This window comes from Xanthomonas sp. DAR 35659, assembly GCF_041242975.1.
Lineage (GTDB): Bacteria > Pseudomonadota > Gammaproteobacteria > Xanthomonadales > Xanthomonadaceae > Xanthomonas_A > Xanthomonas_A medicagonis.
Window position 1 is genome coordinate 3,854,410 of record NZ_CP162488.1, and the last position, 57,671, is coordinate 3,912,080.

The following is a 57,671-nucleotide window of genomic DNA, read 5'->3' on the forward strand; positions in this document are numbered from 1 at the left end:
TGATCGTGCCGGCGACGGAAAACAAGCACGTGGAGGAAACGGACTGGTTGCGAACGCAACGCGCGCGCGGCGCGGCGCTGGTGTCGATCTGCGACGGGGTCGAACTGCTGGCGGAGATCGGCGCGCTCGACGATCGCCGCGCCACGGGCCACTGGGCCTCGTTGCGCGATCGTCGCAAGCACTACCCGCAGGTCACCTGGCTGACGAACCTGCGCTATGTGGCCGATGGCGATGTCGCCTCGAGCGCTGGCGTCTCCGCCGCGCTGCCGATCAGCCTGGCGCTGGTCGAGACCATCGCCGGACCGCAAGCGGCGCGTGCGACCGCCGGCCGCCTGGGCGTCGCGGAATGGGATGCCGCGCATGACAGCGACGTGTTCCGGGTACGTCCAACGGATGTGGCGACGCACCGCGCCAACATGCGCCTCAAGCGCGAAGACGTGGTGGCGCTGGAGGTACGCGACGGTGACGACGAAGTGGCGCTGTCGCTGCATGCGGAAGCATGGTCGCGCACGATGCGCAATGATGTCCGGCTTGTCTCCGAGACCGCCGGCCCGGTCCGGCTGCGCGGCGGCCTGCGCATGCTGGCACAGTGCACGTCGTCCTCGACGCCGGACGTAAGCATCGCATTGGCCACGGCCGCCCCCGCCGGCGCGGCACTCTCTGCCGCGTTGGATCTGATCGCCCAGCGCTATGGCGGCGGCACCGCGCGCCTGTCCGCGCTCGCCATGGAATACCCATGGGGCGATCTGCAGGGCGCGCGCTGACATGCGCAGCCCGCGCGCCCCGCATTCTCCCGTCCAGCGCCCACGGCGGCGTTCCCTCGCCGTGAACGGACAGCAGCCCATGACATCTGGACCAGCGCCCGGCATTCCAGCGTCCCGGGACGAAATGCCGATCCGCGTCAAGCGCGCGCGACAGCCGCAAGCCCCCTTGCGCGTAGTGCTTCTGGCCTACGACGGGATGAACCTGCTTGACCTCGCCGGTCCATTGCAGGCGCTGACCACGGCCAACCGCAGCGCGCAAGCCGGTGTACCCGCGCGTTACGACACCATCGTGGCATCGGAGCATGGCGGCCCCATCGTCACCGGATCGGGCTTGCCCGTGGTCACCGTCCCGATTTCCTCGCTGACCGACGCAGCGATCGACACGCTGATCGCCGCAGGCGGCTGCCCGGGCGAGGAATTCGAGGTCACGCCCGCGCTGCGCGACTTCATCGCCGTGCGTGCCGCGTCGGTACGCAGGCTCTGCTCCGTCTGTACGGGCGCGTTCCTACTGGCCGCCGCTGGCCAGCTCGATGGCCGGCGTGTGGCGACGCACTGGGCCTGGCTCGACAAGTTGAAGCGCCGGCATCCACAACTGGAGGTCGATCCGGACAGCATCTTCATCCGCGACGGCAAGCTCTGGACCTCGGCCGGGGTGAGTTCAGGCATCGATCTCACCTTGGCGCTGATCGAGCAGGACTATGGTCCGCGCGTCGCGATCGAGGTCGCCAGACACTTGGTGGTGTTCGTGAAGCGCGCGGGCGGGCAAGCGCAGTTCAGTGTGCCCCTGGCGGCACAGACGCGGGATCACGCCTTTGTCGAGCTGCACGCGTGGATCGCGGCGAACCTGGGCGCGGACCTGTCGGTCCCGCGGCTCGCCGAGCGTGCCAACATGGCGCCGCGCACCTTCGCCCGCCTCTACGCGGCGAAGGTGGGGCGCACGCCGGCCAAGACGGTCGAGCTGATGCGCCTGGAGGCGGCGTGCCACGCTCTGGAGGACACCGCGCTGCCCTTGAAGCGCGTCGCCCTGCATGCGGGCTATGCCGACGAGCAGCAGTTGCGGCGCGCGTTTCGACGCCAGTTCGGCACCAATCCGGGCACGCATCGCGCACGCTTCTCGACGCAACCTGAAGGCATCGAAGCGGCGGAGCGTGGCGGCGTCGAGGAACGATGAGCGCAGGTACCTGCCTGCAAGGCGACGCACGCCGACCGATGCGCCTCAGGCCGCCCAGATCTCGCCGAACACCCGGTCGAAGTTCAGCCCCAGTACCTTCTCGGTCACCCGTGCGCTGTAACCATGGCGCAGCAGGCCATCGGCGACGCGCTCGAGCTTGCGCACGCTGTTGACGTCGGGCAGGTACGGGGGCCGGTTCTCGCCGGGCGCGCCGATGCCGTCGCGGCGGCGCTGCTGCATCAGCGCGTCCATCTCGCGGATGTCCTGCTCGGCGACCGGGAAGAACATCGAATCGGTGCCGATGCCGACGTGGTCCTCTCCGCACACGTCCAGCGCATGCAGCATGTGCCGCAGGTAGTCGGCCAGTTGCGGCTGGCGGCTGTCCTCGGTCAGGAACGGCAGCATGTAGATGCCCATCACCCCACCCTTGTCGGCCAGCGCGCGCATGTCGCGGTCGCGCTTGTTGCGCGGATGCGCGAACACCGCGTTGCAGCCGGCATGGGTGACGACCGGCGGACGCCGCGACAGCGCGATGCCATCGCGCGTGGTCTGCGCGTTGGCATGGCTCAGGTCCAGCGCCACGCCGAGCCGGTTCATGCGCGCGATCGCCTCGCGCCCGAGCGCGGTGACGCCGCCGGTATCGCCGTCCAGGCAACCGCTGCCGAACGGCGAGGCACGGTTGTAGGACAGTTGCATCACGCGCACGCCGAGCTGGCGGAACAGGTCGATGCGCTCGGGCTTGTCCTCCAGCATCGCGGCCGATTCGAAGGAGAAGATCAGTGCGATCCGGCCTTCGCGCTTGGCGCGCTGCAGGTCGGCGTGCTGCAGCACTTTCAGGAACTGCTGCGGATACGCCTCGACCAGCGCCTGCGCGGCGGCGATGTCCTTCACCGCCGCCTCGAAGTCGCCGTCGGCGCCGCCCAGCGTGGTCTTCAGCGCGTTCACGCCGGACTCGCGCAACTGGCGCAGTTGCGTGGCGCTGTCGCCGTCGCTGGCCAGTTGGCCGATCGAGGCCAGGGTGTTGGCATCGAGCACCAGCGCGCGCCGGTACAGCGCCTCGGCGTCGGTCGCGCCGGCGCCGCTGCTGTCCACCTCCTTCGCTGCAGCGGCGCTGGCGCCGCTCGCCGTGGCCGTGGCAGGCAATGCCCCCGCCAGTAGCGCACTGCCGGAGAGGCCCAACCATTGCCGTCGCGTCCATGTCTGCTTCATCGTCGTCTCCTTCCATCGAGGTGGTGCGCCACCGGCGTCGCGACGCCCGCGCATCGGCGCGCAAGGCAGTGTAGCGGTGGCGTGGCGCCCGGAACGCATGCCGCGATGCCAGGCCGGCGTGCGGATGCGTGGATTTATGCGCGCCGCACTCCTATCATCCGCCGATCCATCAAGGACGTGCCCCATGACCACCCCTCAGATGTCCGTGTATTTCTTTCTGCAGGCGGCGGTGATCCTACTGGTGTGCCGGCTGGTCGGGCTGTTGGCCAAGCGCCTGGGCCAGCCGCAGGTGGTGGGCGAGATGATCGCCGGCGTCGCGCTGGGTCCCTCGCTGTTCGGGCTGGTGCTGCCGGACCTGCAGCAGGCCCTGTTTCCCAAGCCGACCCTGGACATGCTGTACGTGGCCGCGCAGTTCGGCGTCGGCCTGTACATGTTCCTGGTCGGCACCGACTTCCGCGGCGACCATTTCCGCGCCCGCTACCGCAGCGCGATGACCGTGTCGCTGGCCGGCATCGCGGTGCCGTTCGTGCTCGCGTTCGCGCTGGTGCCGTGGCTGCTGCACACCCCGGGCCTGTTCTCGGCCAAAGCCAAGACCCTGGAAGCCTCGCTGTTCCTGGGCGCGGCCATCGCCATCACCGCATTCCCGATGCTGGCGCGGATCATCCACGAGCGCGGCCTCACCGGCAGTTCGCTGGGCACGCTGGCGCTCACCGCCGGCGCGGTGGACGATGCCGCGGCCTGGTGCATCCTGGCCATCGTGCTGGCCAGTTTCGGCGGCAGCTGGGGCAGCGCCTATCTGGCGATCGGCGGCGGCGTGGGCTACGCGCTGTTCATGATGCTGATCGGCCGCCACTGGCTGCGCCGCCTGGCCGACCACGTGCGTACCGACCAGCCGCTCGGCGCCAGCGTGCTGGCGGTGGTGCTGATGCTGTTCTGCCTCAGCGCCTGGGCGATGGACGCGATCGGCATCCACGCCGTGTTCGGCGGCTTCCTGCTCGGCGCCTGCCTGCCCAAGGGCGCGCTGACCGAGAAGCTGCGCGAGCAGTTGCAACCGTTCGTGGTGGTGTTCCTGCTGCCGATGTTCTTCACCTTTTCCGGACTCAAGACCCAGCTCAGCGTGCTGCTGGACCCGCAGATCCTGCTGGCGGGCGGAGCGATCCTGCTGGCCTCGTTCCTGGGCAAGGGCATCGCCTGCTGGGCCGCGGCCCGCGCCAGCGGCGAGAACAACCGCGACGCGATGGCGATCGGCGCGCTGATGAACGCACGCGGGCTGATGGAGCTGATCATCATCAACATCGGCCTGCAGGCCGGGGTCATCGAACAGGGCCTGTTCTCGATCCTGGTGCTGATGGCGATCGTCTCCACGCTGATGGCCACGCCGCTGTTCAACTGGGTGATGCGCCGCGCCGCCATGCGCGATGTGACGCCCGCTGCAGCAGGGCCAGGCTGAGCGGCGCCCGCTCGCGTCTTCGGCGACTCAACCGTATCGGCAGGGCCTGCTCCGAGGCCCTGCCAGGACGCCGGACGCGGCGGGTCCGAACATGCGTGCCGAGCCACCCAAGCCCAGGCGGCCCGCTGCGCGAACGCTGACGGACATCGCCACGCGCACCTCAATTACCTGCGTATGAACACCGAGAGGTAGATCGTGCCATTGGCGTCGCCTCCGAGCACCGTGTGGGCGTCGGAAAAGCTGTCCCTGAACCAGGGCTCGCCATATGCGGAAGTGACAAGCGTCTGCCAGTCGGCATTCGCAGCCCTGGGCGATACGCCGGGTTTCACCACGGCGCTCATGTAGCACAAGGTCCTGCTGCAGTTCGGCGCCGACACTTCCAGTCCGCCATACGCAACTGCCTTCGACCGCACATGGGTATCGAGATAGGCTTCGACGCGGGACGACCAGTCCTCGTCCCGTCCCTCCATGTCGTGGAGCGCTTGGAGATCCCGGAACAGCGACTCGCCCTGGCCCAGGTCAGCCTGCATCGCGCGGACGCGCTTCATGTTCGCCTCGCTGATGGGCGACAAGCTCGCAGCCCCGGGCGCTGTCGATGCCCCTCCCCCCGCCGGTGCTTGCCGAGCGCCTTCGGATGTCGCACTCGGTACGGCATCGCGCCCGGGGTCCGACGCGTCACCGGCGCCTGGGGCACCCGCGCGATCAACCGCCGATACGGCATTCGCCTCGGACCGGGCGACCGCAGCGCGAACCCCAGCCTGCGGCTCCTGGCGAAAATGGAGATAGCCGCCGGCCAAGGCCGCAACCACCAGAACTGCAGTCAGCACCAGCAATGACCTGCGCATGGAAACCTCCATCGCGACGGCGCCGCGCATTCGACGCCTGTCGGCCCAACGCGAAACGGCTACCCGGAACCCGGCAACGACACCGAGGGTCACGCAGCCTGCCGTGCATCTCCTTCGGCGAAGCTGCATGCATCGGGTGCCATCGTAGCGACTTTGCGCCGAGGGCGAAAACCGCGTCCTCCGGCGCGGTCACGGCGATGGCGGCCGCGCAGGAACACGTCGGCGCCGTGGCGTTCACACCAGGCGACCGCGCTTGTACAGATACAGCGCATAGGCGAGGAAACCGACCGCCGGCAGCAGCGTGAGCGGCGAGGTGCCGTAGTCGTTGTGCATGCGCAGCAGCACGACGCCCGCCAGATAAACGCCGAATCCATAGAGGGCGAGCTTGCGCTGGAACAGCAGCAGGATGCCGGAGACGAACAGCAGCAACGGCAAGGTCAGCTTGGCGCCAAGCGCCAGCAGCGGGACGGTGCCGTCCTGCATCAGCGCGCCGAAATTGCGGATCAGCAGGAACAGGACGCCCCACATCTGCAAGGTGCAGAAGATCGCGATCAACAACGACAGGGCCAACTGCACGTAGCCCTGCGCCTTGTTCGACGGCTTGCTCGGGGGGGAGACGGCCGGCGTCACCGGCGGCTCGTAGGGGTTGTGCATGGGGAGGTCCTGGCTGATCGAGGTACTAACGTCGCACGCCAGATCATGGCGTGTCATGGCGATCCGCCTGCGCAGCGGACAGGCCACGCAGGGACCAGGTGTTCAGGTCAACGCCGTCATCACCGCCTTGCGGAACGCCGGACGCTGCTGCAAGCGCTGGTACCAGGCGTGCAGATGCGGCAGCGCCGGCCGCTCGATCGGCATCTCGAACCAGGCGTAGGCGAAGCTGCCCAACGGGATGTCGCCCATCGCGAACTGCGCGCCGGACAGCCACGGCTGCTGCACCAGCGCTGCCTCGGCGGTACGCAGCAATTCGCCGCAACGCGCCAGCGCGGCGGCAATCTTGGCCTCGTCGCGCGCTTCGGGCGCGGTGCGCAGCGTGCCCCAGAACAGGTCGCGGAACGGAACGGCGAATGTCGAAGTGGTCCAGTCCATCCACTTGTCGCCGCGCGCGCGTTCGGCGGGATCCTCCAGGTAAAGCGTCCCCGGCGCATAGCGCGCGGCCAGGTAGCGCACGATGCTGTTGGATTCCCACAACGCCAGGCCGTCGTCCTCGATCGCCGGCACCAGGCCGTTGGGGTTCATCGCGCGGTAGTGCGCATCGTCGGTCCCGCCGAAGGCGCCGCCGACCTGGATCGAGTCGTACGGTACCCTGACTTCCTCGGCGCACCACAGCACCTTGCGCACGTTGCTCGAATTGTGTCGGCCCCAGATCTTCAGCATGGCAGCGCTCCTGTCGCGAGCGCCAATTCTATGCCGCCGCACGCGCGACGGCGACGCCGACACGGGCGCTGGGCAGTGCGATGGAGCCCGCGCGACGGCCTGACGCGCGGACGCCGGCACCCTCTTGCGTCGCGCGCGACCAAGCACTCGCGCCGTCGCGTCTCTGCCACCACCGCCCCGCGAACGATGGCGCCGCCCTGCGCGGCGGCGGCACGCCGCTCAGTCGAACTGCAGCACGAAGCCGCCGCGCGCGGGCAACGGCACCTCGACGGTCTGCGCCGGGGTGACCTCGAGACGGCGGCTGGCCAGGCCCAACGGGCCATCGCCATCGGCGATCAGGCGTGCGCCACGACCGGCCACGCCCAGCTCCGCCAGATCCAGCCGCAGCGTGCGCGGCTGCGGATCGGCGTTGATGCCGGCCACGTACCAGCGTCCGCCGCCGCGCCGCGCGAACACCGCGAAGCGCCCCGGATAACCGTCCACGAAGCGGCTGTCGTCCCACACCGCGGGCAGGTCGCGCAGCAACGCGCGCACCTCCGGCGGCGCCTGTTCCACCGCCTCCGGGGTCTCGGCGTAATGCTGGATGCCGGACACGAACAGCACCGTCTCGGCCAGCTCGAAGCCGGGCGTGGTCCGGCGCTGCACCTTGTCGTTGAGCTTGACCATGGCCAGCGGGGTGAAGTCCATGGGATCGAACACGTTGCGCGCGAACGGCAGCATCGCCGCATGCGCCGGCACCTGGTCGGCGTTGGCCTGCTCGAAGGTGGCGAACTCCAGCCCGCGCACCGCCTCCATCGTCATCAGGTCCGGCCAGGTGCGCTGCCAGCCGCGCGGCAGGGTGGCGCCATGGAAGTTGAGCATCAGCCCGTACGGCGCGGCGTCCTGCAGGATGTCCAGGTAGTAGCCGATCATCGACTGGCCATCGCCGCCGAAGAAATCGATCTTCACCCCGGCCACGCCCAGCGCCTTGAGCCGCGCGAACTCGCGCACGCGGCTGGCGTGGGTCAGCATGCGGTCGCGCGGGGTCTGCGGCGCCTGGTTCCAGCTGCCGGCCGAGTTGTACCAGAGCAGGATCGCGACCCGCTTGGCGCGCGCGTAGGCGATCAGCTCGCGCAGCTTGTCCTCGCCGATCTGCGTGTCCCACAGCGCGTCGATCAAGGTATAGCGCCAGCCCATGCGCGCGGCGAAATCGATGTAGCGCTTCTGCACCTCGAACGTGGTGGCGCCGTCGCCGAGCAGCGGCCAGCTCCACGATGCCTTGCCCGGCTGCGGCGGCGCGACCGGCGGCGTGGCGGGCGGATCGGCCACGTCGGTGCCCAGGGTGGACTCGGCGATGGTCTTCAGGCTGCCGACCGCGACGATGCGCCAGGGCGAACGCCACGGCAGCGCGAAGCGTGGGTTGGCGGCGCCGCCGGGCAACACCTCGCGCGGGTCGGGCATGCCGATCGCATACGCGCCGGGCTGGTCGGCGACATCGCGCAGGCGGCTGCCGGCATGGCCGCGGCCGAGCGTGCCTTCGCTGAGCAGCACCCAGTCCGCCTCGTGGCGGAACAGAGCCGGATACACCCAGCCGGCGGCCAGCGGCGACGGCGTGCCCACCGCGACGTCCTGCAGGTAATACTCCTCGTAGGACGGATTGGTATTGCCGAATCCGGTCTTGGCCGGCGACATCGGCTGCAGCCAGGCGCGCGCGGCCGCGGCGAAGCGGAACGTGGTGGCGTCCTCGCGCAGTTCGCGGATTGCCGGGTCGCGGCGCGGGAAGGCGTAACGGAACACGACGCCGTCGTCGGAGACCTGGAACTCGATCTGCAGGCGCTCGCCGTTGGCCCCGCGCCAGGAGAACACGCGCCGGTTGGCGCGGTAGTCGTTGACCCGGCGCTTGCCGGTCAGCAGTTCGTAGCGATCGTGCACCGCCTCCACCGGCGACACCGCGAGCAGGCGCAGGCCCTTGGAGAAATCGGCATCGTCGCGGACCAGGCCCAGGCGCGAGCGCATCAGCACCTCGCGCCCGTCGCGCAGCACGCGGTAGTACGCGCTACCGCCGTCCTCGTCCACGCTCACCTGCGCTTGCAGCGTGGCATCGGGACTGACGACCGCGCCGACCAGGCGCTCGGCGGCCAGCGCCGGCAGCGCGCACAGCACCAGCAGGCAGGCCACCAGGCGCACGGCACGGGTCCGCTGCGGGCGGCTCAGAACTGCGGCTTCTTTTCCCATACCGGCCTCGCGCGACAGTAGACCGCATAGCGCTCGTGGGCGATGCGGTAGAACGGGATCAGGGTGATCGGGCCCTGAATGCCATCGGCCTCGAACACCTGCGTCTGGCCCTCGCGCTTGCGCGCCCACAACGCGTTCGGCGCGAAATACACCGCCGGCAACTGGCGGCCGACGATCCCGTTCAACGACGGGCGCTGGTCGGACACATGCAACTGCGCCGGATCGATGCCATCGCTGCCGAGCTGCGCGGCCAGCACCAGCGGGCCGTACATCATCGCCTGCAGACTGGGTTCGTCGGGCAACGGCGCGGCGTGCAGCGCCATCGGCAGGTCCAGTTCGATCCGGTCGCCGTCGGCGAAGCGGCGCTCCAGCGCCAGGTAGCTGCCCGGCGTCGCCTGCACCGCCTGCGCCTTGCCGTTGATGCGCACGTGCACGCCCTGGGTGGCCCAGTACGGGATGCGCAGGCGCAGCGTCATCTGCTGCGGGCGCTTGCACTGGAACTCCAACGCGGTGCCTTCCTGCTGCGGGAACCGCGTGCGCTGGACCACGCGCAGGCCGCGCTCGGCCCAGTCCAGCTGCGAGGCGATGAACAGGTTGACGGTGAGGCCGGCGGCGTCGCGGAAGTAGATGCTGTCGTTGCTCTTGGCGAACTCCTCCGCGCCGGTGCCGGTGCAGCACCAGAACGAGGCGAAGGGGGTGTTGTAGACCTTCCAGTAGCCGGCATCCATCGGCACGAAGTACATCATCATGCCGGCTTCGTCCTGGGTGCCCAGGCGCGCGTTGAACAGCACGCGCTCGTAGTAGTCCATCAGCGCCGCGTCCGGCTGCCAGGTGTACAGGTGCCGGGTCAGCTTGAGCATGTTGTAGCTGCAGCAGCACTCGTGGCTGTGCCCGCTCAGGCGGCCGGCGAAGTGGTCCGGCTTGCCGAACAGTTCGTAGTCGCTGGTGCCGCCGGTGCAGTAGGCATGGTGGCCGCTGACCGTGCGCCAGAAGAATTCGGCGATCTGGCGCTGGTGCGGCGCGCCGTCGATCTCGTAGGCGCGCGCGGCGGCGACGATCTTCGGAATCTGGGTATTGGCGTGCAGGCCGGCCAGTGCGTCGCGCTGCTGCGCCAGCGGTTCGAGCAGCGAGGGCTGCGCGTAGCGCGCGGCCCAGCGCTGATAGTGTGCGTCGCCAGTGAGCAGGGACAGTTCCAGCAGCGACTCCTGCATGCCGCCGAACTCCACGCCGAGGATGCGCTGCCACTGCGCGTCGTCGAAGCCGTCCATCCACGCCCCCAGCCAGTCGGCGAAGCGCTGCGCGGTGCGCAGCGCCTGCGCGTTGCCGGCGTGGCGGGCCATGTCCAGGTGCCCGGCCAGGAGCTTGTGCGCGGTGTAGAGCGGCACCCACACTTCCTCGCCACGGCCGAGCCGGTCGTAGAACGACGATGGATACGCGCTCAGGTAGCCATCGGCGCGCTGGCAGCGCGCCAGTTCGGCGACCAGCGCATCGGCCTTGTCCTGCAGCGCGGCGTCGCCGGTGGCCGCGATCAGCAGCGCGCACGCGGACAGGTAATGGCCACCGGCGAAGTGCCCGCGGATCTCGCTATGCGGCGATTCCCAGCCACCCAGCGGCTCGGCCCGCGACTCCAGGCCCGCGGTCAGCCGGAACGTATGCAGCAAGCGGTCGTTCGGAATCGACATCAGGTAGCGGCGGTCGCGCTCGCGCGCCTGCAGGAACGGGCCGTCGAGCAATTGCACCTGGTTCAGCGCGAACGGCTGCTCGCGCAGTTGCACGATTGGCTGTCGTTTCGCGGCTACGGGCAGCGCCGCCGCCGCGCCCAGCGCCTCGCCTTGCGCCAGCACGCCCAGCGCGGCCAGCGAGGCGCCGCCATAGTGCAGGAAGTCGCGCCGTGTGCAGGCCAGGCCCGGATCTTCATGTTCGGTCATGCGTCCGCTCCCGCATCCGGCAGGCGCCGGGTCAACAGCCGCTGCAACAGGCAGAACACCAGCAGCAGCGCGCCGATCACGATGCGCGTCCACCACGAGCTGAGCGTGCCGTCGAACACGATCAGGGTCTGGATCACGCCCAGGATCAGCACGCCGAACAGCGTGCCGATCACGTAGCCGCTGCCGCCGGCCAGCAAGGTGCCGCCGATCACCACCGCGGCGATCGCGTCCAGCTCCAGGCCCAGCGCATGCAGGCTGTAGCCGGACAGCATGTAGAACGTGCACACCACGCCGGCCAACGCCGAACAGAACCCGCTGAAGGCGTAGACCTTGACCTGGGTGGCGGCCACCGGCAAACCCATCAACCGCGCCGAGGCCTCGCTGCCGCCCAGCGCGTAGACGCAGCGGCCGAAGCGCGTGCAGTGCGCCAGCCACATGCCCAGCGCCACCGTGGCCAGCGCGATCAGCGCGCCGATCGACAGCGAGGCGCCGCCACCGATCGGCACGCGGAACTGAGCGATGGCCACGTACAGCGCATCGTCGATCGGAATCGAATCGACGCTGATCAGATAGCTGGCGCCGCGCGCCAGGAACATGCCGGCCAGGGTCACCACGAACGGCTGCAGCCGGTAGCGCTGGATCAGCGTGCCCATGAAGGCGCCGAACAGCGTGCCGAGCAGCAGCACCAGCGGAATCGCCGCCAGCGGCGACCAGCCATGGCGTTGCAGCAGCGACGCCGACAGCACCGTGGTGAAGGCGATCACCGCGCCCACCGACAGGTCGATGCCGCCGCTGAGGATCACCAGGCTCATGCCGACCGCGGCGATGCACAGGAACGCGTTGTCGATCAGCAGATTGGCGAACACCTGCGGCGACAGGAAGCCGTCGTAGAGCACGCCGCCGGCACCGACCATCGCCACGAACAGGACCACGGTGATCGCCAGCGGCAGCCGCGCGCCGTGCAGCAACGTGCCGGCGCGGCGCAGGCCGCGCGCGTTCTGGATCGGTACGCCGACCGTGCTCATCGCCCCGCTCCCGGCTCGGCACGCCGCACCCAGCCGCGCACGCTGGCGCGGAACTGCGGCGATTGCAGCAGCATCACTGCGAACACCAGCAATGCCTTGATCAGCATGTTGACCTGCGCCGGCACGCCGAGCGCATAGATCGTCGCGGTCAGGGTCTGGATGATGAGCGCGCCGATCAGGCTGCCGGCCAGGCTGAAGCGGCCGCCGTCGAGCAAGGTGCCGCCCAGAGTCACCGCCAGGATCGCGTCCAGCTCCATCAGCTGGCCGGCGTTGTTGGCGTCCGCGCTCTTGACGTTGGAGCTGATCAGCAGCCCGGCCAGGCCGGCGCTGAACGCGCAGAACACGTACAGCAGCACCGCGATCAACCGCGCCTTGACCCCGGCCACGCGCGCCGCGCGCGGGTTGTGCCCGATCGCGCGCACGAACAGGCCCAACGCGGTGCGCCCGAGCAACAGCTGCAGCGCCACGAACACCGCGGCGACCACGAACAGCGCGAACGGCAGGCCGAGCAGGAAACCGTTGCCCAGATAGAAATACGGCGGGTAGTAGATGGTCAGGATCTGGCCGTCGCCGATCAGCTGCGCCACGCCGCGCCCGGCCACCATCAGGATCAGCGTGGCGATGATCGGCTGCATGCCGACCTTGACCACCAGCAGCCCGTTCCACAACCCGCATGCCGCGGCGACCAGCAACGGCGCCACGATCACCGCCCACAGCGGGAAGCGACTGTGTTCGCCGCCGCCGATCATCCACGCCGCCACCGTCGCGGCGATCGCCACCACCGCGCCGACCGAGATGTCTAGGCCACGCACCGCGATCACCAGGGTCATGCCCATCGCCACCAGCGCCAGCGGCGCGGCGCGGTTGCCGATGTCCACCAGGTTGCCGTACAGGTGCCCGTCGCGCCATTGCAGCGCCAGGAAGCCGGGATTCCACAGGCCGTTGCCGAGCAGCAGCAGCGCCAGCGTGGCCAGCGGCCAGAACAGCGGATGGGCCAGGACGCGCGCCGACAAGCGCGGCGCCGCGGTGGACGGCGAGGCCGCCGCGCTCATGCCGCGCTCCCGGCGATCAGTTCGAACACCGCGCGCTCGCCGCAGCCACCCGCCAGTTCGCCGACCAGGCGGCGTTCGCGCAGCACCGCGATGCGGTCGGCGATGCGTTCGATCTCGGCGACCTCGGCGGAAATGAACAACACCGCCATGCCCTCGCGGGCCAGCGCCAGGATGCGGGTCATGATGTCCTGCTTGGCGGCGATGTCGATGCCGCGGGTGGGTTCGTCGAGGATCAACAGCCGCGGCCGCGTCGCCAGCCAGCGCGCCAGCACCACTTTCTGCTGGTTGCCGCCGGACAGCAGCCCGACCGGCGTTTCCACGCTGGCGGTCTTGATGCCCAGCGCGTCCACGTAGCCCTGCGCGATGCGCACCTGCTCGGCCAACGGCAGGAAGCGGCGCAGGCCCATGCGCGCCTGCAGCGCCAGCACGATGTTCTCGCGCACCGACAGCGCGGCGACGATGCCGTCGGTCTTGCGCTCTTCCGGGCACAGCGCCAGGCCATGGGCGATCGCGTCGGGCGGGCCGCGCAGCGCCACCGCCTGGCCGTCGATGGTCACGCGGCCGCAATCGGCGCGGTCCAGGCCGAACAGCAGCCGTGCCAGTTCGGTACGGCCGGCGCCGAGCAGGCCGGCCAGGCCCAGCACCTGGCCGCGGCGCAGTTGCAGGTCGATCGGATGCAGCTGGCCGCGCCGGCCCAGGCCCTGCGCCTGCAGCAACACCGGCGCGTCCGCGGGCGGCGCAGCGTCCACCGCCGCGGCGGCCGCGGCGGCCACGTCCAGCTCGCGCCCGACCATCGCCGCGATCAGCCGCGGCGCCGGCAGGTCCGCCGCCAGGTATTCGCCGACCAGGCGGCCGTTGCGCAGCACGCTGATGCGATCGGACACCGCATACACCTGGTCGAGGAAATGGGTGACGAACAGGATCGCCATGCCCTGTTCGCGCAGGCCGCGCATCACCCGGAACAGCTCGGCGACCTCGCCTTCGTCGAGGCTGGAGGTGGGTTCGTCGAGGATCAGCACCCGCGCCGACACGCTCAGCGCGCGCGCGATCGCCACCATCTGCTGCACCGCCACCGGATAGGCGGACAGCGTGCGGCGCACGTCGATGTCCACGCCCAGCCTCTGCAGGCATTCACGCGCCTCGCGCTCGACCCGGCGCCAGTCGATGCGCCGCGGCCAGCCCTTCAGCGGGTAGCGGCCGGCGAAGATGTTCTCGGCCACCGACAGGTTCGGACACAGGTTCACTTCCTGGTACACGGTACTGATGCCCAGCTGCTGCGCCTGCAGCGGCGAGCGCGGCGCGATCGCGTCGCCGCCCAGCGCCATGCGCCCGGCATCGGCCGCGACCGCGCCGGTCAGCAGCTTGATCAGGGTCGATTTGCCGGCGCCGTTCTGGCCCATCAGCGCGTGGATCTCGCCGCCGCGCAGGCACAGCGCCACGTCGTCCAGCGCGGCGACGCCGGCGTAGGCCTTGCTCAGTCCCTGCGCGTGCAGCACCACCGGCTTCATCGGCGGGCCCCGTCAGTACTTGCGCTTGGGCAGCTCGGCGGCGGCCTGCTCCTGCGTATACACCGATTCCTCGACCACGATGCGTTTGGGCAGCGGCTTGCCGGCCTTGACGTCGCGAATCGCCTGCACCAGCTGTGGGCCGAGCAGGGGATTGCATTCCACGGTGACGTTGAGCTTGCCGGCCTGCATCGCCTCGAACGCGCCCTTCACCCCGTCGATGGAAATCACCAGGATGTCCTTGCCCGGCTTCAGCCCGGCTTCCTCGATCGCCTGGATCGCGCCGATCGCCATGTCGTCGTTGTGCGCGTACAGCACGTCGATGTTGCGCCCTTCCGCTTTCAGGAACGCCTCCATCACTTCCTTGCCCTTGGCGCGGGTGAAGTCGCCGCTCTGCGAGCGCACGATCTGGAAGCGCGGGTTGGCCGCGATGATTTCCTTGAAACCTTTCATGCGGTCGATCGCCGGCGCCGAGCCGACCGTGCCCTGCAGCTCGACGATGCGCACCGGCTTGTCGCCGTCCTTCAACGGCGACTGCTCCAGCAGCCAGCGCCCGGCCTTGCGCCCTTCCTCGACGAAGTCCGAGCCGATCAGCGTGGTGTACAGGCTGTCGTCGGAGACCTTGACCGCGCGGTCGGTCAGCACTACCGGGATGTTGGCCGCCTTGGCCTCGCGCAGCACGGTTTCCCAGCCGGATTCGACCACCGGCGAGAACGCGATCACGTCCACGCGCTGGGCGATGAACGAGCGCAGCGCCTTGATCTGGTTCTCCTGCTTCTGCTGCGCGTCGGAGAACTTGAGCTTCATGCCGGCCTGCTCGATCGCCTGCTTCACCGACGCGGTGTTGGCGGTACGCCACTCGCTCTCGGCGCCGACCTGGCTGAAGCCGACCGTGAGCTGGCCCTGTTTGCCGCCCGCTTCCTTGCCGCCGCCGGAACACGCGCTCAGCGCCGCGCCCAACAGCACCGCCATTCCCAGTACCGCCGCCCGCACTGCCGACTTGCGCATAACCCCTCCTCGTTCGTTGCACGCTGGCGGTCGCGCGGCGCGAGTGCCGCGGCGGCCGCCCACCCTCCCAGGCCGGCGCGCGAGTGGATCGATCAGTTCATCCCGCGAATGTATAGGCCGTCTTCACCGTCGTATAGAACTCCACCGCATAGCGGCCCTGCTCGCGCGGGCCGTAGCTGGAGGCCTTGCGCCCGCCGAACGGCACGTGCGGATCGACCCCGGCCGTCGGCAGGTTGACCATCACCATGCCGGCCTGCGCGTGCCGCTTGAAATGCGTGGCGTGCTTGAGCGAGCGCGTGGCGATGCCGGCGCACAGGCCGAACTCGGTATCGTTGGCCAGCGCCAGCGCGTGTTCGTAGTCGTCGGCCGGCATCACCGCCGCGACCGGGCCGAACACTTCCTCGCGCGCGATGCGGTGCTGCGGTTGCGCGGCGAGCAGCGCCGGGCGCATGTAGTGGCCCTGATGTTCGCATTCCAGCGCGTCGCCGCCGTAAAGCAGCTCGGCGCCTTCGTCCTGGGCGATGCGCACGTAGTCGCGGTCCTGCGCGAACTGGCTGGCGCTGGCGACCGGACCGATGTCGATACCGGGGGTCAACGCATGGCCGATCTTCAGCGTGGCCAGGCGCGCGCTCACCCGCGCGACGAACTCGTCGTACACCGCACGCTCCACGATCAGGCGGCTCGACGCGGTGCAGCGCTGGCCAGTGGAGAAATACGCACCGTTGACCGCGATTTCCACCGCCAGTTCCAGGTCCGCATCGGCCAGCACCACCAGCGGATTCTTGCCGCCCATTTCCAGCTGGATCTTCAATCCGCGCGCGGCCGCCTGCTTGAGCAGATGATTGCCGGTGGGCACCGAGCCGGTGAAGCTCAGCGCATCGATGCCGCGCTCGGCCACCAGCGCCTGGCCCACGGTGCGGCCGCTGCCGAGCACCAGGTTGAACGCGCCGCTGGGCAGGCCGGCGCGGCTGAGGATCTCGGCCAGCGCCCAGGCGCAGCCGGGCACGATCTCGGCCGGCTTGAACACCACGGTGTTGCCGTAGGCCAGCGCAGGGGCGATCTTCCACGCCGGGATCGCCAGCGGGAAATTCCACGGCGCGATGATGCCGACCGTGCCGACCGGCTCGCGGGTGATCTCCACCTCCACGCCGGGACGGGTGGAGGCGAGTTTCTCGCCGGGAATGCGCAGCGCTTCGCCGGCGAAGAACTTGAAGATCTGCCCGGCGCGCGCAGCCTCGCCGATGCTCTCGGCCAGGGTCTTGCCTTCCTCTGACGCCAGCAGCGTGCCCAGTTCCTGCTTGCGCGCCAGGATCTCGCTGCCGACGAAGTCCAGCGCGTCGGCGCGCTGCTGCGGCGTGCTCGCCGCCCACGTCGCCTGCGCCGCATTGGCCGCGGCGATCGCGCCGCGCACCGCATCGGCATCGACGCTGCCGACCTCGCCGACCGGCGCGGACAGATCCGACGGATTCTCGTCGGCGGCGAGGTCGCCGCCTTCCACCCACTGGCCGTCGATGTAGCTCTGGAAACGCTGGCGCATGCCCTCCTCCCTTGCTCGATGACTACAGCGCGCGCACGCCGCCCAGGTCGAACCCTGCCGACACCCGCTGCAGCGGATTGACCAATGCCGCGCCCAGCTCCGGCAGTTCGATCTCGAAGCGGTCGCCCGGTTCGGCCCGCACGCCGTCGGCGAAGCTCAGCGTGGCGGTGCCGAAGAAGTGCAGGTGCACATCGCCGGGCACGCGGTGCGCCGCGTACTTGAAGTGGTGGTATTCCAGGTTGGCCAGCGAGTGGCACATGTTGGCCTCGCCGGTGACGAAGGGCTTCTCCCAGATCACCGCCTCGCCGCGGCGGATGCGGCTGCTGCCGCGCAGGTCGCGCGGCAATTCGCCGCTGCGCAGCTCCGGGCCCACCGCGCAGGCGCGCAGCTTGGAATGGGCCAGGTACAGATAGTTCTGGCGTTCGGTGACGTGGTCGGAGAACTCGTTGCCGAGCGCGAAGCCGAGCCGGTACGGCACGCCGTCGGCGCCGATCACGTACAGCCCGACCAGCTCCGGCTCCTCGCCGCCGTCCAGGGCGAAGTCCGGCGACGGCAGCGGCGCGCCGGGCGCGACCAGGATGCTGCCATCGCCCTTGTAGAACCACTCCGGCTGCGCGCCGGGCTGGCCATCGCGCGGGATGCCGCCTTCCACGCCGAGCTGGAAGATCTTCATCGAATCGGTGAGCGTGCCCTGGCTGGCCTGCTGCTGCAGGTTCTGGTGCATCGCGTCGCGGGTGGCGGCGCTGCCCAGGTGGGTCAGGCCGGTGCCGGTGACGCGGCAGTGGGCGGGATCGGGGTGGGTCAGCGGCGGCAGCACGCGCTGGTCGGCCAGCAGTTCGGCGTAGTCGAGCACGATGTCGCCAAGCTGATGCGTGGCGTAATCGTCCAGGCCCATGCCGGCGGCAAGCGCGGCGTTGGCCAGCGCATACATCGAACCGACTTCGCGCAGCAGGCGCACCTGGACGCCGTCCGCCGCCACCGCGCCCACGCTGGGCACACCGGACGCGTCGAGCAGTTGGATCAATCGCATGAATCGGTCGCCTGTCGTCGAGACGGAACAGCGGCGCGGCAGCCGGTCGTCGGCGCCGCGGATGCGACCCTATTCTGGCCGGATGACCTATATGCAACAAATATCGTTTTTGGCTTAATGTATACGAACATTCATATGCATAGGCCCGCATGCCTGCCGCCACGCCCTGGTTCGTCCGCGCCCGCCTGAAGACCCGGCAATTGATGCTGCTGCTGGCGATCGAGGAGGAAGGCAACATCCACCGCGCCGCCGAGACGTTGAACATGTCGCAGCCGGCCGCGTCGAAGCTGCTCAAGGACCTGGAGGACATGCTGGCGGTGCCGCTGTTCGAGCGCCTGCCGCGCGGCATGCGCGCGACCTGGTACGGCGAGGCGATGATCCGCCACGCGCGCATCGCCCTGTCCAGCCTGGGCGAGGCCGGCGCCGAGATCGAGGCGCTGAAGGCCGGCTACTTCGGCAGCGTCAGCGTCGGCGCCATCGCCGGGCCGGCAATGACCCTGCTGCCGGCCGCCCTGGCCCGTGTCACCGAACAGCACCCGCTGTTGCGCGTGGCGCTGCGCGTGGACGGCAGCGACGTGCTGCTGGAGCAGTTGGCGCAGAACAGGCTCGACATCGTGGTGGCGCGGCTGTTCGCCCGCCACGACAAGCGCAACCTGCACTACCAGGCGCTGGCCGAGGAAGAGGTGTGCGCGATCGCCCGCCCCGGCCATCCGCTGCTGACCACGCCGCAGCCGTCGCTGCGCGAACTGGCCGACGCCGGCTGGATCGTGCCGCCGGACGGCAGCGTGCTGCGCCACCGCTTCGAACTGATGTTCCAGAACGCGGGGCTGGAGCCGCCCCGGCGCGTGGTCGAGACCTCCGCACTGGTGGTGGTGCCGCAGTTGCTGCGGCATGGCGACTACCTGGCGGTGGTGCCGGTGGACGTGGCCCGGCATTTCGCCGACCACGGCAGCGTGGCGATCGTGCCGGTGGAACTGTCGTGCCGGATGGACGCGTTCGGCATCATCACCCGAACCGACTGGCTGCTGTCGCCAGGCGCGCGGATCATGCTGCAGGCGCTGCAGGCCGCGGCCGGACCGGTGTACGGCTACGTCGCGCCGGCGGAGGACGCGCTGGCGCCGGCGGCTGCGCGGCCCGAAGGATCAGGTCGGGGCTGAAGCCCCTCCTACAGTGCCCCCATCCGGCCAACCGCAAGCCCCTGCAGGAGCGGCTGCAGCCGCGACCGAACCAAGCGGCGACGCATAGGCACCGCCAAAGCCTCGGGGCCGAAGCCCCTCCCACAATGCACCCAGCCAATTCGCCGCAAGTCACTGTAGGAGCGGCTTCAGCCGCGACCGAACGAAGCGGCGACGCATAGGCGCCGCCAAAGCCTCGGGGCCGAAGCCCCTCCCACAGTGCACCCAGCGAATTCGCCGCAAATCACTGTAGGAGCGGCTTCAGCCGCGACCGAATGAAGCAGCGGCGCATAGGCCCCGCCAAAGCGTCGAGGCCGAAGCCCCTCCCACAGTGCACCCAGCGTGCGTGCCGCAAGTCCCTGTGGGAGCGACTTCAGTCGCGACGCGCGGAGCCTGGAATCGCGATCGTTTCAGCGATCGGCCGGACCGAAGCCCCTCCTGTCCATCGGCGATGCATTCGCTCGCTCAGGTCCAGCCCGCATCCACCACGAACTCCTGCGCCGTGATCGCGCGCGCTTCGTCCGAGGCCAGGAACAAGGCCATGCGCGCGATGTCCTCCGGCATCACCTTGTCCGCCAGGCACTGGTTGCGCGCCAGCTCGCGCTCGCCCGCCTCGTCCAGCCACAGCGCGACCTGGCGTTCGGTCATCACCCAGCCGGGGGTCAGCACGTTGATGCGGATCCGCGCCGCGCCCAGTTCGCGCGCCAGGCCGCGGGTCAACCCGTTCACCGACGACTTGGCGGTGGCATACACCGCATAGCCGCCGGTCTTGCACTGCCAGCCGGTGGAACCGACATTGACGATCGAGCCGCCGCCGAGCCGCTGCATGCCCGGCACCGCCGCCTGGATGGCGAAGAACGCGGCGCGCTGGTTGATCGCCACGCAGCGCTCCCAGTACTCCGGCGTCACCGCCTCCAGCGCATGCCGGTCGTCGCTGCCGACGTTGTTGAGCAGCACATGGAAATCGCCCAGTTCGGCAGCCGCCTCGCGCAGCGCCAGCTGCAGCGCGGCCACGTCGGTGACGTCGCAGTGGCGCCACCACGGCCTGGGCAGACCCTCCGCGGCCAGCCGCTCGGCCAGCGCCGCGCTGGCCTCGGCGGCCACGTCGACGAAGGCGACCTGCGCGCCCTGCCCGGCGAAGGCCTCGACCAGCGCCGCACCGATGCCCGAGCCGCCGCCGGTGATGAAGACCCGCCGCCCGCGCAGGCTGCCGTAGGTCGCGTTGCCGATCGCGGAGGGCGCCGCGCTTGCCGAGTTGTCCATGCCGTTTCGCTCTAGGTGGATAGGATTTTGATATACGAAAACAAATATCCTAATACAGATATTTGTTATTTTTCATGTATCAATATGCCCGCTAGCATCGCCGACGTAAAGCACCCGGCGCGCGCCGCTCAGGCCTCCGATCCGGACCGATCACGACGCGAGGATTCCGCCAGCATGGGCTCACCCACCAAACCGCTCCGCCGCAGCCAGGCGTGGTTCGGGCGCGAAGGCAAGCAGGGGTTCTACTACCGCAGCTGGCTCAAGAGCGCCGGCCATCCGCACGACATGTTCGACGGGCGCCCGGTGATCGGCATCTGCAACACCTGGTCGGAACTGACCCCGTGCAATGGCCACCTGCGCGAACTGGCCGAACACGTCAAACGCGGCGTGTACGAGGCCGGCGGCTTCCCGCTGGAATTCCCGGTGATGTCGCTGGGCGAGACGCAGATGCTGCCCACCGCGATGCTGTTCCGCAACCTGGCCAGCATGGACGTGGAGGAATCGATCCGCGCCAATCCGCTGGACGGCGTGGTGCTGCTGATGGGCTGCGACAAGACCACCCCGTCGCTGCTGATGGGCGCGGCCAGCGTGGACCTGCCGACCATCGGCCTGTCCGGCGGCCCGTCGCTGTCGGGCAATTGGCGCGGACAGCCGCTGGGCTCGGGCACGGGGGTGATCCAGATGTCGGAGATGGTCCGCGCCGGCACCCTGGCGCAGGAGGAATTCGTCGAGGCCGAGGCCTGCATGCAGCGCTCCAAGGGCAGCTGCATGACCATGGGCACCGCCTCGACCATGGCCAGCATGGTCGAGGCGCTGGGCATCTCGCTGCCGGAGAACGCCGCGATCCCCGCGGTCGACGCGCGCCGCGCGCGGCTGGCGCGGCTCAGCGGGCGGCGCATCGTGCAGATGGTCGAGGAGGACCTGCGCATGTCGCGGGTGCTGACCCGGCACGCGTTCGAGAACGCGATCAAGGTCAACGCCGCGATCGGCGGTTCCACCAATGCGGTGATCCATTTGCTCGCCATCGCCGGGCGCCTGGGCGTGCCGCTGAGCCTGGACGACTGGGACCAGTTGGGGTCGCGGCTGCCGTGCCTGGTCAACCTCAAGCCGTCCGGCCAGTACCTGATGGAAGATTTCTACTACGCCGGCGGGCTGCCGGCGGTGATGCGCGAACTCGGCGACGCCCTGCACCTGGACGCGCTCACCGTCAACGGCCGCACCCTCGGCGAGAACGTGGCCGACGCGCCGTGCTGGAACCGCGAGGTGATCCACGCGCTGGACACGCCGTTCCGCGAGCATGCCGGCATCGCCGTGCTGCGCGGCAACCTGTCCCCGGACGGCGCGGTGATCAAGCCTTCGGCCGCTTCGCCGCACCTGCTGCGGCACCGCGGCCGCGCGGTGGTGTTCGAGAGCATCGAGGACATGAAGGCGCGCATCGACGACGAGGCGCTGGACATCGACGCCGACTGCATCATGGTGCTGAAGAACTGCGGCCCGCGCGGCTACCCGGGCATGGCCGAGGTCGGCAACATGCCGCTGCCGCCCAAGCTGCTGCGCGCCGGCGTCACCGACATGGTGCGCATCTCCGACGCGCGCATGAGCGGCACCGCCTACGGCACCGTGGTTCTGCACGCCTCGCCGGAGGCCGCCACCGGCGGCACCCTGGCACTGGTGCGCGACGGCGACATCATCGAACTGGACGTGCCCGGGCGCTCGCTGCACCTGGAAGTCAGCGACGAGGAACTGCTGCGCCGGCGCGCCGAATGGACCCCGCTGCCGACGCCACTGCGCGGCTGGAGCAAGCTGTACGTGGAACACGTGCAGCAGGCGCACCTGGGCGCGGACCTGGACTTCCTGGTTGGCGGCAGCGGCGCCGACGTGGCGCGCGATTCGCACTAGCGACGCGCTGTTGCTTACGCCGTTGTAGGAGCGGCTTCAGCCGCGACAAGATCTCTCGGTAACGCCCGTCGCGGCTGAAGCCGCTCCTACAGACAGGCGGGCAACGCGATCATGGCCGCATGCAAACGGGTTCTGCATTGAAGCCCTGCACGGTGACAGGGCACCTTCCCCGTCACCGAAACGTCATCCACCGCCTCTAGCCTGCGCCGCATCCAAGGGGCAAGGCAGGTCGGTGACGGCACATCCCAAGCGCGCGTGGGCGCGCATGTTCGCGGAACATGGTCCGGTGCTGCGCGGCTTCTTCGTGCGTCGCGGCGCCAACGAGGACGCCGAGGACATGGTGCAGGAGACCTATCTGCGCCTGCTGCGCGCGCAACAGCAACAGGGCGAGGCGATCGCCAATCCCGAGGCCTACCTGTACACCGTGGCGCTGAACCTGGCACGCGAACAGGCCGCGCGGCGCAAGCAGGCGCCGCTGCGCATCGACGAGATGGAGCAGTTTTCGCAATTGCTGGCCGCAGGGGACAACGTGGAAGACACCGCACAGCGACAGCAGCGGCAACAACGCCTGCAGGCGTTGCTGGCCGACCTGCCCGCACGCACCCGCGCGGTGCTGGTGATGCAGTACCGCGACGGCCTCAGCTACAAGCAGATCGCCGAACGCATGGGCGTGTCCGCGCACATGGTCAAGAAGCATGTCGTGCGTGGGCTCTCGGCGTGCCGGCGGGCGCTGGCCGAGAGCGGAGACAGTTGGTGAGCGACACCGCCTTCCCGACCCGCACCCCCACCGCCGAGGCCACGCACTGGCATGCCCTGCAGCGCATGCAGGCGCTGGACGCGACCCAGCAGGCGCAACTGATGGACTGGCTGACCGCCTCGCCGCTGCATCTGCGCGAGTACATGGCGGTGCTGCGGGTGGCCGGCGAACTGGGCGAGGCGCTGCGCGGCATGGACCTGGACGTGGACGCGCTGCTCGACGCCGACCGCCACGCCGATGCCGACGCCGCGCCGCGCAACGTGATCGCCCTGCCGTTGCAGCCGCGCACAGCGCCGCCGGCCGCGCCGCCGTCGCGCGGCGCAGGCGCACGCCGAGCGCGCGTGCGCGGCTGGGGTCTGAGCCTGGCCGCGGCCCTGTGCGGCGCGGCGGTGCTGGCGGGATGGGCGTGGCCGCGCACCGAAACCTACAGCACCGCGCACGCCGAGCAGCGCAGCGTGCGGCTGGCCGATCGCAGCACCGTGCACCTCAACGCGCAAAGCAGCGTGCGCGCGACCATGACCCCATGGAGCCGGCATGTGCAGTTGCTGAAGGGCCAGGCCAGCTTCGTCGTCGCGCCGGATCGGCGCCCGCTGCAGGTCGTGGCAGGCGCGCTGCGGGTCGAGGACATCGGCACCACCTTCGATATCGCCCTGTACCGGCAGCAGGCGCGCGTCGAGGTGGCCGAGGGCCGCGTGCACGTCTGGCGCGCCGATCGCCCGGCGCAGCCGATGCTGGCCGACCTGGGCGCCGGGCAGCGCGCGCGCATCGACACCGCCACCGGCCGGATCGAACTGGCCAGCGAAGACGTCGCCGCGATGCATGCCTGGTGGCAACGCCGCATCGTGTTCCGCGACGAGCCGCTGACCAACGTGGCCGAGGACTTCAACCGGCTCAACCGCACGCGCCTGCTGATCGACGATACCGCCGCCGGCGCGATGCGCCTGACCGGCAACCTGCGCGGCGACGACGTCGCCTCGCTGCGCGCCTTCCTCGCCGACCAACCGACGCTGCGGGTCAGCGCCAGCGGCGACACGATCCGCGTCGGTAGCCGCACGGCACCGCCGCCGAGCGAGCAATAGCCATCCAGCCGGTCGCCGTACCCAGCGCACCCGCTCGCACGGCGTGCGCATGCTGCATTTGCGGAGATGCCGATCCCATTGCCGCAACACGCCATGCGCTACGCCAGCGCGCGTCGCACTGCACCTGTCGATCGAGGAATGTGGCCCGCAGCGAACGACATCCGGCCGCCCTCACTGCACGTGTCACAGAAAATTCATCGAAAAACGGTGCCCGATCGCCGCGGTCGATCCTCGTAGTCCAGGCACAACGCAGCAATGCGCCCTTCGCGGCGGCGCTGCGTCCTCCCTTCGCTCCCCACTGGACAACGACGATGCGCCGCACCCTGTTTCTTTCCATCGCCCTCGCCCTGCATGCCGGCACCGCCGGCGCCCAGACCGCGCCCGTCGCGGTCGACGCGATTCCCGCGCAACCCTTGGCGCGCGCGCTCAACAGCCTGTCGCGGCAGACCGGACTGCAGTTCGTCTATGCCGCGAGCGTCGCCGGCAATCCGCAGACCCGCGGCACCCGCGCCGGCGCGGCGCCGGAACAGGCGCTGCAGCAATTGCTCGATGGCACCGGCCTGCGCTACCGCTATCTCAACGCGACCACGGTGACCATCGAAGCCGCCAGCGCCGCGAGCGAGACGCCGCCGGATGGCGCCGGCGCGGGCGCGACCTCGGCCAGGAAGCCTGTCGCAGCGCCCGCAGCGGACGCGCCGGTGAAGGAACTGGACAGCATCCAGGTGCTGGGCAGCTATGCCGGCAGCCTCAGCGCCGCCTTGCGCGAGAAGCGCTACGCCGACAGCGTGGTCGACGTGATCGCCGCCGAGGACATCGGCAAGCTGCCGGCGCAGAACGTGGCCGAAGCGCTGCAGCGCGTGCCCGGCGTATCGATCGTGCGCGACCGCGGCGAAGGCGTGTACGTGCGCGTGCGCGGCCTCGGCCCGAATTTCCAGGTGACCACGCTCAATGGCCAGACCATGGCGGTCAACGAGAACGTGCGCACCTCGGGGCAGACCGGCCGCCAGTTCCGCTACGACACGCTGCCGGCGGAACTGGTCGCCGGCCTGGACGTGATCAAGAGCCCCACCGCCGACCTGGACGAAGGCGCGATCGGCGGCATCGTCAACGTGCGTACCTTTCGTCCGCTGGAACTGGGCAAGACCCTGACCAATGTGTCGCTGGAGTCGAGCCAGGCGCAGCGCACCCACGCCAACGACCCGCGCGTGTCCGGCCTGTTCAACTGGGTCAATGCCGATGGGACGTTCGGCCTGCTGCTGTCCGGCGCCTACGCGCAGCGCAGCCTGCGCCAGGACCGCGTCAACGAGGTGAGCTGGGACTACTACCCCAACGGCGTGCCAGGCGCACCGGGCGCCTATTACGCGCCGACCGGCCTGCGCCCGACGCTGGAACTGGAGCAACGCGAGCGCACCGGCGTGGCCGCCTCGCTGCAATGGAAACCCAGCGCGGCGTGGGAAACCAACCTGGACCTGCTCTACGCCAAGCAGACCGTGCACTACGACGAGTACAGCCTGGGCGTGGGCTTCGACAGCCTGGCCAAGCTGAGCAACCTGCGCGTCGAACACGGCGGCATCGCCGGCTTCGATTACCGCAACGGCCAGGTGCAGATCTCGCGCGAGACCTCCGGCATCACCGACGACAACCGCAGCGCGCGCCTGTCCAGCACCTGGAGCGGCGATCGCTGGACGCTGGGCGCGGTGGCGTTCCACTCGCAGGCGCACAGCTACGATTCGGATCCGATCCGGCGCACCCGCCTGCGCAGCGGCACGAATCTGTCGATGCACGTGGACATGCCGCAGGCCGATGGCGACAACGTGCCGAACTGGACCTTCAGCAACGGCTTCGATCCGAACAACCCGGCGACCATGGCCGGGCGCCGCCTGGAATGGCGCGAGATCGATGCGCGCGACAAGGAGGACGCGTTGCAGGTGGACGCCAAGCGCATGTTCGACGACGGCTTCCTTCGCGACATCAAATTCGGCGCCAAGTACCGCGAGCGCTCGCGCCGCTACGACCGCGCCGACCTGCTGCTCAACAGCATCGCCGGCGTGCGCTTCCCCGCGGGCAACTTCACCGCGCTGCCGGCGGACGACATGCTCGCCGACGCCAACGGCACCCTGCCGCGGCACTGGCTGGCGCCGGTCGAGTCGACCTTCTTCGGCAACTGGCCGACCGCCGCGGACCTGGTCAACACGCCCAACAGCGCCGACCTGCAGAACTCCTACGAAGTGAAGGAGAAGATCGGCTCGGCCTATGCGCTGGCCGATTTCGGCGGCACGCTGGCCGGGCGCGACCTGCGCGGCAATCTCGGTGTGCGCCTGGTGCGCACCGAGCAGACCACCGATGGCCACGCCGACGTCGACGGCAGCGCGCAGCCGGTGCATTTCGAACGCAGCTACAACAGCGTGCTGCCCTCGTTCAACGCCGCCTGGGACGTGCGCGAGGACATGGTGCTGCGCACGTCCGCGGCCAAGGTCATCACCCGCCCCGACCTCACCGACCTGTCGTCCAAGCTCACCTTCAACTCCAGCGGCGAGATCCTCACCGCCAGCGGCGGCAATCCCGCGCTCAAGCCGTTCGAGGCCTGGCAGTACGACCTGACCTTCGAGTGGTACATCGACGGCACCTCGGCGCTGACCGGAGGCGTGTTCTACAAGGACATCTCCAGCTTCATCCAGACCCAGATGTCGAACCTGACCTACCAGGGCCAGACCTATCTGCTGTCGTCCAAGACCAACGGCAGCGAGGCCAAGGTCAAGGGCGCCGAGGTGGCCTACCAGCAGGTGTTCGCCAGCCTGCCGGCGCCGCTGGACGGGCTGGGCATGCAGCTCAACTACACCTGGACCGACAGCGAGGCCACCTACCGCAACGGCACCGGCACCTTCACCGACAGCCTGGAAGGCGTGGCCAGGAACACCTACAACGCGGTGCTGTTCTACGAGAAGGGACCGCTGATGGCGCGGGTCAGCTACAGCTGGAGCGACGACATCCTCAACGCGGTCGGCACCGCCAACGTCGCCACGCTCAACAGCGACAAGTTCGGCAGCCTGGACGCGAACGTGGCCTGGCAGGTCAACGACACCCTGTCGGTGTTCGTCAACGCGATCAACCTCACCGGCGAGGTGCAGCGCCAGTACGTCGGCGACCACCTGTTCGGCGGTTATACCGACTACGGCCGCACCTGGTCGGTCGGCCTGCGCGCGCGTTTCTGAGCCGCGCCGGCGCGGTCGCCGCCACCGTGCGGCACCGCGTGCGATGGCGACGGCGCCCATCCGGCGCTGTCGCCAAACCTTTCTCTTCCAGCGGTGCCGCAGCCAGCGGCCTGTCGCGCTTAGCGCTTGCGCACCGCCGCTTCCGGACCATGCCGATGCCGTCGATTGCTCGCCTCGCCGCTGCCCTTCTCTTCGTCGCCCTGCTGCCATTCGCAGCGGCGCGCGCCGCGGTCGCGGCGCCGCAGGACACCCTCGAAAAAGTGCTGATCCTCAAGCGCCACGGCGTGCGCTCGGCGATGTCCAGCCCGGAACAGTTGGGCCGCTATTCGGCGCGCCCGTGGCCGCGCTTCGACGTGCCGGCCGGGCACCTCACCGAACATGGCGCGCAGTTGGAGCAGGTGTTCGGCGCCTACTACCGCGCGCTGTATGCGCCGCAGGGGCTGTTCGCCGGCGACGCATGCGCCAGCGCCTACTACTGGGCCAACCGGACCCAGCGCACCATCGCCTCGGCGCAGGCTTTGGCCAGCAGCCTGACGCCCGGTTGCGCGAACGTGGTGCACAGCGTTGCCGATGGCACCTCCGATCCGCTCTTCGACGGCGCGCCGGCCTTGCGCACGCCTGAGGCGATCGCGCTGATGCGCGCCGCCATCGCCGGCCGTATCGGCGGCGACGCCGTGGCCTGGAATGCGGCACAGCGCGATGCGATCGACACGTTGCAGCAGTTGCTGTTGCAGTGCGCACAGCGGCCGTGCCCGGCCGACGCAGGTGCCGACAAGCAACGCCTGGACGCGGTACCCGCGCGCGTGGGCGATGCCGAAGACGGGATTCCCGGCATCGAAGGTCCGGCCGCCACGGCCTCGGGCATCAGCGAAAGCCTGCTGATGGGCTGGGCCGACTGCCAGGACTTCGCCGCACTGGGCTGGCGCGGCGTCGACGAGGCCAGCCTGCTGCGCGCGTTCGCCCCGCACCAGGCCGAGTTCGCGTTGCGCCTGCGTGCGCCGGCGGTGGCGCGCATGGCCGCCTCGCCGCTGGCGGCGCGGCTGCTGGCGACGCTGCTGGACGGCAGCGGCCAGGCCACACACGCCGACCCCATCGGCGGCGCGGCGCGGCTGGTGGTGCTGTCCGGCCACGACGGCACCCTGACCCTACTGGCCGGCATGCTCGACCTGCACTGGCAGTTGCCCGGCTACCAGCCCGACCAGACCGTGCCCGGCGGCGCGCTGGTGTTCGAGCGCTGGCGCCGCGCCGACGGCGAGCGCGTGATCCGCCTGCGCTACACCGCGCAGAGCCTGGCGCAGCTGCGCGAACGCCACCCGCTGACGTTGCAGGCGCCGCCGCTGGCGTCGGCGGTGTTCATCCCGCAGTGCAGCCGCGCCGACGCCGCCTACGAGTGCCCGCTGCCGGCCTTCGCCGCTGCGGTCGAGGCCGCGCTCGATCCGCGATTCCTGACCCCATGACGCCACGTGCGCCGGCCCCGGCCGGTCGCGCGGCGGCATCGGTGCCTTCCGGCACCGCCCCCTGGCGCTCGCGCCACCCGCTGTTCCTCCCAACCCGCAAGAGGCGATTCATGATCCAGCATCTACGCACCCTCGTGAGCTACGGCATCGGATTGAGCCTGGCCTGCGCCGGCGTGGTCCACGCGCAATCGGACGTCGGCGTGCTCGACGTCCTCACCTACAACGTCGCCGGCCTGCCGCAAGGCATTTCCAGCAGCAACCCGGCCGCCAACACCGCCCAGATCGCACCGAAACTGGCGCCCTACGGCCTGATCAACGTGCAGGAGGATTTCAACTACCACGCCACCCTGTACGCGGGCGACAAGCACCCCTACCGCACCCCCACCAGCGGCGGCGCGGCGATCGGCGACGGCCTCAACACGCTGAGCAACTACCGCTTCGACGACTTCACCCGCGTCAAATGGGACAAGTGCAACGGCACCGACTGCCTCACCCCCAAGGGCTTCAGCTACATGCGCGTGCGCCTGGACGACGGCGTGCTGCTGGACGTGTACAACGCGCATCCCAACGCCGGCACCGAGAGCGGCGACCTGGCCGCGCGGCGCGCCAACATCAGCCAGCTCTCGCAGTTCATCCAGACCTGGTCGGCCGGCAACGCGGTGCTGGTGATGATGGACTCCAACACCCGCTACACCCGCGCCGACGACAACATCCGCGCGCTGATCGCCGCCAACGGCCTGACCGATCCGTGGGTGGAACTGGTCAAGGGCAGCGCGCCGGCCGCCGGCGCCGCGCCGCTGCTGTGCGGCACCCCGCCGACCAATGCCTGCGAAGTGGTGGACAAGATCCTGTACCGCGACGCGCCGCAGCTGACCCTGGTCGCCAACCGCTACCAGCTCGACGACGGCCGCTTCTACGACAGCGATGGCAAGCCGCTGTCCGACCATTACCCGCTGGCCGCGCAGTTCGGTTGGGCGGTCGGTACGAACGTGCGCACCAGCGACCAGTACGGCGGCCCGCACGGCACCCCGTTCAACGACATCGCCAAGGGTGCCGAGCAACGCACCATCGCCAGCGTGTCGCTGCGCGGCGCCGCGCGCCTGGACGGCATCGCGCTGGGCCTGGACAACGGCAGCACCCTGGCCCACGGCGGCAGCGGCGGCGATGCGGTCACGCTGGGCCTGGGTGCCAACGAGCGGCTGACCTCGGCCACGCTGAGCGTGGGCCAGTACAACGGCCGCACCCGGCTGTTCTCGCTGAGCCTGCGCACCAACCAGGGCCGCAGCCTCAGCGCCGGCACGCCGACCAGCGACAGCTACACGCTCACCGCGCCCAGCGGCTGGCACATCGCCGGCTTCACCGGTCGCGACGGCGACGAGATCGACAAGCTCGGCGTGGTGTATCGGAAGGACTGACGCGCGTCCCGCGTTTCCGTGCAAGCGGCACGGCGCCCGTCACCAGACGGGCGCCGTCACCAGGCCGATGCGGCGCGTGCGTGGGCGCGCGCAGGTGACACCTGCGCCACGCCGCCGCTCAGGGCGACGCGGCCTGCAGCCGCAGCGCGGGCACCGGCATCTTCGCAAACGCCTCGATGTCGCGCGTGCGCGCCGTCTTGAGCTGGGCGAAGAACGCCCGGGCATCGGCATCGCCGTAGGCGCGGCGACTCAGGCCCATCATCAGCACGCCGCTACCGGCCGGGCTGCGCACGTAGCGGTAGACGTTCCATTCGACGATGATGTTGCCCTCGGCATCGGGCGCCGACACCACGAAGTCGAGCACGGCCTGGTCCTTGGAGTCGCTCAGCAGGGCCTGGTAGTTCGTCACCGGATCGGTCGCCTTGCGCTTCTCGAGGTCGGCGACCTTGTTGCGCAACATCTCCTCCGGGGTGGCCGCATCGGCGTCCAGCAGGTCCAGCATCAGCATCGACTGGAAATGCTCGACGTTCTGGCCCCGCGGCACATACTCGTGCTTGTAGAAGTTCGGCTGTGGATGGCTGCTCCAGGCCAGGCGATACGTCTCCCCCGCCACCTGCAACGGTCCGGGGACACCCAGGTAATCCTCGACCTTCTCGGCGGCGGAAGCGACGGAGGCGACGCACAACAAGGCGTACAGGCCCATCCGCAACAGCGAGCGCATGATGTTTTGCATGTTCCAGTCCTTTAGAAAATAGGTTCCAGCGTTTCGTCGGCGCACTGCCTCCGGCCGCGGGGCGACGGCAGCCTTGCGTTGCCGCCGCGACACGATAACGCGTTACGCGCATCGACGCACTGATCGCACCGTCGTCCCGCGTACCGCTGCGGTTGCCGTCGTTGCCGCCGGCCAGCCTGGGACCGCCACCGGGCGCTCTGCGCAGGCGGTAAACACCACCGCTGGCGCCCGCCACGCGTCCAGCGACGAACGGACCGCACGCTGGTTCCCGCAGAGGCCCCTCGCCTCAGCGCGGCTTAGGATCCGGGCCGTAGCGATTGCGGCCTTCGACGCCGTCCATGCACATGAAGATCAGCACGACCACGGAGCCGACGTACGGGATCAAGCCAAGCAACACATAGAAGCCGGACCGGCTCTGATCGTGGAAGCGGCGGACCTGCAGCGCGAGCGAGGGCACCAGTACCGCGAGCAGATACAGCCACATCAGACACATCGCGACCATCGGCAGCAGCTCGATGCCGCTACGATCGCCGACGAACGCCACGGCGAACAGCACGGCCAGCACCAGGATGTGCAACAGCATGAACATCCAGTATTCCTTGCGCCGCGAACGCCCGGAGAACTCCGCGTAGCGCTTGAACGGCAGCAGCATCCATTCCATCCTGCCTCCTTCTTTCGTCCCCTGCCCCACTCGGCGGGGTGGCGGCGCCAATGTAGCATCGGCATCGCGACCTCGGAGCGCCCGCCCTAGGGCGTGTCCCCATTCCCCGAGCATGCCGCGCCGCGGTTGCGCGCGCCTGTGGCAAGGAAGAACGAGGGCGTGGACGTCCGTCCACGCCCGATAGATGACGCGGCCACGGGCGCGCGCAACCGCGACCCTTCGGGGTGGGCCTGGCCGGCGCCACACTGACGCCACGCACCTTGACCTGACGGCCAGTCGGACGCGGCGCCGTGCAACGCCGGCCAGACCCAACGCGGCATCCTCGGGGAATGGGACACGCCCTAGGCGCTGGCCGCCTCCAGCGCCTGCGACAAGCGCTCCACCGCGATCACCTCCATGCCCTTGACCGTGCCGGTCTTGGGCGCATTGGCCTTGGGCACGATGGCGCGCTTGAAGCCGTGCGTGGCGGCCTCGCGCAGCCGGTCCTCGCCATTGGGCACCGGGCGGATCTCGCCGGACAGGCCGACCTCGCCGAAGGCGATGGTCTTCTCCGCCAGCGGCCGGTCGCGCAGCGAGGACAGCACGGCCAGCAGCACCGGCAGGTCGGCGGCGGTCTCCTGCACGCGGATGCCGCCGACCACATTGACGAACACGTCCTGGTCGCCAACCACGATGCCGCCATGGCGGTGCAGCACCGCCAGCAGCATCGCCAGCCGATTCTGCTCCAGGCCCACCGCCACGCGCCGCGGATTGGACAGCGGCGAAGCATCCACCAGCGCCTGCACTTCCACCATCAGCGGCCGCGTGCCCTCGCGGGTGACCATCACGCAACTGCCGGGCTGATGCGCGCTGCCGCCGGAGAGGAAGATCGCCGACGGATTGGAGACTTCCTTCAGCCCCTTCTCGCCCATCGCGAACACGCCCAGTTCGTTGACCGCGCCGAAGCGGTTCTTGAACGCGCGCAGCAGGCGGAAGCGGCTGCCGCTCTCGCCCTCGAAGTACAGCACCGCATCGACCATGTGCTCGAGCACGCGCGGGCCGGCGATGCCGCCTTCCTTGGTCACATGGCCGACCAGGAACACCGCGGTACCGGTCTCCTTGGCGTAGCGCACCAGCCGCGCCGCGCTCTCGCGCACCTGGCTAACCGAGCCCGGCGCGGCGGTCAATGCCTCGGTCCACAGCGTCTGCACCGAGTCGGCGACGATCAGCTTGGGCCGCGCCGCGCTGGCGTGCTGCAGGATGTGTTCGATGCCGGTCTCGGCCAGCGCGTTGAGGCCGTCCAGCGGCAGGTCCAGGCGCACCGCGCGCCCGGCGACCTGGGCCAGCGATTCCTCGCCGGTCACGTACAGCACCGGCAAGGTGCCGGCCATCTTCGCCAGCGCCTGCAGCAGCAGGGTCGACTTGCCGATACCCGGATCGCCGCCGATCAGCACCACCGCACCCTCGACCAGGCCGCCGCCGAGCACCCGATCGAACTCGCCGATGCCGGTGGACACGCGCGCCTGATCGCGATGCTCCACGTCCTTGAGTGCGGTGATCTTCGGCGCCTCGGCCTTGCCGGCCCAGCCGCTGCGCCGCGCCGCGGCCGGCGCCTTGGCCGCCGTCGCGCTTTCCAGCACGATCTCGCTCAACGAATTCCAGGCACCACACTCGGTGCACTGGCCCTGCCACTTGGTGTACTCGGCGCCGCATTCGCCGCACACATAGGCCGTCTTCGCCTTCGCCATCTCGCTTGCCCGTTGAACCGACAGAATGCGCCAGCATAGTGGCTGGCGGTCTCAGGATGCGCGACCGGGCGCGGGATTGCCGCTGCGGCGCCGAAGCAGCGCCTCACTTCGTCCGCATCGTCATGGCGGCACAAGGTCTTCACGCCATGCGCCCTTTCACGCCATCCTGCCCATGCAGCGATAGGATCGATGCCAGGATCGGCCACGATGGACGTCCTGTTTCGTCCAGCATTCGCAGCCCCGGACATCGCCGATCCGCCCAGGCTCCAGCGGCACACGACGCTGGATTGCATGCAACCGAACGGATGAGGTCACTATGCGCTCTCTCGCTCTCGCACTGCTCGCCCTGTTCGCCCTGGGCCATGCCGGCACGGCGCGTGCCGATGGCTGCGGCGGCAATCTGATCGACTACAAGCCCGTGCGCATCGGCGGCGAAAAGGTCGGCGAACTGCAGCTGTACTACAACAACGGCAACGGCAAGAACTGCGCGGTGTTCTCGCACGCCGGCCCGACCTGGGGCAAGCCCCTGATCACCAGCGTCGAGGTGTTCGTCTGCAAGCCCAACAAGAACAACTGCGGCGTGTGGCAGGAAAAGCCGTGGTGGGATCGCGACGACGGCACATACTCCTACCAGGCCGGCCCGGTACGTATCGACGGCGAAAACAAATGCGTGCGGGCGATCGGCTATCTCGACTACAAGGGCCAGACCGGCGTCGCCGTCTCGGACGTGCACTGCCGCTAGTCGTTCTCGACGCCGCCCCCTGTAGATACCGTCTTCCCCCCTAACAGGCAAGGGCCTTTTGAGGGTCGAAGGGCGTGCGCGATTTGAGCACGCCGTAGGCGATATGCAGCAGCTTGCGCATGGCGGCGCAGATGATCTGCTTGTTGGCCTTGCCGCGTTCGCGCAGGCGTTGTTTCAGCGCACGCACGACCGGGTTGTGGGTCATGGCGACCAAGGCCGGCAGGAACAGGCCGGCGCGCAGGCGTGGGGAGCCGGTACGGGAGATGCAGACCTGCCCCTTGCGCTTGCCGGACTCCTGCAGCCGTGGATTCAACCCGGCGAAGGCGGTCACCGCCGAGGCCTGGGAGAAGCGCTCCACGTCGCCGAGCTCGGCCAGCAACAGCGCCGCGCTCCTCTCGGCGATGCCGTCGATGCTGACCAGCAGCTCGCGCTGCCCGCGCAGGGTAGGATCCTTGTCGATCTGGTCGTCGATGGCCCGTTCGATCTGGGCGATGTTCGCTTGCAACTGGCCGATGATCTCCAGCAGCGAGTCGCGCACCACCGGCGCGGCGACGTCCAGGCGGTTGCGCTCCATCTGCAGCATCTGCAGCAGGTCCTCGCGCCGACGCACCAGCGCCTTGAGGTGCTTGAGCGCCGGCGGATCGGACTGCCACGGCCGCAATTGCGACGCATGGCGCAGGCCGTAGCTGGCGATCAGCTTGGCATCGCTCCGGTCGGTCTTGACCCGGGTCAGCTGGCTGCGCGCATACAGCGCCGTCTGCGCCGGGTTGAGGACGCATACGCGGTAGCCCAAGGCGTGCACGAACTCAGCCAGGGCCTCGTGGTAGGTGCCGGTGGCTTCCATCACGATCCAGCTGTCCGCCTGCGCATGGCTCTGCAGCCACGTCCGTAGGGCCTGGAACCCCTTCGGATCGTTGGAAAGCTTGGCCTTGGTGCGGTACTTGCCGTTGGCCAGGTCGATGGCCAGGTCGAAACGGTGTTTGGCGACGTCGATACCGACGACTGGGGACATGGGGAATTCCTCCATCGTAGGGTGAACACGATCACCGCTGCGCCCGGTCCTGCCTTGTGGATGCGAGTTCACGCCTGCGGCGGACTCTGGATACCGTACGGACACCGATGGGCCAGCATATGCAATGCGGGAGCCAATCTACAATGCAAGCTCGTGGCTTTAGGAGCGACTGGGCTTCCCGCACTGCTCCGATGATCAGTCGGAAGACATAAGGCCACGTGGGCCTCATGTCCAGATACAAGGAGCGGCTTTAGCCGCGACCGAGCCTTACCGGGAAGGCCCGGTCGCGGCTGAAGCCGCTCCTACAGGGGCGATCACGGGCGATGGCGCGCAAGCGGCGCAACGCCGCCCGCGGCCGCACCGCCTTGCCAGCGCCGCGCGCTCAGCGCGCCTTGTACAACTCGCTCAACCGATCCGGCTTGCCGGCGATGCGTTCCAGGTGCGGATACATCAGGCCGCCGTGATAGGCGATGCGCAGCGTGTCGTAGCGGTTGCCGCGCTTGACCAGCAGTTCGATCGGCGTGCTGCCGCCCTTGGCCGCGGTGATCGCCTCCTTGAGCGTGTCGGCACTGTACTCGCGGCCATTCACCGCCACCACGCTGTTGCCGGCGATGATGCCGGCATCGAAGGCCGGGCCGTCCCATAGCACCTCCTGCACCCCGCCCCGCTCGTCCAGGCTCAGGCCCAGCGAATAGGTCAGAGCCACGGTCTTCCTGGTCGCCTCGTAGGCCTTGGTTGCCTCGTTCGGCTGGTCGCTGTAGACCAGCTTCCAGCCGCTGGCCTCGATGCCGCCGACCAGCGAGCCGTGGCCATCGACGCGGCTGCGCAGGAACGTCGCCCAGTCGTACCTGGCGACGCCGTCGAGGGTGGCGACGATGTCGTCGAAGGTGTACGGATTCACGTCCCAGGCGCCGTCGTGCATGCCGAAGAAGGCCTTGGCGAAATCGTCGATCGAGCGCTTGTTGCCGCTGAGCTCGCGCAGTTTGGCGTCCACTTCCAGCCACATCATCTGCCCGCCGGAATAGTAGTCCTCGCTCATCTGGTAGCTGCGGTAAGCGCGCGGCCGGCGCATCGACATGGTCGGATCGTTGGTGGTGTCCTGCAGCGTGCGCCAGGCCAAGCCGGGACGGCCGCGCTGGTAGGTCGCGGCGACCTCGGCGAGCATGTCGCGCGCCTGGGTCTGCGTCCACAGGCCCGAGCGCGCGGCCAGCACTTCGCCGAAGAACTGGGTCTGGCCCTCGTACAGCCACAGCAGGCTGTCGCCCATCGGCACGTTGAAGTTCGGCGTGGCCAGGTCGGCGCCGCGGCGGTACTTGCCGTTCCAGGAGTGGTTGAACTCGTGCGCGAGCAGGTCGCGCCCCGCCCAGCTCTTGTCCCACTCGGTGAAATAGTTGAGCGGGCCGCTGTTCTCGCTGGACCGGTGGTGCTCCAGGCCGATGCCGCCCAGCTTCTCGGTCAGCGCCAGCAGGAACTCGTAGTGATCGAAATGGCGCGCGCCGTACAGCTTGTCCATCTGCTGCACCAGCGCCGCATGCGCCTTGAGTTGCTCGGGCTTGGCCTCCAGCGACTTGGCCTCGTCGGCGAACACGTTCAGGTACACCGGCGCCTTGCCGCTCCCGTCCAGCGCGACGCGCTTGTAGTACTTGCCGGCGAACATCGGCGAATCGACCAGGTCGTCGAAATCGATCGGCTTGAAGGTCACCGTGTCGCCGACCCGCGCGGCGGTCTCCAGCGCGGTGGCGTAGCTCCAGCCGGCCGGCAGGGTCACGCTGGCCTGCGCCTTGATGTTGCGCGCGTACACCCCGGCCGGGTACAGCGCGGTGGTGTTCCACTGCAGGTTGAGCATCTCCGGGGTCATCATCACCCGACCCTGGCCCTCGCCCTGCGAGGACAGGAACTGGTATTCGGCGACGATCTCGCCGACGCCCTGCGGCACCTCGACCTTGAACGCGTACACGTCGAACTGGTCGCGCTTCCACGGCAGCACCTGGCCGTTGGCCTTGACCACCAGCCCGGCCAGCTTGTCGATCGGCCCGGTCGGCGAATGGTTGCCGGGGATCCACTGCGGGTACAGCAGGGTCATCGTCCCGGGCGTGGCCGGGATGGTGGTGCGCACGCGGAAGATCCGATGCGTCACATCGGTGGCGTCGACATCGATCTTCAGCGTGCCGGCGAACGGCACGTCCTGCGGCGGGGCGGTCTGCGCCGAGGCCTGGAACGCCGCGGTGGCGGCCAGCAGCAACGGCGTCATCCAGGCGGTGGACTTGATCATGGGGTCTCCAGTGGGGGATGCGGCGAACGGGCGACCCACGATCCTATGCTCACCCTCTGCTGGCGCTCTATGCCATTGGTCATACCCACCCGACGGCAGTGCCGCAGGCGGGCGCCAGACCGTGCCGGGGCAACCCGGCCACGCGCCTGCGAAGCCACCGCGCGGCGCGGCCCTCGGCGTTGAAGCCGCTAGCGCAAGCGCCTATGCTCGGGTCACGCGCGTCGCCGGGGACCACCGCCATGCCTTGCTGCCGTCTGTTTGGGATGCTCCTGCTGGGCGCGGCGCTCGCACCGGCCACGCTGCATGCGCAGCCGAAAGGCCATGTCACCGGCATCGGCGGCATCTTCGTCAAGAGCGACCATCCGAAGGCCTTGATGGCCTGGTATCGCGACGTTCTAGGAATCACGCTCGAACCCTGGGGCGGCGCGGCGCTGGCCTACGATGCGCCCGCGCATCCGCCGGTGCTGACGTTGAATGCGTTCGCCCGCGACAGCGACTACATGGCGCCCTCGCAGCGGGAATTCATGCTCAATTTCGCGGTGGACGACCTCGATGCCATCCTGAAGAAAGTGCAAGCCAGCGGTGTGGCCGTGCTCAAGCGCGACGACACCGATCCCAGCGGCCGCTTCGCCTGGATCGTCGACCCGGACGGAACGAAGATCGAACTGTGGCAGCCAGCCGGCCCGAGCTCCCCCTAGCCATCCGGCCAACACTCACGCGATGACCGCATCGTGCGCACGCCGAGGCGGCGCGCGCTTCGGCAACCGCGCCGCGGCACGCGCTCCGCGGCCAACGCGTGCGCGTGCGTGGTCGCGCGACGCCGTCAGGCCGGCACGCTGGCGACCCAGCCGCGAAACGAGAACGCGGCGTAGAACAGCGCGACGTCGACGAAGCCGGCCTCCTCCAGCAACGCCTCTTCCTCGGCCGGCGCAAGCAGCGGCAGCCGCGCGGCCAGCGATCCGCCGCTGTCCATCGCCTTGCCCCAGTCGACGCCGCGGCGCTCGCCGAACGCCGCCGAGCGCGCCAGCCACTGCCGCGGGTCGCGACCGGCGGCAGCGTGGTGCGCGATCACGAGACGCGCAGAGGGCGCGAGGCGGCGACGGATCGCCTGCAGCGTGCGTAGCCGCTCGGCGCGATCCAGAAAGTGCAAGGTGAGCAGGCAGGTGGCGCCAGCGAATGGACCGTCCGGCGCCTCATCGACCGTCCCCTCGAGTAGCGCGATGCGACCCGCATAGGACGAAGCGACCTGGCGCGCGAGCGCGAGCATCGCCGGCGACGGATCGACACCGGTGAAGCGCCACCCCGGCTGCGCCTGGGCCAGTGCCGCCAACTCCAACCCGCCGCCGGCACCGACCACGAGGACCTGGGCGGCGGCGGCGGCGTGCTCGGCGAGCAGCAGCATCGCCATGCGATGCAGGTCGGCCAGGCCGGGCACCTTGCGTGGCGCCTCCGCCGCGTAGCAGGCGAAGGCAGCCGGATCGGCGAACGGGAATGGCGTGCGCTGGCTCATGTGTGTGCTCCCAATAGCCGCTGTGCACGGCGATCAATGCCTCGCGCCAGCCCGACGGTACGTACAGCCTGCCCGCTTCGTCAGCGCCAGCGGAGAACGGCATGCGCGTCTCGCGCCCGCGCAGCGAACGCTTGGGCCCTGAACTGCAGCCCCCAATCAAGTAACGATTGAAGTTACAAACTAAGGCGCAATCTGTCAATGATGCGACGCGATGCCATGGCGGAACGCACACCGCCACGGTCGCCACGCCGCAGCGGCAGCCGCGCGGCCAGCATACGAAGCGCCTCGCGCGCGCCCACGGCGACGCCGCAGTGACCTCGCAACGCGAGAACGAAAAAGGCCGCCCGGAGGCGGCCGTCTTCGACGCGGCGACTGCGCGCCGGCCTCAATGCATCATGTTGACGTTGAGGTTGTGCATGACCCACAGCGAGCCGACCACCACGATGCCGATGATCAGCAGCGAGAACAGGCCCACGTGCACGTTGGAACGCTGTTCGGCCGACCGGTCCATGTGCAGGAAGTAGATCAGGTGCACCAGCATCTGCACCGCGGCCAGCACCGAGATGACGATGACGGTCACGCCCTTCGGGAAGGCGCCGCTCATGACCATGCCGAACGGGATCACGGTCAGGATCACCGCCATCACGAAACCGACCAGGTAGGACTTCAGGCTGACGCCATGCGACGACTCCGCATGGGCATCGGAGGAATGATGGTTGGCCATTACAGCGCTCCCAGCAGGTAGACGATGGTGAACACGCCGATCCAGATCACGTCCAGGAAGTGCCAGAACAGGCTCAGGCACGCCAGGCGGGTGCTGTTACGCGGAGTCAGCCCGTTCTTGGCGATCTGAATCACCAGCACCGCCATCCACAGCAGACCCGAGGCCACGTGCAGGCCGTGGGTGCCGACCAGCGTGAAGAACGCGGACAGGAACGCACTGCGGCCGGGGCCGGCGCCCTCCTCGATCAGGTGATGGAACTCGTAGATTTCCATGCCCAGGAAGCCCAGGCCCAGCAACGCGGTGACCGCCAGCCAGCCGTACAGGCCGCCCATGCTGCGCTTGTGCGCGGAGATCATCGCCAGGCCGAAGCTCAGGCTGCTGAACAGCAGCAGGAAGGTTTCCACCAGCACGAACTTGAGGTCGAACAGTTCCTTGGCGGTCGGGCCGTCCACGGTCGCGCCGGCCAGCACCGCGTAGGTCGCGAACAGGCCGGCGAAGATGAGGCAGTCGCTCATCAGGTAGACCCAGAACCCGAACACGGTGTTGCCGCCGCTGTCGTGGTGGGCATGGTCGTCGTGGCCGTCGGCGTGGACGGCGTGAGGATCGAGCGTCGTGGTGGACATGGTTCAGACCGCCTTTGCGGCTTGCGCCGCCTGTTGCTGTTCCAGCAGGGCGAAACGCGCGTTCTCGATGCGCTCCACCTCTTCCGCCGGGACCCAGTAGTCGACGTCGTCGTCGAACGTGCGTGCGATGAAGCTGCCGATCATGCCGACCAGGCCGATGATCGCCATCCACCAGATGTGCCAGATCAAGCCGAAGCCCAGGACCACGCTGAACGCGCCGATCCAGACACCCGCCGCCGTGTTGCGCGGCATGTGGATGGGCTCGTACTTGGCCGGACGCGTCCAGCCCTTGCCCTTGAGCTTGTCTTCCCAGAACTGGTCGCGGTCGTCGATCTGCGGCAGCACCGCGAAGTTGTAGAACGGCGGCGGCGAGGAGGTGGCCCATTCCAGGGTGCGGCCATCCCAGGGATCGCCGGTCAGGTCCAGGTTGTCCTTGCGCTTCCACACGCTGTAGCCGATCTGCACCAGGTTCAGGAAGATGCCGACGCCGATGATCGCCGCACCCACCGCGGCCACCATCAGCCACGGCGCCCATTCCGGGTGGTTGTAGCTGTTCATGCGCCGGGTCATGCCCATGAAGCCGAGCACGTACAGCGGCATGAAGGCGATGAAGAAGCCGATGATCCAGCACCAGAACGAGGCCTTGCCCAGCTTCTCGTTGAGCTTGAAGCCGAACGCCTTGGGGAACCAGTAGGTCAGGCCGGCCAGGTAGCCGAACACCACGCCGCCGATGATCACGTTATGGAAGTGCGCGATCAGGAACAGGCTGTTGTGCAGCACGAAGTCCACCGCCGGGATCGCCAGCATCACGCCGGTCATGCCGCCGATGGTGAAGGTGATGATGAAGCCGATCGTCCACAGCACTGGCGCGGTCATGTGCACGCGGCCGCGGAACATGGTGAACAGCCAGTTGAAGATCTTCACGCCGGTGGGGATCGAGATGATCATCGTGGTGATGCCGAAGAAGGCATTCACGTTGGCGCCCGAGCCCATCGTGAAGAAGTGGTGCAGCCACACGATGAACGACAGCACGCCGATGCACGAGGTCGCGTACACCATCGAGGTGTAGCCGAACAGGCGCTTGCGGCTATACGTGGCGATCAGTTCGGAGAAGATGCCGAACGCCGGCAGGATCAGGATGTAGACCTCCGGGTGGCCCCAGATCCAGATCAGGTTGACGTACATCATGGCGTTGCCGCCACCGTCGTTGGTGAAGAAGTGCGTGCCCAGGTAGCGGTCCGCACCCAGCAGCGCCAGCGCCACGGTCAGGATCGGGAACGCGGCGATGATCAGGATGTTGGTGATCAGCGCGGTCCAGGTGAAGATCGGCATGCGCATCAGGGTCATGCCCGGCGTGCGCATGCGCATGATCGTCACGAAGAAGTTGATGCCGGTCAGCAAGGTGCCCAGGCCCGAGATCTGCAGGGCCCAGATGTAGTAGTCGACACCCACTCCAGGACTGTATTCCAGCCCCGACAGCGGCGGGTACGCCAGCCAGCCGGTCTGGGCGAACTCGCCCACGCCCAGCGAGATGTTGATCAGCGCCGCGCCGGCCACGAACAGCCAGAAGCTCAGCGAGTTCAGGAACGGGAACGCCACGTCGCGCGCGCCGATCTGCAGCGGCACGATCAGGTTCAGCAGGCCGGTCATGAACGGCATGGCCATGAAGAAGATCATGATCACGCCGTGCGCGGTGAAGATCTGGTCGTAGTGGTGCGGCGGGAAGATGCCTTCGTTGCCGCCGTGCGCCATCGCCTGCTGGGTGCGCATCATCGCCGCGTCGGCGAAGCCGCGCAGCAGCATGACCAGCGCCACCACGATGTACATGACGCCGATGCGCTTGTGGTCCACCGAGGTGAACCACTCCTTCCAGAGATAGCCCCACAACTTGTACTTGGTGATCGCCGCCGCCACCAGCAGGCCGAGGACGCCGGCGCCGCCGAGGGCCGCCATGATGATCGGCTCGTGGTACGGAACCGCCTCGAGCGTGAGTTTGCCTAGCATCACTTGTCTCCAGAAGTGCACATGGCGACCGGCTCAGCAGCCGATGCCGGATGGGCGTCGTGGCCTTCCATCTTGTGGCCCTTGCCCATCATGTATTTGTCGATCAGCGACTTGAACATGCCGCTCTGCACCGACGAGTAATAGGTCACCGGGTACTGCGCCTTGTCGTTGCGGTTCGCCGCCAGCACCTGGAACTCGGCCTGGTCCAGCGCCTTCGGCGAGGCCTTGACCTTGGTCACCCAGGCATCGAACCCGGCCTGGTCGGTGGCATGCGCGGCGAAGCCCATCTTCGAGAAGCCGTGGCCGCTGTAGTTGGCCGACAGGCCGAAGTACTCGCCCGGCTCGTTGGCGATCAGGTGCAGCTTGGTCTCCATGCCGGCCATCGCGTAGATCTGCGTGCCCAGGTGCGGGATGAAGAACGAGTTCATCACCGTGTCGGAGGTGATCCTGAAGTTCAGCGGGGTGTCGACCGGGAACGCGATCTCGTTGACCGTGGCGATACCCTGCTCCGGGTAGATGAACATCCACTTCCAGTCCAGCGCCACCGCCTCGATGGTGATCGGCTTCACGTCCGACTCCAGCGGCTTGTACGGGTCCAGCGCATGCGAGGAACGCCAGGTCAGCACCGCCAGCACCAGGATGATCATGCATGGGATCGACCACACCACCACCTCGATCGCGGTGGAGTGCGACCAGTTCGGCTCGTAGCGGGCCTTGGTGTTGGACGCGCGGTAGCGCCAGGCGAAGAGCAGGGTCATCACGATGACCGGGATCACCACCAGCAGCATCAGCACCACCGAGGTGATCAGCAACGTCTTCTCGTCGTGGCCGATCTGCCCCTTGGGGTTGAGGATGGCGGCATCGCACCCGGCCAGCAGCAGCGCGGACAGGAGCAACAGGCCGGAGCGCAGCGAGCGCCGGAGTTGTTTCAACGGAATCATCGAACGATCCAATTGCGTAGGGGATGCGGACCGCGCAGTGGCGAACGGGAGCGGCGCAGACGGCCGTTTCCACGCGTCCCTAGGCATCCTGGCCATCGTGCGCGGTCAACGACGCATTTTATGCTGCCGTGCGGCATCTCCGAAAGCCATTGACAAGGCCGAGCGTGCGCGCAGCCGCGGTTTTGCGTGCGACACATTGCCGCACCTGCGTGCGACAGATCGCCGCATCCGCGCAGGAGCAGGCTCGGCGGTTGCGTCATGTGCCTGCATCCGGCAGGCAACAGGCCGGCCTGCCCGCGGCGCGGCCAAGCCGCAGCCGCAGGGCCGGCGAGGAGGCGCGCAGCGGCCAACGCGGCGCCGCCAGGTCCGCCGCGACGTCCGCCGCCAAGGCCGCGCCGCCCTCCCCCCTGCCTGGACTAGGAAGCGCTGCTGCGCAGCACCCTCAGCGAGCGCGCGGCCATCTAAGGCTAGACTGCAAGCGGGACAACCTGGGGCAGGAGAAGCCTATGGCAATCCGAAGATCCAAGGGCGGCACACTGCCGGCCGTTCTACTGGCCTGGTGCGCTGGCTTGAGTGCTTTTGCGTCGAGCCCAACCACACAAGCCGCAAACGCCGACTTCAATGGCGCATGGTCGGTGAAGTGGTGTGACAAAACAAATCCACGGCTCGATTGCGGCGGCTTCAACATTACGCTTAGGCAGGACGGCGACCGTCTCTGCGGCGACTTCGGTAGCGCCCTCGTCAACCTACGGCAGGTCGACGAGGGCAGCATTGTCGGAACCGTCGTCGGGAATACAGCCGTCCTGGCTGTCGAGAGCATGCGCAATCAATCCATCGCCCTGGTCCGGGCAGAGCGTCAGGGCAATACGTTGCACTGGAAAGTAGTGGACGAAATACGGCCTGGCGGCGCCGATATCGACATAATCGCTTTAAACGACAGACTTACAAAGGACCCAAAGAAGTCACCCGCAGCCAAGGCAGGTGACGCCTCACGGGGTTGCGGCCGCGGCCAGCCTGCAACCACCGCTGGGTTTGCTGGTAGACCGCCCCCCCCCAAGGCGGAAACGCATGGAGAATCAAGCGCCAGAGCGCCCTGCCCGCGCCACCCAGCGCAGTGCTTGAACATCAAGCCCAGGTCATATTTGCGCTGCCGTAGCTGTGGATCCATCAGCGCCAAATAGAGCGCGACGAAGACCCATTCTTCGTCGGATACGTCGGCGGGATACGGGCGCGGCGGCCTTATCCGCTTATGATAGCCGCGTCAGCCTCAAGCTCATAACACGCCCTAGGTCAGCAACACCTTCGGGCTCCGCCTCAAATTCGCGCCATCTATTCAAGAAGCCCCATCGAATTCATATCGATGTAAATAGGCTGCCCCCTCTCAAAGCCACCTACTTTCACACTCAGCCGCATGCTTTCCGGGGAGCAATTTATACACCTCTGCGCACCCGTGAAATAAAGTCCGGCACCTTGCGGAAGTAGTGCCCTCGAAAGCACCTCGGGTCCATCAAAGCCGGGGACCGGCACCAAGACGTAATATTCTATCCGTTTCTGTGACGGGTAAGAATCGATACCAAGAAGCAGCAATTCGGTTGTTGTTGTTCGACTGGTTGATACTATTTCGCGAACGCCCGCTTCTTCACTGGCATCGACATACTTCGTCGTCAGCAGATCGCATCCACTTAGGGACATCGCTATTACGATGAAGGCGATCAATCGCCTAACTTTCTTGCGCATCGAAAATTACCCCCCGTGCCCTATGGGTCTTACACAAGCCGGTTGACTTGGCGTAGGTCACCGCCACTTAGGAGCGGCATTGCGCCCCCCCCTTTACCCTGTAACAGCCGCATTGTCTCGCGGCGTACGGCTCGACATTAACATGCGCGACAGCGCTAAAGGGATAAGCCCCCTATCGACCGAGTCCAGCGCATAGTTGTTTGGATGTACGTCACCATATGCACAATTGCGGGATGGCGAAAGGCTTAGACCAGCAAGCGCATCCCGCCCACGGCACCTTGGGCACCCCCCGCAAGGCGCCGAGTGTGGGCCGGCGCTACCACTACGACTCAAACAAAAAACCCCGGCCAATGGCCGGGGTTTCTGCTGTAGCTGGTGCCGGAAATAGGAATCGAACCTACGACCTACGCATTACGAATGCGCCGCTCTACCAACTGAGCTATTCCGGCTGAACTGCCAATTCTAGGCGGTCGCCCCGGCATCGGTCAATCGAATGCCCGCGTGCGGCACAGGCCGCCGGCGCAGCCTGCGGTACCATCCGCCCCCTTCGTTTGCCCAGACATGCCGATGAACAAGCTCCTCCGGTTCTGGGGCGCGCTCCTGCTGTTCTTTGCCGTGCCCTTCCCCTGCCTCCTCTACTTCGCCACCGCCTGGCCGGTCGCACCCGGCGCGCGCGTCGCGCCGTGGTGGGCGCTGACCCTGTTGGCGACCTCGCTGGCACTGTGGCTGTGGCTGCTCTACGCCTACCTGGACAAGCTGTTGCTGGGGCCACTGCGCGCCCTGCAGCACGTGCAACGCGTCCTCCGCCACGGCGCGAGCCGCAACGCCGAAGTCGAGCAGGCCGAGCGCACCGGCGTGCAGGTGCGGGGACTGGCGCAATGGCGGGTGGTGCTCGGCTTCGACAACCTGTCCGGCACGCGCATCAGCGACACCCTGGTGCTGGTGGACCGCAAGCCCACCCAGCGACGATTCGAGGTCGGCAAGACCCATGCCGTCAGGGTGAGCACGGAACCCGGCCCCTACCCCAACGTGGTGCTGGAAGGCGCACAGCCCGAGTTGAACCGCAGCAGCCTGTGGCTGCGCGGCCTCGTTGGCGCGCTGCTGCTGGCGCTGGTCGGCGCCGCCTACGTCGCGGCCTGGCGCGCGCAGAGCCAGGGACTGGGCTGGACCTTCCTGTCGTTCGGACATCCGCTGCTGGTGTCCCCGTTGATCCTGTGCGGCTGCTTGCTGGGACTGCGCGTGATGGCGCGCGCATTGCGCATGGATGCCAAGAGCGAAACCGTGAAATACCGCGGCATCCGCACCGTCGCGCGGATCCTGGACGTGCGCCAGACCGGCACCTACCTCAACGAACAACCGCAGGTGGCGTTCCATCTGGCGTTCGAGGATGCGCAGGGCCGCACGCACGAGGTCAGCGTGCGTCGCTTCGTGCCGCTGATCGAGCTTTCGCAACTGCCGCGCGAACACGTCTCGCTGCTCTACGACCCCCAGGATCCCACGCAAGTCAGGATGGAGGACGCATGAAGACGCCCCCGACCCTGCTGCCCTTCGCCTGCGTGGTGCTGGCGCTTGCCGGCATCGCGTTCGGCAACGGCGCCTGGCAAAGCGTGCGCGAGACTCTGAACGCGCCAAGCCAGCAACGCGACGCCGTCGAGGCGGCGAGCGAAGCGCGCGCGACGCCGGCGCGACCGCTCGCCATCGCCCGCCCCGATACCATGCCGATCGCGCCTGTGCGGCAGGAAACGGAACCTTCACCGCCCCAGGACGCGGACGCGCGTTCCGGCAACCTGCTGTTCGACCGCGAGCGGCTGCTGGCGGCCAAGCAGGCCTTGCTGGCGATGCCCGAACTGGAAGGACGCGACGTCCGCGTGTTCGATTCCATCCATGCCTACGACGACGGCCGCATCAACCTGAAACTGCTCGACCCGCGGCAGCCAGGCAACATGGACGAATACAACTTCAAGGACGGCGCATGGCGCAAGGGCGCGGCGGTGAACCCGCGCCATCTACCGCGGATGATCAACCCAGCGTCGGACAATGCGCCGCTGCAGCGCATCGATTTCGAGGGTTTCTACCGGGTCGCCACGGCGCTGCAGGAACAGCGCAAGGCGCTGTCGGCCGAACCAGGGCAAGTGGACCACCTCTACCTGCTGATCCGCCGCGGCGGCCGCCTGCGCTGGCTGCCGGACGACGTGGATGGCGACCGCACATCGGTACGCGTCGTGTTCGATGCGCAAGGCTACGCGCAGGGAGTCCAGCCGCTGTAAGCGGCGGCGCCGGCGCTGACAAGGAGGAGCGCTGCCAGGGCGCGCGCGCCGGTCGCGATGCGCAGTTGTGGCGGATCGATCACGCGTGCGCCGAACCTCGGCGCGACGCGGTCAATTGACCAGGCGCAGGCGCAGTTCCTTGGGCAGCGCGAACACCATCGACTCCGGCTCGCCGGCCAGTTCGCTGACGCCGTCGGCGCCCAGCTCGCGCAGCCGCGCGATGACCCCGTCCACCAGCACCTGCGGCGCGGAGGCGCCGGCGGTCAGGCCGATGCGGCGCTTGCCGGCGATCCAGGCCGGGTCGATCTCCTCGGCGCCGTCGATCAGGTAGGACTCCACCCCGTCGCGTCGCGCCAGCTCGCTGAGCCGGTTGGAGTTGGAGCTGTTCGGCGAGCCGACCACCAGCACCAGGTCGCATTGCCTGGCCAGGTCGCGCACCGCGTCCTGGCGGTTCTGGGTGGCGTAGCAGATGTCGTCGTTCTTCGGCCCCTGCATCGCCGGGTAGCGCGCGCGCAGCGCGTCGATGATGCCGCGGGTGTCGTCCACCGACAGCGTGGTCTGGGTGGTGTAGGCCAGGTTCTCCGGCTGCTGGATGTCCAGCGTGGCGACCTGCTCGATGTCCTCGACCAGGTAGATGCGCCCGACGCCGCCTTCGCGGCTCCACTGGCCCATCGTGCCCTCCACTTCCGGGTGCCCGGCGTGGCCGATCAGCACCACGTCGCGGCCGGCGCGGCAATGCCGGGCCACCTCGAAATGGACCTTGGTGACCAGCGGACAGGTCGCGTCGAACACCTTCAACCCGCGCCGCTCGGCCTCCTGGCGCACCGCCTGGGACACGCCGTGCGCGCTGAAGATGACCGTATTGCCGTCGGGCACCTCGTCCAGTTCCTCGACGAAGATCGCGCCGCGCTCCTTGAGGTCGTCGACCACGAAACGGTTGTGCACCACCTCGTGGCGCACGTAGATCGGCGCGCCCAGGGTCTCGATGGCGCGCTTGACGATCTCGATCGCGCGATCGACGCCGGCGCAGAAACCACGGGGATTGGCGAGCAGGACATCCATCACTAGGTCCGCCGACCGCAAGGCCGGCGCTTCGACAGGGAGAGTGGCACCGATTATCCCGCTTTTCGCTTCGCCTTGCCGTCGAACACGCCGAACAGGGCGATGCCGATGGCGCCGGCGACGATCGCCGAATCGGCGATGTTGAACGAGGGCCAGTAGTGGTCGCCCACGTACCACTGAATGAAATCGACCACGTGGCCGTGCATCAGCCGGTCGATCACGTTGCCGATCGCGCCGCCGATCACCAGCGCGTAAGGTAGCGCGCTGCGCCAATCGCCGCGCGCGGTGCGCGACAGCCACCAGGCCAGCAGGCCGCTGATGCCCACGGCCAGCCCGGTGAACAGCCACAACTGCCAGCCGCCGGCCTGGCTCAGGAAACTGAACGCCGCGCCGGTGTTATAGGTCCGGTACCAGTTCCAGAAGCCGGGAATCACCGGCACCGCGGTGAACTCGGGCAGGCTGGACAGCACCCAGGCCTTGCTCCACTGGTCCAGGCCGATCACCAGCGCCGACAGCAGCAGCCAGCTCAGCGCGGAGGGTTTGGGTCGTACGGTCATGCAGGGGTTCCGCCTTGGGCGAATGAGGAAGGTGAGGCAAGGAAGACGACGCCGCACGGACGACGCCGCCACCGGTTCCGACCGCGCGACAGCCGCACGGCCGGGCCCGGATCAGAACCAGCGGCGCTCCTCGCCCGGCCCTTCGATGTTGCTGACGCACCGGCCGCACAGTTCCGGGTGCGCTGGGTCCGTGCCGACGTCGGCACGGTAGTGCCAGCAGCGCACACACTTGGGCTTCTCGGTGGGCTGGGCGCTGACGAAGATCTCGTCGGTGCTGGCCTCGCGCACCGTCACGTCGCCGCTGATGAACAGGAAGCGCAGCTCGTCCTGCAGGGGCTGCAGCTTCGCCGCGGTGGCGGCGCCGGCGGCGACGATGATCTCCGCCTCCAGCGCCGCGCCGATCACGCCGTTGCCGCGCATCGGCTCCAGCACCTTGGCCACCTGCTCGCGCAGCGCCAGCAACTGCTCGACGTCGGCCGCGCTCAACGCCGCGTCCTCCGGCAGCGGCGCCAGGCCTTCGTACCAGGTCGCGAACAGCACGTGGCCGACATGCGCGCCCGGCAGATAGCCCCACAGCTCGTCGGCGGTGAAGCTCAGGATCGGCGCGATCCAGCGCACGAACGCCTCGGCCACATGGAACATCGCGGTCTGCGCCGAGCGCCGGCCGTGCGAGTCCTCGGCCATCGTGTACAGGCGGTCCTTGGTCACGTCCAGGTACAGCGAGCCCAGGTCCACGCTGCAGAAGTTCAGCAGCGCCTGCACGATCGCGGCGAAGTCGTAGCGCGCGTAGGCGGCCTTGATCTGCTCCTGCACCTCGTAGGCGCGGTGCACGATCCAGCGGTCCAGCGCCACCAGCTCCGGCAGCGGCCGCAGGTGCGCGGCCGGGTTGAAGCCATGCAGGTTGCCGAGCAGGAAGCGCGCGGTGTTGCGCAGGCGCCGGTAGGCGTCGGCGTTGCGCTTGAGGATCTCCTGCGACAGCGACATCTCGTTGCTGTAGTCGGCCGAGGCGATCCACAGGCGCAGGATGTCCGCGCCCAGCGTCTTCATGATGTCCTGCGGCTCGATGCCGTTGCCCAGCGACTTGGACATCTTGCGGCCGTGCTCGTCCACGGTGAAGCCATGGGTGAGGCATTGCCGGTACGGCGCGGCGTGGTCCAGCGCCACGCCGGTCAGCAGCGAGGACTGGAACCAGCCGCGATGCTGGTCGGAGCCTTCCAGGTACAGGTCGGCCGGCTTGGGGATGCCACGCTCGGCAAGCACCGCCTCGTGGGTGACGCCCGAATCGAACCACACGTCGAGGATGTCGGTGATCTTGTCGTAGTCCCCGGCTTCCTCGCCGAGCAGTTCGGCGGCGTCGAGCGTGTACCACACGTCCACCCCGCCCTCCTCGACCCGGTCGGCGACCTGGCGCATCAGCTCGGTGCTGCGCGGATGCGGCTCGCCGGTCTCGCGGTGCACGAACAGCGCGATCGGCACGCCCCAGGTGCGTTGCCGCGAGATGGTCCAGTCCGGACGCCCTTCGATCATGCCGGCGATGCGCGCCTGGCCCCAGGCCGGGTACCAGTGCACGCCCTCGATCGCCTTGAGCGCCTCGGCGCGCAGGTTGGCCTGCTCCATCGAGATGAACCACTGCGGGGTGGCACGGAACGCGATCGGGGTCTTGTGCCGCCAGCAATGCGGGTAGCTGTGGACCATGCTGGCGTGCGCCAGCAACAGCCCGCGCGCGGCCAGCAGATCGGCGACCACGTCGTTGGCCTTCCAGATGTGCAACCCGGCCAGTTCGGTGCCGTCCACCGCCGGCGTCGACGGCAGGTACACGCCGCGCGCATCGACCGGATTGATCTGCGCGGCGCTGTAGCGCTCCAGCAGCCCGTACGGCTTGACCGCCGCGTAGTCCTCCTGGCCGTGGCCGGGCGCGGTGTGCACCGCACCGGTACCGTCGGTGTCGGACACGTGCGCGCCGAGGATCAGCGGCACGTCGCGCTCGTCGTAGAACGGATGCGCCAGCACCTGGTGCTCCAGCGCCGCGCCGGCGACGCGGCCGTGCACCACGACCTCGTCCACGCCGTAGCGTTGCAGCGCGCGCTCGGCCAGCGCGTCGGCCAGCACCAGCCAGCGGCGGCGGCCGTCGCGGGCCGGGCCTTCGACCAGCGCGTAGACCAGCTCCGGCCCCAGCGACACCGCCAGCGAGGCCGGCACCGTCCACGGCGTGGTGGTCCAGATCGGCACCGCCACTTCCGCGCCGTCCGGCAGCGTCGTGCCGAACACGGCGGCCAGCGCCGCGCCGTCGCGCGCCGGATAGGCCACATCCACCGTCGGCGACTGCTTGTCGGCGTACTCGATCTCGGCCTCGGCCAGCGCCGACCCGCAGTCGAAGCACCAGTGCACCGGCTTGACGCCGCGGGTCAGGTGGCCGTTATCGACGATCCTGGCCAGCGCGCGGATCTCGTTGGCCTCGAAATGGAAGTCCAGCGTGCGGTACGGGTTGTCCCAGTCGCCGATCACGCCCAGCCGCTTGAAGTCGCGGCGCTGGATGTCGATCTGCTCGTTGGCGTATTCGCGGCACTTCTGCCGGAACTGCACCGCGTCCAGCTTGACCCCGACCTTGCCGAACTTCTTCTCGATCGCGATCTCGATCGGCAGGCCATGGCAGTCCCAGCCCGGGATGTACGGCGCATCGAAGCCGGCCAGGTACTTGGACTTGACGATGATGTCCTTGAGGATCTTGTTGACCGCGTGGCCGAGGTGGATCGCGCCGTTGGCGTACGGCGGGCCGTCGTGCAACACGAACAGCGGGCGGCCCTGGGCGTTGTCGCGCAGCCGCGTGTACAGGCCCTCGCTCTCCCAGCGCGCCAGGATGTCCGGCTCGCGCTTGGGCAGATCGCCTCGCATCGGGAAGTCGGTCGCCGGCAGGTGGAGGGTGGCTTTGTAGTCCTGGGTCACGGGCAGTTACCGGTTGTCTTTCATTGGGAAGTCCGCGCGGACGGCGCGGGCTGGTGCGCGCGATCGGCGCGGTCGGCGTTCATGCGCCGCGGCGCGGGCGCCGGCGCGGAACCGAGCAGGCGGCGGGCCAGCGCGGCATCGCGATGCATCTGGTCGGTCAATGCGGCCAGATCGGAGAACTTTTCCTCGTCGCGCAACTTGGCGACGAATTCCACGTCGATGTGACGCCCGTACAGGTCGCCCTGGAAATCGAACAGGTGCGCTTCCAGCAGCGGCTCCACGCCCTGCACGGTCGGGCGGGTGCCGAAGCTGGACACCGACGGCCACGGCTGCGCGCCGACCCCGTGCACCCAGGTGGCGTAGATGCCCGACAACGCGGGAGTGCGGTGGAAGCGCAGGTTGGCGGTGGGATAGCCGAGGGTACGCCCGAGCTGCTTGCCGCGCACCACCCGGCCATCGATCGCGTACGGCCGGCCCAGCAGCTCGGCGGCATGCGCGAACTCGCCGGCCACCAGCAGTTCGCGGATGCGGGTGCTGGAGATGCGCTCCTCGCGCAGGTGCACCGGCTCGATCTCGCCGGCGGCGAAGCCCAGCTGCGCCCCCATCTCGCGCAGCAGCGCGATGTCGCCACCGCGCTTGTGGCCGAAGCGGAACGCCGGACCGATCCACACCTCGCGCGCCTGCAGCCGCTCGACCAGGGTGCGTCGCACGAAGTCCGGCGCGCTCATCGAGGACAGGCGCAGGTCGAAGCGCAACAGGCCGACGCTGTCGATGCCGAGCTGGTGCAGGCCTTCGATCTTGGGCCGCGCCAGGGTCAGCCGCGGCGGCGGCGCGGCCGGAGCAAAGAACTCGCGCGGCAGCGGCTCGAAGCTCAGCGCCACCGCCGGCACGCCCAGCGCGCGGGCGCGCGCCAGCGCGTGGCGCACCAGCGCGCGGTGGCCCAGGTGCAGGCCATCGAAGGCGCCGATGCAGACCACGCTTCCCTGCGGGAACAGGGTCCCGCCCTCGACGTCTCTAAACAGCCTGCTCATTCCTCGGTCCGAAGCGCCGGCGCAGGGGCGCCGGTCGATGATGATGCGTAACCGTCGAGTATAGCGGCTGGGCTCGGGGCACGGGACGGCAGCGTGGGGCCGGGCGAAGAGCGGATACGCGCTTCCTGTAGGAGCGGCTTCAGCCGCGACAGACGCTCTCGGCAAGGCCCGTCGCGACTGAAGCCGCTCCTACAAAACCCCAGACCCCGGATCCTCGATGTCGCCCAGCCTCAACTCTCCCGCAGATCCCGCGGCCGGAACCCCAGCGCCAGCAAGGCCAGCAGGTACACCGCGCCGCCACCGCCGACCAGCAGCAACAGGCTGCCGATGCGGTGCCACTTGTCCATGGTGGTGAACGCCGGCAGCCAGTGCAGGCCGAACGCCAGCACCACCACCATCGCCGCGCAGGCCACGCCCAGCCGCAGCAGGTAGCCACCCCAGCCCGGCTTGGGCTGGTAGACCTGGTCGCGGCGCAGCCAGCGCCACAGCAGCGACAGGTTGAGGTAGCTGGCCACCGCACTGGCCAGGCCCAGCGCCAGATGCAGGCCCGGCACCGCGGCCAGCGCAGTGCGCACGCCCTGCGCACGCAACTCCGCCGGCACCCAGAGCTGGTACAGGATCGCCAGGAACAGCAGGTTCAGCGCCATGTTGGCGACCAGCGCGGCAACGCCGGCGCGCACCGGCGTGCGCGTGTCCTGGCGCGAATAGAACGCCGGCAGCAGCACCTTGAGCAGGGCGAACGCCGGCAGGCCGAAGCTCAGCCCGAATACCGACATCGCCGCCATGCGCGTGTCGAAGGCGGTGAACTTGCCGTACTGGAACAGGGTCGCCACCAGCGGCTGGCTCAGCAGCATCAGCCCCAGCATCGCCGGCACCGAGATCAGCAGCGTGGTGCGCAAGCCCCAGTCCAGCGCGCTGGAGAACCCGGCGCGGTCGGTCTTGACGTGGTGCCGCGACAGCGCCGGCAGGATCACCGTGCCCAGGGCCACGCCGAACACGCCCAACGGCAGCTCCAGGAAGCGGTCGGCCTGCGACAGCCAACTCTGCGAGCCGGCATACAGGAACGAGGCGATCACCGTGTCCAGCAGCAGATTGATCTGCGCGATCGAGGAACCGAACAGCGTCGGCACCATCAGGGTCAGCACCCGGCGCACGTCCGGGTGCTGCCAGCCCCAGCGCGGCAGGGTCAGCAGATCGATGCCGCGCAAGGCCGGCAACTGGAACAGCAACTGCAGCACGCCGGCCACCAGCACCGCCCAGCCCATCGCCAGGATCGGCACCTGCAGCCGCGGCGCCAGCCACAGCGCGCCGGCGATCATGCACAGGTTGAGGATCACCGGGGTCAGCGCGGGCAGGCCGAAGCGATGGAAGCTGTTGAGGGCACCGCCGGCCAGCGCGGTCAGCGACACGAACAGCAGGAACGGGAAGGTCAACCGCAGCAGGTCGACAATCAGCCCGAATTTGGCCGGGTCGTCGCTGGCGCCGGGGTTGAACAGCATCGCCACCTGCGGGGTGAAGATCAGCCCCAGCGCGGTGACCAGCAGCAACACCCCGCCCAGCGTGCCGGACACCCGCGACATCAGCGCACGCAGGTCGGCGTGCGGACGGGTTTCCTTCACTTCGGTGAACACCGGCACGAAGGCGGTGGCGAAGGAGCCCTCGGCGAACAGCCGACGCAGGAAGTTGGGGATGCGGAATGCGACCCAGAACGCGTCGGAGGTCGCGTTGGCGCCGAACGAATAATTGATTGCCTGGTCGCGCACCAGCCCCAGCAGGCGCGAAATCATGGTCATGCTGCTGAAGGAAAGCAGCCCACGGAGCATGCGCGGCGGGCTCATGCGGCCACCCTCTTGACAATTGGCTTGACGCGAATGTTCGGACGCTTCATACTCTCCCGCTTGTTTTTATCCACCACACAGCTTTCCAGGAAACCACCACCGTGGCCAATATCAAGTCCGCCAAGAAGCGCGCCAAGCAGACCGTCGTGCGCAACGCGCGCAACACGGCTCAGCGTTCGATGCTGCGCACCGCCGTCAAGAAGGTCATCAAGGCCCTGGACGCCAACGACGCCGCCGGCGCCGAAGCCGCCTTCGCCATCGCCCAGCCGATCCTCGACCGGTTCAGCTCGCGTGGCCTGATCCACAAGAACAAGGCCGCCCGTCACAAGAGCCGCCTGAGCGCCCGCATCAAGGCGATCAAGACCGCCGCCTGATCGGCCGCAGTCGATGCCGGGAGCGCCCGCGCTTCCGGCAGCACCACGAAAAAGCCCGGCCTCGGCCGGGTTTTTCGTGTGCGCGTGATCCACCGCCAGCGCGGATCGGGCGACGCACTCAAGGTGCATTGGCGGCCGCCTCCAGCGCGTCCTCGCGCTGGCGGTCGAAGAACGCCATCACGTCCTTCATGATCGGCCAGGTGCCCTCACGGCCCAGCGCCGACACCAGGTACCAGGGCTGGGTCCAGCCCAACTCGGCGACCACCTGCTCGGCCAGCGCACGCGCCTCGTCCTCGAACATCAGGTCGGCCTTGTTCAGCACCAGCCAGCGGGGCTTGGCCAGCAGCTCCGGATCGTGCTTCTGCAGTTCGCGCTCGATCGCCCGCACCTGCTCGATCGGCGCCACGCCATCCACGCCGCCCTCCATGGGCGCCAGATCCACCAGATGCAGCAGCAGGCGGGTGCGCTGCAGGTGGCGCAGGAACTGCGCACCGAGGCCGGCGCCATCGGCGGCGCCCTCGATCAGCCCGGGAATGTCGGCGATCACGAAGCTGCGGTAGGCCTCGACACTGACCACGCCCAGGTTCGGATACAGCGTGGTGAACGGATAGTCGGCCACCTTCGGCGTGGCCGCGGACACGGCGCGGATGAAGGTGCTCTTGCCGGCATTGGGGAAGCCCAGCAGGCCGACGTCGGCCAGCAGCTTCAGCTCCAGCTTGAGCGTGCGCTCCTCGCCCTCCTCGCCCGGCGTCGCCTTGCGCGGCGCGCGCGTCACCGAACTCTTGAAGTGCATGTTGCCCAGGCCGCCCTTGCCACCCTGCGCGACCAGCAGGCGATCGCCGTGCGCGACCAGGTCGCCGATGGTCTCGTCGGTATCGACGTTGATCACCACGGTGCCGACCGGCACGGTGATGGTCAGATCCTCGCCGGCCTTGCCGTACATCTGCCGGCCCATGCCGTTCTCGCCGCGCTGCGCACGGAACGCGCGCTGGTGGCGGAAGTCGACCAGGGTGTTGAGATTCTCGTCGGCCACCAGCCACACGCTGCCGCCGTTGCCGCCATCGCCGCCATCGGGCCCACCCAGCGGGATGAACTTCTCGCGGCGAAAGCCGATGCAGCCATTGCCGCCATTGCCGGCCGTGACCTGGATTTCCGCTTCGTCTACGAGTTTCATGGGTTAACAACCGGGAATGGGGAATGGTGAATCGAGAATCGGAAAAGCGAACCGCCGCCGCGGCGTCGATTCTAAGTGGCAGCGCCCGATCGGCAAAACCCGATGGGCGCATGACCTTGTCGGACCAGGAGAGGCGCAAGTCAAAGGGAGGCGCTTTCGCCATTCCCGATTCCCCACTCCCCATTCCCAGCCGCAAAACAAAAACCCCGCCGAAGCGGGGCTCTCGTCAGCAAGCCTGCGCCATGGCGCAGGCCCTGGAGACCGAAGGCTTACGCCTCGGCGACCACGCTCACGGTGCGGCGCTTCTTGGCGCCCTTCACCGAGAACTCGACCTTGCCGTCGACCAGCGCGAACAGGGTGTGGTCGCGGCCCAGGCCGACGCCGGTGCCCGGGTGGAACTGGGTACCGCGCTGACGCACGATGATGTTGCCGGCTTCGATGGCCTGGCCGCCGAACATCTTCACGCCCAGGTACTTCGGGTTGGAGTCGCGGCCGTTGCGCGAGGAACCTACGCCTTTTTTGTGTGCCATGACTGCTGCTCCTTACTTCTTGTCGCCACCGGCGATGCCGGTGATCTCGATTTCGGTGTAGTGCTGCCGGTGACCCTGACGCTTCATGTGGTGCTTGCGGCGGCGGAACTTGATGATGCGCACCTTGTCGGCGCGGCCATGGGCCACGACCTTGGCGGTGACGGCGGCGCCCTTCAGCGCGTCGCCGATCTTGATGCCGTCGCTGTCGCCCAGCATCAGGATGTTGTCGAACGTGATCTCGTTGCCGGCTTCGACTTCGAGCTTTTCCACGCGGAGCGTTTCGCCCTGCGCGACGCGGTATTGCTTACCGCCGGTGACCAGTACTGCGTACATGACCAGACTTCCTCTGTAGTTATTGTGGTCGTTCCCGCCGTGCCGCTTCGGGCAGACAGGAGCGGAATTGTAATGGCTTCAGCAGCTTAGGGTCAAGCCCCCGGTCCGGCGCGGAAAGACCCCCGGCCGCTGGCCGCAATTGCCTGAACCGGCCAGCCGCCCGGCCTGCGCGCGGCTGGCAAATCCGGCAATTGCCCCCACCTGACAAGCTGGGTACGCTGATCGATTGCCGTCCCCTCTCCGCCCCCACGCTGGCCTGGGCCGACGCCCGCCGGCACAACACGGACTCCTCATGGCGATGGATTTCATCCGCATCCGCGGCGCGCGGACGCACAACCTCAAGAACCTCGACCTCGACCTGCCGCGCGACAAGCTGATCGTGATCACCGGCCTGTCCGGGTCCGGCAAGTCCTCGCTGGCGTTCGACACCATCTACGCCGAAGGCCAGCGCCGCTACGTGGAGTCGCTGTCGGCGTACGCGCGGCAGTTCCTCAGCGTGATGGA

At 68.6% G+C, this 57,671-nt stretch carries 48 protein-coding genes and 1 tRNA gene (2 of these 49 only partly in view); 16 read left to right on the plus strand and 33 right to left on the minus strand.

The window, feature by feature from the left end:
- Positions 1-764, plus strand: the 3' portion of a protein-coding gene (locus AB3X07_RS16070; RefSeq protein ID WP_369939617.1) for a DJ-1/PfpI family protein. The gene continues 373 nt to the left of window position 1, outside the view; only the last 764 of its 1,137 coding nucleotides appear in the window; the start codon falls outside the window, past its left edge; its stop codon occupies positions 762-764.
- Positions 765-888: 124 nt separating this feature from the next.
- On the plus strand, positions 889-1,935 hold the full coding sequence (locus AB3X07_RS16075; protein WP_369939618.1) for a GlxA family transcriptional regulator: 1,047 nt from the start codon (positions 889-891) through the stop codon (positions 1,933-1,935).
- Positions 1,936-1,980: 45 nt separating this feature from the next.
- On the opposite strand, the gene AB3X07_RS16080 is transcribed toward AB3X07_RS16075, so the two are convergent.
- The gene (locus AB3X07_RS16080) at positions 1,981-3,144 is read right to left on the minus strand and encodes a dipeptidase (RefSeq protein WP_369939620.1); all 1,164 of its coding nucleotides are present in this window, start codon (positions 3,142-3,144) and stop codon (positions 1,981-1,983) included.
- A gap of 184 nt (positions 3,145-3,328) precedes the next feature.
- Here AB3X07_RS16080 and AB3X07_RS16085 point away from each other — a divergent pair, with 184 nt between their 5' ends.
- Positions 3,329-4,594: a cation:proton antiporter gene (locus tag AB3X07_RS16085; RefSeq protein ID WP_369939621.1), complete on the plus strand. Its 1,266-nt coding sequence runs from the start codon at positions 3,329-3,331 to the stop codon at positions 4,592-4,594.
- Positions 4,595-4,758: 164 nt separating this feature from the next.
- Here the strand turns inward: AB3X07_RS16085 and AB3X07_RS16090 are convergent, their stop codons facing one another.
- The 11 genes from AB3X07_RS16090 to araD1 all read right to left on the minus strand — a co-directional run bounded on the left by AB3X07_RS16090 (position 4,759) and on the right by araD1 (position 18,115).
- Complete coding sequence (locus tag AB3X07_RS16090; RefSeq protein ID WP_369939622.1) at positions 4,759-5,142, minus strand: hypothetical protein; 384 nt, start codon at positions 5,140-5,142, stop codon at positions 4,759-4,761.
- 531 nt (positions 5,143-5,673) lie between these two features.
- Positions 5,674-6,093, minus strand: coding sequence for a hypothetical protein (locus tag AB3X07_RS16095; protein ID WP_369939623.1), 420 nt, complete (start codon positions 6,091-6,093; stop codon positions 5,674-5,676).
- A 102-nt stretch (positions 6,094-6,195) separates the two neighbouring features.
- Complete coding sequence (locus tag AB3X07_RS16100; protein ID WP_369939625.1) at positions 6,196-6,816, minus strand: glutathione S-transferase family protein; 621 nt, start codon at positions 6,814-6,816, stop codon at positions 6,196-6,198.
- Positions 6,817-7,035: 219 nt separating this feature from the next.
- Positions 7,036-9,030, minus strand: a complete 1,995-nt coding sequence (locus tag AB3X07_RS16105; RefSeq protein ID WP_369939626.1) for a glycoside hydrolase family 97 protein — start codon at positions 9,028-9,030, stop codon at positions 7,036-7,038.
- Positions 9,006-10,958 (minus strand): glycoside hydrolase family 127 protein, encoded by a 1,953-nt coding sequence (locus AB3X07_RS16110; RefSeq protein ID WP_369939627.1) that lies wholly within the window; start codon positions 10,956-10,958, stop codon positions 9,006-9,008. The genes AB3X07_RS16105 and AB3X07_RS16110 overlap by 25 nt, the downstream gene beginning before the upstream one ends.
- Complete coding sequence (yjfF, locus tag AB3X07_RS16115; protein ID WP_369939628.1) at positions 10,955-11,983, minus strand: galactofuranose ABC transporter, permease protein YjfF; 1,029 nt, start codon at positions 11,981-11,983, stop codon at positions 10,955-10,957. Before yjfF ends, AB3X07_RS16110 begins: the two co-directional genes overlap by 4 nt.
- Positions 11,980-13,035 carry an ABC transporter permease gene (locus tag AB3X07_RS16120; RefSeq protein WP_369939630.1) on the minus strand — a complete coding sequence of 352 codons (1,056 nt, stop codon included), beginning with the start codon at positions 13,033-13,035 and terminating at the stop codon, positions 11,980-11,982. The genes yjfF and AB3X07_RS16120 overlap by 4 nt, the downstream gene beginning before the upstream one ends.
- The gene (locus tag AB3X07_RS16125) at positions 13,032-14,543 is read right to left on the minus strand and encodes a sugar ABC transporter ATP-binding protein (protein WP_369939631.1); all 1,512 of its coding nucleotides are present in this window, start codon (positions 14,541-14,543) and stop codon (positions 13,032-13,034) included. The genes AB3X07_RS16120 and AB3X07_RS16125 overlap by 4 nt, the downstream gene beginning before the upstream one ends.
- A gap of 12 nt (positions 14,544-14,555) precedes the next feature.
- Complete coding sequence (locus AB3X07_RS16130) at positions 14,556-15,548, minus strand: ABC transporter substrate-binding protein (RefSeq protein ID WP_369939633.1); 993 nt, start codon at positions 15,546-15,548, stop codon at positions 14,556-14,558.
- Positions 15,549-15,645: 97 nt separating this feature from the next.
- On the minus strand, positions 15,646-17,085 hold the full coding sequence (locus AB3X07_RS16135; RefSeq protein ID WP_369939634.1) for an aldehyde dehydrogenase family protein: 1,440 nt from the start codon (positions 17,083-17,085) through the stop codon (positions 15,646-15,648).
- Between the two features lie 22 nt (positions 17,086-17,107).
- Entirely contained in the window at positions 17,108-18,115 is a 1,008-nt protein-coding gene (gene araD1 / locus AB3X07_RS16140; protein ID WP_369939635.1) for an AraD1 family protein, read from the minus strand.
- A 149-nt stretch (positions 18,116-18,264) separates the two neighbouring features.
- On the opposite strand from araD1, the gene AB3X07_RS16145 reads away from it, so the two are divergent.
- Positions 18,265-19,272 carry a LysR substrate-binding domain-containing protein gene (locus tag AB3X07_RS16145; protein WP_369939636.1) on the plus strand — a complete coding sequence of 336 codons (1,008 nt, stop codon included), beginning with the start codon at positions 18,265-18,267 and terminating at the stop codon, positions 19,270-19,272.
- A 483-nt stretch (positions 19,273-19,755) separates the two neighbouring features.
- Here AB3X07_RS16145 and AB3X07_RS16150 read toward each other — a convergent pair whose 3' ends face one another.
- Positions 19,756-20,553, minus strand: a complete 798-nt coding sequence (locus AB3X07_RS16150) for an SDR family NAD(P)-dependent oxidoreductase (RefSeq protein ID WP_369939638.1) — start codon at positions 20,551-20,553, stop codon at positions 19,756-19,758.
- Positions 20,554-20,727: 174 nt separating this feature from the next.
- On the opposite strand from AB3X07_RS16150, the gene AB3X07_RS16155 reads away from it, so the two are divergent.
- The 6 genes from AB3X07_RS16155 to AB3X07_RS16180 all read left to right on the plus strand — a co-directional run bounded on the left by AB3X07_RS16155 (position 20,728) and on the right by AB3X07_RS16180 (position 30,372).
- A complete protein-coding gene (locus AB3X07_RS16155) occupies positions 20,728-22,452 on the plus strand; it encodes an IlvD/Edd family dehydratase (protein WP_369939639.1) in 1,725 nt (574 codons plus the stop codon).
- Positions 22,453-22,684: 232 nt separating this feature from the next.
- Positions 22,685-23,209, plus strand: coding sequence for an RNA polymerase sigma factor (locus AB3X07_RS16160; RefSeq protein WP_369939640.1), 525 nt, complete (start codon positions 22,685-22,687; stop codon positions 23,207-23,209).
- Between the two features lie 65 nt (positions 23,210-23,274).
- A complete protein-coding gene (locus AB3X07_RS16165) occupies positions 23,275-24,288 on the plus strand; it encodes a FecR family protein (protein WP_369944787.1) in 1,014 nt (337 codons plus the stop codon).
- 311 nt (positions 24,289-24,599) lie between these two features.
- Positions 24,600-27,500, plus strand: a complete 2,901-nt coding sequence (locus AB3X07_RS16170; protein WP_369939641.1) for a TonB-dependent receptor — start codon at positions 24,600-24,602, stop codon at positions 27,498-27,500.
- 155 nt (positions 27,501-27,655) lie between these two features.
- Positions 27,656-28,957, plus strand: coding sequence for a histidine-type phosphatase (locus tag AB3X07_RS16175; RefSeq protein ID WP_369939643.1), 1,302 nt, complete (start codon positions 27,656-27,658; stop codon positions 28,955-28,957).
- A gap of 110 nt (positions 28,958-29,067) precedes the next feature.
- Positions 29,068-30,372: a jacalin-like lectin gene (locus AB3X07_RS16180; RefSeq protein ID WP_369939644.1), complete on the plus strand. Its 1,305-nt coding sequence runs from the start codon at positions 29,068-29,070 to the stop codon at positions 30,370-30,372.
- Between the two features lie 118 nt (positions 30,373-30,490).
- Here the strand turns inward: AB3X07_RS16180 and AB3X07_RS16185 are convergent, their stop codons facing one another.
- The 3 genes from AB3X07_RS16185 to radA all read right to left on the minus strand — a co-directional run bounded on the left by AB3X07_RS16185 (position 30,491) and on the right by radA (position 33,493).
- On the minus strand, positions 30,491-31,105 hold the full coding sequence (locus AB3X07_RS16185; protein WP_369939646.1) for a hypothetical protein: 615 nt from the start codon (positions 31,103-31,105) through the stop codon (positions 30,491-30,493).
- A gap of 286 nt (positions 31,106-31,391) precedes the next feature.
- Positions 31,392-31,766: a DUF805 domain-containing protein gene (locus AB3X07_RS16190; protein ID WP_369939647.1), complete on the minus strand. Its 375-nt coding sequence runs from the start codon at positions 31,764-31,766 to the stop codon at positions 31,392-31,394.
- A 341-nt stretch (positions 31,767-32,107) separates the two neighbouring features.
- On the minus strand, positions 32,108-33,493 hold the full coding sequence (radA, locus tag AB3X07_RS16195; RefSeq protein ID WP_369939649.1) for a DNA repair protein RadA: 1,386 nt from the start codon (positions 33,491-33,493) through the stop codon (positions 32,108-32,110).
- 316 nt (positions 33,494-33,809) lie between these two features.
- On the opposite strand from radA, the gene AB3X07_RS16200 reads away from it, so the two are divergent.
- A complete protein-coding gene (locus tag AB3X07_RS16200; RefSeq protein WP_369939650.1) occupies positions 33,810-34,235 on the plus strand; it encodes a hypothetical protein in 426 nt (141 codons plus the stop codon).
- A gap of 40 nt (positions 34,236-34,275) precedes the next feature.
- Here AB3X07_RS16200 and AB3X07_RS16205 read toward each other — a convergent pair whose 3' ends face one another.
- Both AB3X07_RS16205 and AB3X07_RS16210 read right to left on the minus strand, forming a co-directional pair.
- Positions 34,276-35,247, minus strand: a complete 972-nt coding sequence (locus AB3X07_RS16205) for an IS110 family transposase (protein ID WP_369939651.1) — start codon at positions 35,245-35,247, stop codon at positions 34,276-34,278.
- 382 nt (positions 35,248-35,629) lie between these two features.
- Positions 35,630-37,519, minus strand: a complete 1,890-nt coding sequence (locus tag AB3X07_RS16210; protein ID WP_369939653.1) for a M61 family metallopeptidase — start codon at positions 37,517-37,519, stop codon at positions 35,630-35,632.
- Positions 37,520-37,722: 203 nt separating this feature from the next.
- Between AB3X07_RS16210 and AB3X07_RS16215 the strand changes: the two genes are divergently transcribed.
- Positions 37,723-38,217 (plus strand): VOC family protein, encoded by a 495-nt coding sequence (locus AB3X07_RS16215; RefSeq protein WP_369939654.1) that lies wholly within the window; start codon positions 37,723-37,725, stop codon positions 38,215-38,217.
- A gap of 125 nt (positions 38,218-38,342) precedes the next feature.
- On the opposite strand, the gene AB3X07_RS16220 is transcribed toward AB3X07_RS16215, so the two are convergent.
- From AB3X07_RS16220 to AB3X07_RS16250, 7 genes are all read right to left on the minus strand, one after another.
- On the minus strand, positions 38,343-39,029 hold the full coding sequence (locus tag AB3X07_RS16220; RefSeq protein ID WP_369939655.1) for a class I SAM-dependent methyltransferase: 687 nt from the start codon (positions 39,027-39,029) through the stop codon (positions 38,343-38,345).
- Positions 39,030-39,414: 385 nt separating this feature from the next.
- Entirely contained in the window at positions 39,415-39,753 is a 339-nt protein-coding gene (gene cyoD / locus AB3X07_RS16225; RefSeq protein WP_369939657.1) for a cytochrome o ubiquinol oxidase subunit IV, read from the minus strand.
- Positions 39,753-40,376 carry a cytochrome o ubiquinol oxidase subunit III gene (cyoC, locus tag AB3X07_RS16230; protein ID WP_369939659.1) on the minus strand — a complete coding sequence of 208 codons (624 nt, stop codon included), beginning with the start codon at positions 40,374-40,376 and terminating at the stop codon, positions 39,753-39,755. The genes cyoD and cyoC overlap by 1 nt, the downstream gene beginning before the upstream one ends.
- A 3-nt stretch (positions 40,377-40,379) precedes the next feature.
- The gene (cyoB, locus tag AB3X07_RS16235) at positions 40,380-42,380 is read right to left on the minus strand and encodes a cytochrome o ubiquinol oxidase subunit I (RefSeq protein ID WP_369939661.1); all 2,001 of its coding nucleotides are present in this window, start codon (positions 42,378-42,380) and stop codon (positions 40,380-40,382) included.
- On the minus strand, positions 42,380-43,321 hold the full coding sequence (gene cyoA / locus AB3X07_RS16240) for a ubiquinol oxidase subunit II (protein ID WP_369939663.1): 942 nt from the start codon (positions 43,319-43,321) through the stop codon (positions 42,380-42,382). The genes cyoB and cyoA overlap by 1 nt, the downstream gene beginning before the upstream one ends.
- A gap of 1,329 nt (positions 43,322-44,650) precedes the next feature.
- The gene (locus AB3X07_RS16245; protein ID WP_369939665.1) at positions 44,651-45,037 is read right to left on the minus strand and encodes a hypothetical protein; all 387 of its coding nucleotides are present in this window, start codon (positions 45,035-45,037) and stop codon (positions 44,651-44,653) included.
- A 394-nt stretch (positions 45,038-45,431) separates the two neighbouring features.
- Positions 45,432-45,507: transfer RNA gene (locus AB3X07_RS16250), tRNA-Thr, on the minus strand.
- A 118-nt stretch (positions 45,508-45,625) separates the two neighbouring features.
- Here AB3X07_RS16250 and AB3X07_RS16255 point away from each other — a divergent pair.
- Both AB3X07_RS16255 and AB3X07_RS16260 read left to right on the plus strand, forming a co-directional pair.
- Entirely contained in the window at positions 45,626-46,582 is a 957-nt protein-coding gene (locus tag AB3X07_RS16255; protein WP_369939667.1) for a hypothetical protein, read from the plus strand.
- A complete protein-coding gene (locus AB3X07_RS16260; protein ID WP_369939669.1) occupies positions 46,579-47,325 on the plus strand; it encodes a hypothetical protein in 747 nt (248 codons plus the stop codon). Before AB3X07_RS16255 ends, AB3X07_RS16260 begins: the two co-directional genes overlap by 4 nt.
- 111 nt (positions 47,326-47,436) lie before the next feature.
- Here the strand turns inward: AB3X07_RS16260 and ispH are convergent, their stop codons facing one another.
- From ispH to murJ, 5 genes are all read right to left on the minus strand, one after another.
- Complete coding sequence (ispH, locus tag AB3X07_RS16265; protein WP_369939671.1) at positions 47,437-48,387, minus strand: 4-hydroxy-3-methylbut-2-enyl diphosphate reductase; 951 nt, start codon at positions 48,385-48,387, stop codon at positions 47,437-47,439.
- Between the two features lie 53 nt (positions 48,388-48,440).
- Positions 48,441-48,944, minus strand: coding sequence for a signal peptidase II (lspA, locus tag AB3X07_RS16270; protein WP_369939674.1), 504 nt, complete (start codon positions 48,942-48,944; stop codon positions 48,441-48,443).
- Positions 48,945-49,055: 111 nt separating this feature from the next.
- Entirely contained in the window at positions 49,056-51,887 is a 2,832-nt protein-coding gene (gene ileS, locus AB3X07_RS16275; RefSeq protein WP_369939676.1) for an isoleucine--tRNA ligase, read from the minus strand.
- A gap of 20 nt (positions 51,888-51,907) precedes the next feature.
- Positions 51,908-52,918, minus strand: a complete 1,011-nt coding sequence (locus AB3X07_RS16280) for a bifunctional riboflavin kinase/FAD synthetase (protein ID WP_369939678.1) — start codon at positions 52,916-52,918, stop codon at positions 51,908-51,910.
- 230 nt (positions 52,919-53,148) lie between these two features.
- On the minus strand, positions 53,149-54,741 hold the full coding sequence (murJ, locus tag AB3X07_RS16285) for a murein biosynthesis integral membrane protein MurJ (protein ID WP_369944789.1): 1,593 nt from the start codon (positions 54,739-54,741) through the stop codon (positions 53,149-53,151).
- A 116-nt stretch (positions 54,742-54,857) separates the two neighbouring features.
- Between murJ and rpsT the strand changes: the two genes are divergently transcribed.
- Positions 54,858-55,130: a 30S ribosomal protein S20 gene (rpsT, locus tag AB3X07_RS16290; RefSeq protein ID WP_010341167.1), complete on the plus strand. Its 273-nt coding sequence runs from the start codon at positions 54,858-54,860 to the stop codon at positions 55,128-55,130.
- Between the two features lie 118 nt (positions 55,131-55,248).
- Here the strand turns inward: rpsT and cgtA are convergent, their stop codons facing one another.
- From cgtA to rplU, 3 genes are all read right to left on the minus strand, one after another.
- Complete coding sequence (cgtA, locus tag AB3X07_RS16295) at positions 55,249-56,304, minus strand: Obg family GTPase CgtA (protein ID WP_369939680.1); 1,056 nt, start codon at positions 56,302-56,304, stop codon at positions 55,249-55,251.
- 269 nt (positions 56,305-56,573) lie between these two features.
- Positions 56,574-56,834, minus strand: coding sequence for a 50S ribosomal protein L27 (gene rpmA / locus AB3X07_RS16300; protein ID WP_369939682.1), 261 nt, complete (start codon positions 56,832-56,834; stop codon positions 56,574-56,576).
- A 12-nt stretch (positions 56,835-56,846) separates the two neighbouring features.
- Positions 56,847-57,167: a 50S ribosomal protein L21 gene (rplU, locus tag AB3X07_RS16305; protein ID WP_010341170.1), complete on the minus strand. Its 321-nt coding sequence runs from the start codon at positions 57,165-57,167 to the stop codon at positions 56,847-56,849.
- A 292-nt stretch (positions 57,168-57,459) separates the two neighbouring features.
- Between rplU and uvrA the strand changes: the two genes are divergently transcribed.
- A protein-coding gene (gene uvrA / locus AB3X07_RS16310) for an excinuclease ABC subunit UvrA (RefSeq protein WP_369939683.1) crosses the window boundary here: on the plus strand, positions 57,460-57,671 show its beginning. 2,752 nt of this gene lie beyond the right edge of the window; only the first 212 of its 2,964 coding nucleotides appear in the window; it begins with the start codon at positions 57,460-57,462; its stop codon lies off the right edge, out of view.

Bases quoted from the DNA above. Each gene is read 5' to 3' on its own strand.
- AB3X07_RS16175 (WP_369939643.1), top strand. From the start codon at position 27,656: ATGCCGTCGATTGCTCGCCTCGCCGCTGCCCTTCTCTTCGTCGCCCTG.
- AB3X07_RS16130 (WP_369939633.1), bottom strand. From the start codon at position 15,548: ATGCGCAAGTCGGCAGTGCGGGCGGCGGTACTGGGAATGGCGGTGCTG.
- cyoD (WP_369939657.1), bottom strand. From the start codon at position 39,753: ATGGCCAACCATCATTCCTCCGATGCCCATGCGGAGTCGTCGCATGGC.
- AB3X07_RS16095 (WP_369939623.1), bottom strand. From the start codon at position 6,093: ATGCACAACCCCTACGAGCCGCCGGTGACGCCGGCCGTCTCCCCCCCG.
- AB3X07_RS16120 (WP_369939630.1), bottom strand. From the start codon at position 13,035: ATGAGCGCGGCGGCCTCGCCGTCCACCGCGGCGCCGCGCTTGTCGGCG.
- AB3X07_RS16190 (WP_369939647.1), bottom strand. From the start codon at position 31,766: ATGGAATGGATGCTGCTGCCGTTCAAGCGCTACGCGGAGTTCTCCGGG.
- AB3X07_RS16215 (WP_369939654.1), top strand. From the start codon at position 37,723: ATGCTCGGGTCACGCGCGTCGCCGGGGACCACCGCCATGCCTTGCTGC.
- cyoB (WP_369939661.1), bottom strand. From the start codon at position 42,380: ATGCTAGGCAAACTCACGCTCGAGGCGGTTCCGTACCACGAGCCGATC.
- lspA (WP_369939674.1), bottom strand. From the start codon at position 48,944: ATGACCGTACGACCCAAACCCTCCGCGCTGAGCTGGCTGCTGCTGTCG.
- AB3X07_RS16180 (WP_369939644.1), top strand. From the start codon at position 29,068: ATGATCCAGCATCTACGCACCCTCGTGAGCTACGGCATCGGATTGAGC.
- rpmA (WP_369939682.1), bottom strand. From the start codon at position 56,834: ATGGCACACAAAAAAGGCGTAGGTTCCTCGCGCAACGGCCGCGACTCC.
- yjfF (WP_369939628.1), bottom strand. From the start codon at position 11,983: ATGAGCACGGTCGGCGTACCGATCCAGAACGCGCGCGGCCTGCGCCGC.
- AB3X07_RS16255 (WP_369939667.1), top strand. From the start codon at position 45,626: ATGAACAAGCTCCTCCGGTTCTGGGGCGCGCTCCTGCTGTTCTTTGCC.
- AB3X07_RS16155 (WP_369939639.1), top strand. From the start codon at position 20,728: ATGGGCTCACCCACCAAACCGCTCCGCCGCAGCCAGGCGTGGTTCGGG.
- AB3X07_RS16100 (WP_369939625.1), bottom strand. From the start codon at position 6,816: ATGCTGAAGATCTGGGGCCGACACAATTCGAGCAACGTGCGCAAGGTG.
- murJ (WP_369944789.1), bottom strand. From the start codon at position 54,741: ATGCTCCGTGGGCTGCTTTCCTTCAGCAGCATGACCATGATTTCGCGC.
- cgtA (WP_369939680.1), bottom strand. From the start codon at position 56,304: ATGAAACTCGTAGACGAAGCGGAAATCCAGGTCACGGCCGGCAATGGC.
- AB3X07_RS16280 (WP_369939678.1), bottom strand. From the start codon at position 52,918: ATGAGCAGGCTGTTTAGAGACGTCGAGGGCGGGACCCTGTTCCCGCAG.
- AB3X07_RS16165 (WP_369944787.1), top strand. From the start codon at position 23,275: ATGCAGGCGCTGGACGCGACCCAGCAGGCGCAACTGATGGACTGGCTG.
- AB3X07_RS16200 (WP_369939650.1), top strand. From the start codon at position 33,810: ATGCGCTCTCTCGCTCTCGCACTGCTCGCCCTGTTCGCCCTGGGCCAT.
- AB3X07_RS16220 (WP_369939655.1), bottom strand. From the start codon at position 39,029: ATGAGCCAGCGCACGCCATTCCCGTTCGCCGATCCGGCTGCCTTCGCC.
- radA (WP_369939649.1), bottom strand. From the start codon at position 33,493: ATGGCGAAGGCGAAGACGGCCTATGTGTGCGGCGAATGCGGCGCCGAG.
- AB3X07_RS16135 (WP_369939634.1), bottom strand. From the start codon at position 17,085: ATGCGCCAGCGTTTCCAGAGCTACATCGACGGCCAGTGGGTGGAAGGC.
- AB3X07_RS16080 (WP_369939620.1), bottom strand. From the start codon at position 3,144: ATGAAGCAGACATGGACGCGACGGCAATGGTTGGGCCTCTCCGGCAGT.
- AB3X07_RS16210 (WP_369939653.1), bottom strand. From the start codon at position 37,519: ATGATCAAGTCCACCGCCTGGATGACGCCGTTGCTGCTGGCCGCCACC.
- AB3X07_RS16085 (WP_369939621.1), top strand. From the start codon at position 3,329: ATGACCACCCCTCAGATGTCCGTGTATTTCTTTCTGCAGGCGGCGGTG.
- AB3X07_RS16185 (WP_369939646.1), bottom strand. From the start codon at position 31,105: ATGCAAAACATCATGCGCTCGCTGTTGCGGATGGGCCTGTACGCCTTG.
- AB3X07_RS16110 (WP_369939627.1), bottom strand. From the start codon at position 10,958: ATGACCGAACATGAAGATCCGGGCCTGGCCTGCACACGGCGCGACTTC.
- AB3X07_RS16150 (WP_369939638.1), bottom strand. From the start codon at position 20,553: ATGGACAACTCGGCAAGCGCGGCGCCCTCCGCGATCGGCAACGCGACC.
- AB3X07_RS16105 (WP_369939626.1), bottom strand. From the start codon at position 9,030: ATGGGAAAAGAAGCCGCAGTTCTGAGCCGCCCGCAGCGGACCCGTGCC.
- ispH (WP_369939671.1), bottom strand. From the start codon at position 48,387: ATGGATGTCCTGCTCGCCAATCCCCGTGGTTTCTGCGCCGGCGTCGAT.
- AB3X07_RS16125 (WP_369939631.1), bottom strand. From the start codon at position 14,543: ATGAAGCCGGTGGTGCTGCACGCGCAGGGACTGAGCAAGGCCTACGCC.
- cyoA (WP_369939663.1), bottom strand. From the start codon at position 43,321: ATGATTCCGTTGAAACAACTCCGGCGCTCGCTGCGCTCCGGCCTGTTG.
- araD1 (WP_369939635.1), bottom strand. From the start codon at position 18,115: ATGCGATTGATCCAACTGCTCGACGCGTCCGGTGTGCCCAGCGTGGGC.
- rplU (WP_010341170.1), bottom strand. From the start codon at position 57,167: ATGTACGCAGTACTGGTCACCGGCGGTAAGCAATACCGCGTCGCGCAG.
- AB3X07_RS16205 (WP_369939651.1), bottom strand. From the start codon at position 35,247: ATGTCCCCAGTCGTCGGTATCGACGTCGCCAAACACCGTTTCGACCTG.
- AB3X07_RS16260 (WP_369939669.1), top strand. From the start codon at position 46,579: ATGAAGACGCCCCCGACCCTGCTGCCCTTCGCCTGCGTGGTGCTGGCG.
- AB3X07_RS16090 (WP_369939622.1), bottom strand. From the start codon at position 5,142: ATGAAGCGCGTCCGCGCGATGCAGGCTGACCTGGGCCAGGGCGAGTCG.
- AB3X07_RS16075 (WP_369939618.1), top strand. From the start codon at position 889: ATGCCGATCCGCGTCAAGCGCGCGCGACAGCCGCAAGCCCCCTTGCGC.
- AB3X07_RS16170 (WP_369939641.1), top strand. From the start codon at position 24,600: ATGCGCCGCACCCTGTTTCTTTCCATCGCCCTCGCCCTGCATGCCGGC.
- cyoC (WP_369939659.1), bottom strand. From the start codon at position 40,376: ATGTCCACCACGACGCTCGATCCTCACGCCGTCCACGCCGACGGCCAC.
- AB3X07_RS16145 (WP_369939636.1), top strand. From the start codon at position 18,265: ATGCCTGCCGCCACGCCCTGGTTCGTCCGCGCCCGCCTGAAGACCCGG.